Origin of the sequence: Mesorhizobium sp. M0909 (genome assembly GCF_040319515.1) — a bacterium.
Taxonomy (GTDB): Bacteria; Pseudomonadota; Alphaproteobacteria; order Rhizobiales; family Rhizobiaceae; genus Mesorhizobium.
On the sequence record NZ_JAMYOA010000004.1, the window covers coordinates 223,329 to 279,511 of the forward strand.

52 protein-coding genes and 1 pseudogene (1 of these 53 only partly in view) are annotated in these 56,183 nt (G+C 62.8%); 27 read left to right on the top strand and 26 right to left on the bottom strand.

What is annotated here, in order from left to right:
* Both NKH83_RS07825 and NKH83_RS07830 read left to right on the top strand, forming a co-directional pair.
* Positions 1-1,620: the 3' portion of a TRAP transporter permease gene (locus NKH83_RS07825; RefSeq protein WP_352803054.1), read on the top strand. 477 nt of this gene lie to the left of the window's left edge; the window shows 1,620 of its 2,097 coding nt (coding positions 478-2,097); its start codon lies beyond the left edge, outside the window; its stop codon occupies positions 1,618-1,620.
* A complete protein-coding gene (locus tag NKH83_RS07830; protein WP_352803057.1) occupies positions 1,617-2,000 on the top strand; it encodes a DUF1850 domain-containing protein in 384 nt (127 codons plus the stop codon). Before NKH83_RS07825 ends, NKH83_RS07830 begins: the two co-directional genes overlap by 4 nt.
* 44 nt (positions 2,001-2,044) lie before the next feature.
* Here the strand turns inward: NKH83_RS07830 and NKH83_RS07835 are convergent.
* From NKH83_RS07835 to NKH83_RS07845, 3 genes and pseudogenes are all read right to left on the bottom strand, one after another.
* Positions 2,045-3,640: pseudogene (locus NKH83_RS07835) on the bottom strand (saccharopine dehydrogenase family protein); the annotation flags it as partial.
* A gap of 50 nt (positions 3,641-3,690) precedes the next feature.
* Complete coding sequence (locus tag NKH83_RS07840; RefSeq protein WP_352803060.1) at positions 3,691-4,134, bottom strand: thiol-disulfide oxidoreductase DCC family protein; 444 nt, start codon at positions 4,132-4,134, stop codon at positions 3,691-3,693.
* A 194-nt stretch (positions 4,135-4,328) separates the two neighbouring features.
* Complete coding sequence (locus tag NKH83_RS07845) at positions 4,329-4,475, bottom strand: hypothetical protein (protein ID WP_254818015.1); 147 nt, start codon at positions 4,473-4,475, stop codon at positions 4,329-4,331.
* Between the two features lie 408 nt (positions 4,476-4,883).
* On the opposite strand from NKH83_RS07845, the gene NKH83_RS07850 reads away from it, so the two are divergent.
* From NKH83_RS07850 to ligD, 3 genes are all read left to right on the top strand, one after another.
* On the top strand, positions 4,884-5,390 hold the full coding sequence (locus tag NKH83_RS07850) for a YciE/YciF ferroxidase family protein (protein WP_352803063.1): 507 nt from the start codon (positions 4,884-4,886) through the stop codon (positions 5,388-5,390).
* 143 nt (positions 5,391-5,533) lie between these two features.
* On the top strand, positions 5,534-6,385 hold the full coding sequence (gene ku, locus NKH83_RS07855; RefSeq protein WP_352803066.1) for a non-homologous end joining protein Ku: 852 nt from the start codon (positions 5,534-5,536) through the stop codon (positions 6,383-6,385).
* Between the two features lie 9 nt (positions 6,386-6,394).
* Entirely contained in the window at positions 6,395-8,896 is a 2,502-nt protein-coding gene (ligD, locus tag NKH83_RS07860; protein ID WP_352803069.1) for a DNA ligase D, read from the top strand.
* A gap of 123 nt (positions 8,897-9,019) precedes the next feature.
* Here the strand turns inward: ligD and NKH83_RS07865 are convergent, their stop codons facing one another.
* Positions 9,020-9,694, bottom strand: a complete 675-nt coding sequence (locus NKH83_RS07865) for an ArsR/SmtB family transcription factor (protein WP_352803071.1) — start codon at positions 9,692-9,694, stop codon at positions 9,020-9,022.
* A 68-nt stretch (positions 9,695-9,762) separates the two neighbouring features.
* Between NKH83_RS07865 and NKH83_RS07870 the strand changes: the two genes are divergently transcribed.
* The 3 genes from NKH83_RS07870 to NKH83_RS07880 all read left to right on the top strand — a co-directional run bounded on the left by NKH83_RS07870 (position 9,763) and on the right by NKH83_RS07880 (position 10,749).
* Entirely contained in the window at positions 9,763-9,978 is a 216-nt protein-coding gene (locus tag NKH83_RS07870; RefSeq protein ID WP_352803074.1) for a DUF1127 domain-containing protein, read from the top strand.
* A 97-nt stretch (positions 9,979-10,075) separates the two neighbouring features.
* Complete coding sequence (locus NKH83_RS07875) at positions 10,076-10,408, top strand: NIPSNAP family protein (protein WP_352803077.1); 333 nt, start codon at positions 10,076-10,078, stop codon at positions 10,406-10,408.
* Positions 10,405-10,749 carry an antibiotic biosynthesis monooxygenase family protein gene (locus NKH83_RS07880; protein ID WP_254818022.1) on the top strand — a complete coding sequence of 115 codons (345 nt, stop codon included), beginning with the start codon at positions 10,405-10,407 and terminating at the stop codon, positions 10,747-10,749. The genes NKH83_RS07875 and NKH83_RS07880 overlap by 4 nt, the downstream gene beginning before the upstream one ends.
* Positions 10,750-10,755: 6 nt before the next feature.
* Here NKH83_RS07880 and mbfA read toward each other — a convergent pair whose 3' ends face one another.
* On the bottom strand, positions 10,756-11,739 hold the full coding sequence (gene mbfA, locus NKH83_RS07885; protein WP_352476817.1) for an iron exporter MbfA: 984 nt from the start codon (positions 11,737-11,739) through the stop codon (positions 10,756-10,758).
* A 180-nt stretch (positions 11,740-11,919) separates the two neighbouring features.
* Here mbfA and NKH83_RS07890 point away from each other — a divergent pair, with 180 nt between their 5' ends.
* From NKH83_RS07890 to NKH83_RS07900, 3 genes are all read left to right on the top strand, one after another.
* Entirely contained in the window at positions 11,920-12,237 is a 318-nt protein-coding gene (locus NKH83_RS07890; RefSeq protein ID WP_254818024.1) for a hypothetical protein, read from the top strand.
* A 201-nt stretch (positions 12,238-12,438) separates the two neighbouring features.
* Positions 12,439-13,416 carry a threonine/serine dehydratase family protein gene (locus NKH83_RS07895; protein ID WP_352803081.1) on the top strand — a complete coding sequence of 326 codons (978 nt, stop codon included), beginning with the start codon at positions 12,439-12,441 and terminating at the stop codon, positions 13,414-13,416.
* A gap of 92 nt (positions 13,417-13,508) precedes the next feature.
* Entirely contained in the window at positions 13,509-14,162 is a 654-nt protein-coding gene (locus NKH83_RS07900) for a glutathione S-transferase family protein (RefSeq protein ID WP_352802339.1), read from the top strand.
* Between the two features lie 35 nt (positions 14,163-14,197).
* Here the strand turns inward: NKH83_RS07900 and NKH83_RS07905 are convergent, their stop codons facing one another.
* The 4 genes from NKH83_RS07905 to NKH83_RS07920 are packed head-to-tail and all read right to left on the bottom strand — an operon-like array spanning position 14,198 to position 17,926.
* Positions 14,198-15,334: an ABC transporter permease gene (locus NKH83_RS07905; protein ID WP_352648607.1), complete on the bottom strand. Its 1,137-nt coding sequence runs from the start codon at positions 15,332-15,334 to the stop codon at positions 14,198-14,200.
* Positions 15,335-15,342: 8 nt separating this feature from the next.
* A complete protein-coding gene (locus NKH83_RS07910) occupies positions 15,343-16,263 on the bottom strand; it encodes an ABC transporter ATP-binding protein (RefSeq protein WP_352648439.1) in 921 nt (306 codons plus the stop codon).
* Positions 16,260-17,213 (bottom strand): HlyD family secretion protein, encoded by a 954-nt coding sequence (locus NKH83_RS07915; RefSeq protein ID WP_352803085.1) that lies wholly within the window; start codon positions 17,211-17,213, stop codon positions 16,260-16,262. The genes NKH83_RS07910 and NKH83_RS07915 overlap by 4 nt, the downstream gene beginning before the upstream one ends.
* The gene (locus tag NKH83_RS07920; RefSeq protein WP_352477088.1) at positions 17,210-17,926 is read right to left on the bottom strand and encodes a CerR family C-terminal domain-containing protein; all 717 of its coding nucleotides are present in this window, start codon (positions 17,924-17,926) and stop codon (positions 17,210-17,212) included. The genes NKH83_RS07915 and NKH83_RS07920 overlap by 4 nt, the downstream gene beginning before the upstream one ends.
* 88 nt (positions 17,927-18,014) lie before the next feature.
* Between NKH83_RS07920 and NKH83_RS07925 the strand changes: the two genes are divergently transcribed.
* Genes NKH83_RS07925 through NKH83_RS07935 form a run of 3 tightly spaced genes read left to right on the top strand, consistent with a single transcriptional unit; the run spans position 18,015 to position 19,698 of the window.
* The gene (locus tag NKH83_RS07925) at positions 18,015-18,488 is read left to right on the top strand and encodes a CYTH domain-containing protein (RefSeq protein WP_352803088.1); all 474 of its coding nucleotides are present in this window, start codon (positions 18,015-18,017) and stop codon (positions 18,486-18,488) included.
* The gene (locus NKH83_RS07930) at positions 18,485-19,429 is read left to right on the top strand and encodes a CHAD domain-containing protein (protein ID WP_352803091.1); all 945 of its coding nucleotides are present in this window, start codon (positions 18,485-18,487) and stop codon (positions 19,427-19,429) included. The genes NKH83_RS07925 and NKH83_RS07930 overlap by 4 nt, the downstream gene beginning before the upstream one ends.
* 41 nt (positions 19,430-19,470) lie before the next feature.
* Positions 19,471-19,698, top strand: coding sequence for a hypothetical protein (locus tag NKH83_RS07935; RefSeq protein WP_254818031.1), 228 nt, complete (start codon positions 19,471-19,473; stop codon positions 19,696-19,698).
* A 50-nt stretch (positions 19,699-19,748) separates the two neighbouring features.
* On the opposite strand, the gene NKH83_RS07940 is transcribed toward NKH83_RS07935, so the two are convergent.
* On the bottom strand, positions 19,749-20,549 hold the full coding sequence (locus NKH83_RS07940) for a helix-turn-helix domain-containing protein (RefSeq protein WP_352802347.1): 801 nt from the start codon (positions 20,547-20,549) through the stop codon (positions 19,749-19,751).
* A gap of 115 nt (positions 20,550-20,664) precedes the next feature.
* Here NKH83_RS07940 and NKH83_RS07945 point away from each other — a divergent pair, with 115 nt between their 5' ends.
* Positions 20,665-21,525 carry an SMP-30/gluconolactonase/LRE family protein gene (locus NKH83_RS07945; protein ID WP_352803094.1) on the top strand — a complete coding sequence of 287 codons (861 nt, stop codon included), beginning with the start codon at positions 20,665-20,667 and terminating at the stop codon, positions 21,523-21,525.
* A 16-nt stretch (positions 21,526-21,541) separates the two neighbouring features.
* On the opposite strand, the gene NKH83_RS07950 is transcribed toward NKH83_RS07945, so the two are convergent.
* From NKH83_RS07950 to NKH83_RS07965, 4 genes are all read right to left on the bottom strand, one after another.
* Positions 21,542-23,254, bottom strand: a complete 1,713-nt coding sequence (locus NKH83_RS07950; protein ID WP_352803096.1) for a SulP family inorganic anion transporter — start codon at positions 23,252-23,254, stop codon at positions 21,542-21,544.
* Between the two features lie 180 nt (positions 23,255-23,434).
* Positions 23,435-23,704: a helix-turn-helix domain-containing protein gene (locus NKH83_RS07955; protein WP_292656925.1), complete on the bottom strand. Its 270-nt coding sequence runs from the start codon at positions 23,702-23,704 to the stop codon at positions 23,435-23,437.
* A gap of 313 nt (positions 23,705-24,017) precedes the next feature.
* A complete protein-coding gene (locus tag NKH83_RS07960; protein ID WP_352476869.1) occupies positions 24,018-24,719 on the bottom strand; it encodes a phosphatase PAP2 family protein in 702 nt (233 codons plus the stop codon).
* 14 nt (positions 24,720-24,733) lie between these two features.
* Positions 24,734-25,072 carry a hypothetical protein gene (locus tag NKH83_RS07965; RefSeq protein WP_023679017.1) on the bottom strand — a complete coding sequence of 113 codons (339 nt, stop codon included), beginning with the start codon at positions 25,070-25,072 and terminating at the stop codon, positions 24,734-24,736.
* A gap of 202 nt (positions 25,073-25,274) precedes the next feature.
* On the opposite strand from NKH83_RS07965, the gene NKH83_RS07970 reads away from it, so the two are divergent.
* Complete coding sequence (locus tag NKH83_RS07970) at positions 25,275-27,281, top strand: PhoX family protein (RefSeq protein WP_352803101.1); 2,007 nt, start codon at positions 25,275-25,277, stop codon at positions 27,279-27,281.
* A 103-nt stretch (positions 27,282-27,384) separates the two neighbouring features.
* On the opposite strand, the gene NKH83_RS07975 is transcribed toward NKH83_RS07970, so the two are convergent.
* The 4 genes from NKH83_RS07975 to NKH83_RS07990 form a co-directional block, all read right to left on the bottom strand.
* Positions 27,385-28,065, bottom strand: a complete 681-nt coding sequence (locus tag NKH83_RS07975; RefSeq protein WP_352803104.1) for a GNAT family N-acetyltransferase — start codon at positions 28,063-28,065, stop codon at positions 27,385-27,387.
* Positions 28,065-28,553 (bottom strand): MarR family winged helix-turn-helix transcriptional regulator, encoded by a 489-nt coding sequence (locus tag NKH83_RS07980; RefSeq protein WP_352803346.1) that lies wholly within the window; start codon positions 28,551-28,553, stop codon positions 28,065-28,067. Before NKH83_RS07980 ends, NKH83_RS07975 begins: the two co-directional genes overlap by 1 nt.
* A 135-nt stretch (positions 28,554-28,688) precedes the next feature.
* Positions 28,689-29,450 carry an ABC transporter permease gene (locus NKH83_RS07985; RefSeq protein ID WP_352509411.1) on the bottom strand — a complete coding sequence of 254 codons (762 nt, stop codon included), beginning with the start codon at positions 29,448-29,450 and terminating at the stop codon, positions 28,689-28,691.
* A 14-nt stretch (positions 29,451-29,464) separates the two neighbouring features.
* Entirely contained in the window at positions 29,465-30,391 is a 927-nt protein-coding gene (locus NKH83_RS07990; RefSeq protein ID WP_352476872.1) for an ABC transporter ATP-binding protein, read from the bottom strand.
* 263 nt (positions 30,392-30,654) lie between these two features.
* On the opposite strand from NKH83_RS07990, the gene NKH83_RS07995 reads away from it, so the two are divergent.
* The 3 genes from NKH83_RS07995 to NKH83_RS08005 all read left to right on the top strand — a co-directional run bounded on the left by NKH83_RS07995 (position 30,655) and on the right by NKH83_RS08005 (position 35,681).
* On the top strand, positions 30,655-32,028 hold the full coding sequence (locus NKH83_RS07995) for a cytochrome ubiquinol oxidase subunit I (RefSeq protein ID WP_352803107.1): 1,374 nt from the start codon (positions 30,655-30,657) through the stop codon (positions 32,026-32,028).
* Complete coding sequence (locus NKH83_RS08000; protein WP_352803109.1) at positions 32,025-33,029, top strand: cytochrome d ubiquinol oxidase subunit II; 1,005 nt, start codon at positions 32,025-32,027, stop codon at positions 33,027-33,029. The genes NKH83_RS07995 and NKH83_RS08000 overlap by 4 nt, the downstream gene beginning before the upstream one ends.
* Before the next feature lie 102 nt (positions 33,030-33,131).
* A complete protein-coding gene (locus NKH83_RS08005) occupies positions 33,132-35,681 on the top strand; it encodes a mechanosensitive ion channel family protein (RefSeq protein WP_352803111.1) in 2,550 nt (849 codons plus the stop codon).
* Between the two features lie 228 nt (positions 35,682-35,909).
* Here NKH83_RS08005 and msrA read toward each other — a convergent pair whose 3' ends face one another.
* From msrA to NKH83_RS08025, 4 genes are all read right to left on the bottom strand, one after another.
* Positions 35,910-36,638, bottom strand: coding sequence for a peptide-methionine (S)-S-oxide reductase MsrA (gene msrA, locus NKH83_RS08010; RefSeq protein ID WP_352803114.1), 729 nt, complete (start codon positions 36,636-36,638; stop codon positions 35,910-35,912).
* 76 nt (positions 36,639-36,714) lie between these two features.
* Complete coding sequence (locus NKH83_RS08015; RefSeq protein WP_352803117.1) at positions 36,715-37,050, bottom strand: hypothetical protein; 336 nt, start codon at positions 37,048-37,050, stop codon at positions 36,715-36,717.
* Between the two features lie 77 nt (positions 37,051-37,127).
* Positions 37,128-37,838 carry a DUF1223 domain-containing protein gene (locus NKH83_RS08020; protein ID WP_352803120.1) on the bottom strand — a complete coding sequence of 237 codons (711 nt, stop codon included), beginning with the start codon at positions 37,836-37,838 and terminating at the stop codon, positions 37,128-37,130.
* 343 nt (positions 37,839-38,181) lie between these two features.
* Positions 38,182-39,246 carry a TadE/TadG family type IV pilus assembly protein gene (locus tag NKH83_RS08025; protein WP_352691878.1) on the bottom strand — a complete coding sequence of 355 codons (1,065 nt, stop codon included), beginning with the start codon at positions 39,244-39,246 and terminating at the stop codon, positions 38,182-38,184.
* A 159-nt stretch (positions 39,247-39,405) separates the two neighbouring features.
* Here NKH83_RS08025 and lepA point away from each other — a divergent pair, with 159 nt between their 5' ends.
* The 8 genes from lepA (at position 39,406) to NKH83_RS08065 (ending at position 51,598) form a co-directional block, all read left to right on the top strand.
* Positions 39,406-41,211 (top strand): translation elongation factor 4, encoded by a 1,806-nt coding sequence (lepA, locus tag NKH83_RS08030; protein ID WP_352803123.1) that lies wholly within the window; start codon positions 39,406-39,408, stop codon positions 41,209-41,211.
* A gap of 524 nt (positions 41,212-41,735) precedes the next feature.
* Positions 41,736-44,234, top strand: coding sequence for an NACHT domain-containing protein (locus NKH83_RS08035; protein ID WP_352803125.1), 2,499 nt, complete (start codon positions 41,736-41,738; stop codon positions 44,232-44,234).
* Between the two features lie 359 nt (positions 44,235-44,593).
* Positions 44,594-44,986: a hypothetical protein gene (locus tag NKH83_RS08040; protein WP_352803127.1), complete on the top strand. Its 393-nt coding sequence runs from the start codon at positions 44,594-44,596 to the stop codon at positions 44,984-44,986.
* 269 nt (positions 44,987-45,255) lie between these two features.
* Positions 45,256-45,630 carry a hypothetical protein gene (locus tag NKH83_RS08045; protein ID WP_502895553.1) on the top strand — a complete coding sequence of 125 codons (375 nt, stop codon included), beginning with the start codon at positions 45,256-45,258 and terminating at the stop codon, positions 45,628-45,630.
* A 239-nt stretch (positions 45,631-45,869) separates the two neighbouring features.
* Positions 45,870-46,496: a CDGSH iron-sulfur domain-containing protein gene (locus NKH83_RS08050; protein WP_352803130.1), complete on the top strand. Its 627-nt coding sequence runs from the start codon at positions 45,870-45,872 to the stop codon at positions 46,494-46,496.
* A gap of 96 nt (positions 46,497-46,592) precedes the next feature.
* Positions 46,593-46,964 (top strand): endonuclease domain-containing protein, encoded by a 372-nt coding sequence (locus NKH83_RS08055; protein WP_352803132.1) that lies wholly within the window; start codon positions 46,593-46,595, stop codon positions 46,962-46,964.
* Positions 46,965-47,141: 177 nt separating this feature from the next.
* Positions 47,142-49,169, top strand: a complete 2,028-nt coding sequence (locus tag NKH83_RS08060) for a hydantoinase/oxoprolinase N-terminal domain-containing protein (protein ID WP_352803135.1) — start codon at positions 47,142-47,144, stop codon at positions 49,167-49,169.
* Between the two features lie 254 nt (positions 49,170-49,423).
* Positions 49,424-51,598 (top strand): malate synthase G, encoded by a 2,175-nt coding sequence (locus tag NKH83_RS08065; RefSeq protein ID WP_352803138.1) that lies wholly within the window; start codon positions 49,424-49,426, stop codon positions 51,596-51,598.
* A 213-nt stretch (positions 51,599-51,811) separates the two neighbouring features.
* On the opposite strand, the gene NKH83_RS08070 is transcribed toward NKH83_RS08065, so the two are convergent.
* The 4 genes from NKH83_RS08070 to NKH83_RS08085 form a co-directional block, all read right to left on the bottom strand.
* Positions 51,812-53,344 carry a YifB family Mg chelatase-like AAA ATPase gene (locus tag NKH83_RS08070; protein ID WP_352686193.1) on the bottom strand — a complete coding sequence of 511 codons (1,533 nt, stop codon included), beginning with the start codon at positions 53,342-53,344 and terminating at the stop codon, positions 51,812-51,814.
* Between the two features lie 162 nt (positions 53,345-53,506).
* Positions 53,507-54,448, bottom strand: a complete 942-nt coding sequence (gene gshB / locus NKH83_RS08075; RefSeq protein ID WP_352476888.1) for a glutathione synthase — start codon at positions 54,446-54,448, stop codon at positions 53,507-53,509.
* 216 nt (positions 54,449-54,664) lie between these two features.
* Positions 54,665-55,039 (bottom strand): GtrA family protein, encoded by a 375-nt coding sequence (locus NKH83_RS08080; RefSeq protein ID WP_254815715.1) that lies wholly within the window; start codon positions 55,037-55,039, stop codon positions 54,665-54,667.
* Between the two features lie 8 nt (positions 55,040-55,047).
* A complete protein-coding gene (locus NKH83_RS08085; RefSeq protein ID WP_352476889.1) occupies positions 55,048-56,055 on the bottom strand; it encodes a glycosyltransferase in 1,008 nt (335 codons plus the stop codon).
* Positions 56,056-56,183: the final 128 nt, after the last annotated feature.

The following is a 56,183-nucleotide window of genomic DNA, read 5'->3' on the forward strand; positions in this document are numbered from 1 at the left end:
CCGCCGCCTTTCATCCATCGCGGCTATGATTTCGCCCAACTCGTCGACACCTTCGCCTATGGCACCGAAGGCATCTACGGCACGCCGATCTATGTTTCGGCCGCCTACATCTTCATCTTCGTCGTCTTCGCCGCCTTTCTTGAGCGCGCCGGCATGATCGCGCTGTTCAACGATTTTGCGCTTGGCCTGGTCGGCTCATGGCGCGGCGGCCCGGCGCAAGTCTGCGTGCTGTCCTCGGCGCTGATGGGCACCATTTCCGGCTCCGGCGTTGCCAATGTGGTGGCCAGCGGCCAGTTCACCATCCCGCTGATGAAGCGCTTCGGCTTCCGCTCGGCTTTCGCCGGCGCCGTCGAGGCGACCTCGTCGATGGGCGGCCAGATCATGCCGCCGGTGATGGGAGCGGTTGCCTTTATCATGGCCGAGACCCTGAACATCCCCTATGCCGCGGTGGTCAAGGCGGCAATCATTCCGGCGCTGCTCTATTTCGGCGCCTGTTTCTGGCAGGTGCACCTAGAAGCCGGGAAGGCCGGACTGCACGGCATGGCCAAGGCCGACCTGCCCAATCCGTGGGATGCGGTGAGACAGCACTGGCCGCTGGTACTGCCGCTCGCAGCACTGATCTACCTGCTGTTTGCCGGCTACACACCGGTGTTCGCCGGCACCATGGGCCTCGCGTTGACCATCGTGCTCATCCTCGGCACGCCGCTGGCAGCATCGATCGGGCCGCTCGCCTTCCGCATCGTCTTCTGGCTGGCGCTCGGGCTTGCCGCGGCTTCCTTCATGAAATTCGGCGTCGACATCCTCAGCCTGGTCATCGCCGTGCTGGTCGTCGCCTGCCTCACGTTCAAGGGCGGGCGCGAGACGCTGCGCATATGCATCGATTCCCTTGCGGAGGGAGCAAAGAACGCGCTGCCGGTCGGCATTGCCTGCGCCATCGTCGGCATCGTCATCGGCACGTTGACGCTTACCGGCATCGCCTCGACCTTCATCGGCTGGATCATCTCGATCGGCGAGAACAATCTGTTCCTGTCGCTGCTTTTGACCATGCTCACCTGTCTGGTGCTCGGCATGGGCATACCGACCATTCCCAACTACATCATCACTTCGTCGCTGGCCGGGCCGGCGCTGCTGTCGCTCGGCGTGCCGTTGGTGGTCAGCCATATGTTCGTCTTCTATTTCGGCATCATGGCCGATCTCACCCCGCCTGTGGCGCTGGCCGCCTTCGCCGCCGCACCCATGGCCAAGGAAAGCGGTCTCAAGATCGGCATCCAGGCCACCAAGCTTGCTATTGCCGGCTTCGTTGTGCCGTTCATGGCGGTCTATACCCCGGCGCTGATGCTGCAGGACCCCGGCCCGATCGCCGCCCAGTTCGGCTATCCCGTCGAGGTCGCCTATATCGTCATCAAAGCCTGCATGGGCATAGTCCTGTGGGGCGCCGCTGCCGTCGGATTTCTGGCCCGGCGCATGGCCTGGTGGGAACGCCTCGTCGCCTTCGCCGCCGGCGTGCTGCTGGTTGCGGCGCTGCCGCTTACCGACGAGGCGGGCTGGGCGCTGTCCCTTGCCTGGATCGGCTGGCACTGCTGGCGTGCGCGGCAGGCTTCGCTGGCCAACTCGGCATGAGCCTCTGCATCGCCGCGGCCGGCAAGACGGTGACGCTCGCGGTCGCTGCCTTCACGCTCTCCTGGGTGCATTCGGTGGAGAAGACCCAGTGGCAGGAAGACTGGAAGGTGCTGCCGTCCGGCCTGCAGCTGGTCGAGGCCCGCATCAAGGGATCGGGCGCCGGGATGGAGCCGCCGCAAGGCTCGGTGCTGAGAAACGGCTGGTGGGTCTATGCGCCCAAGGTCGGGCCACAGCGGCGCCTCGTGCTCGCCGCGTCGGGCGCTACGGGTCTGGGTTGGACGCTGTGCACGGCGCAGGACTGCCGCGAACTGGCTAAGCTGGCAGGCGACACGATCTCGCTGGAGCCGTGCGGGCCGGAGGGCTCCAGCCAGCCGCGGTAGCAGGCGATCATGCCGGCAAGTGGATGCGAGATCTCGACGTGGAAGCGGAAGCGGCCATCCTCCACCGTTTCGTAGGAAGTCGAGCGTGGACCGAGCCACATCGGCAGCGGCAGGCCAAAAAAGCTCCAGCGGCGCAAGACCAGCGCCAGCCGGCCGTCCTCGGCAACCAGCGCCATCGCGAAGGTCAGCGGGCCGAAGCGTTCGCACAGCAGGCGCTGCGATCGACCCCGGCCTGCAAACTGCAGGCTAGAAAAACTGTGCTTGCCGAATGTCCGCGTCCAGGTCTCGCCGTCCTTCTCGGTGTCGAAGCGGACATCAACCGGGATGTCCTCGCTTGCCCCGGGGAAGCCGACCATCCGGGCCATTAGCCGGCCAAGAACATTGCGCCCGCGTTCGACGCGCGCGCGGCCTGCCGCCATTGTTGTGCAATCGTGCATGGCGCGGATTTCCCGAGGCAGGCCATGCCAGGCGTCGCCGAGCAAGACGGCATAAAGCGACTTGTCCCTGTCAGCGGGCTCATTCCTGAACCCGGTGTAGATTGTCTTGCCGGCGAACAGCGCTTCATAATCCCGGAGCTCCAAATCGCGCACCGCCGCCCGTGCGCCCGGCGCGGGCTGATGTCCGGCCAGTGCTTTGCGGACCAGCGCTTCGACCGCCATCGACGGGATCAGCGGCCCATCATTGCCCTCGGCCAAGAGATGCCACGAGCGCTTGACGATGGCGCCCGCCCGGTCAGATCCCTCCACCTCGACGAACATGCCGCCGCGATGCTCGCCCCAGCGCAGCCGGTTCGTTGCCTGATGCATCAGCGGCGCCAGCGGCAAAAGCGAACCGATCAATCCGGCGCGCACCAGCCAGGCGAGGCAGATCAGGGCGCGGTGCAGCAACTCGGGTACCGGCCCGGCTCCCATCCAGATGGTCCTCGCCTCGGGCCAAAGCTCGGCCAAGGCGCGCAGGTCGGGAACGTCGACAAGCGAAAACAGCGTGTATCGAAGCGGCAGCCGGCCCGGCGGCGCGATGGTGTAGCGCAGTTGTTCGGTGAACGGACGGCCTTGTTCCGGACGGCCATTACGAACAAGCCGCACCGGCTGACCGGCATAACCGGCGATAGCGTGAATGACGTTTCCGCCGACACCGGCAAAGGGCGACGGCGCGATGCCGCCGCGAATGCCGTCGACCCGCGTCAGGTCCGACGACAGGCGGCGCACAACCGCGGCCGTCAGCACCGGAAAGCTCGAGACGCCGGACAGCACGAAAACCCCTGCATTTCGCGCCGCCTCGTCGAACGCAGAGACGCCGGCGACGAAATCCGAGCCGTCGGCTAGATCGAGATAGTTGATGCGCCGGGCGATGCAGGCCTCGATCAGGCGATAGCGTCCCTCGCCATAGGCCTGGAACGGGCCGCTCGCGTCGACTACAATATCAGGCTCAAATGCAGCGAGTTGCGCGGCGAGATCGCCGTCACGGTCGAACAGGGCCGGCTCCAGCCGGGCTGCTGTCGGCGCACGCCTGTCGCAATAAGCGTCAGCCTTGGCAAGCGAGCGCCCGGCGACGAAGAGGATCAGACGCGGTTCGCCCTCCAAAAGCTCGACGGTGCGACCGCCAAAGGTGCCATAGCCGCCGACGACAAGAACCTTCATCCGCAGTTCCCCCAAAATGCCCCGCGCCGCTCCCGGCCACGGCAATGAGCCTAGCCGATCAACCTTGCCCTCACCTCGGCGGAAGGGATTTCACAATTGTCCTTCTTGCCGAACAGAGCGTAGCGGTTCTTTGCGATGCGGTCGTAGAGCCAGTCGCGAAGCGGGCGCGGCAACAGCAGCAGGATCCGCGCCGCCCGCCACGGCCAGCCGAGTTCGGCCATGACGGCAACGAAACTGTCCAGGCGGATGAAAACGGCGCCATCGACGATGACGAGATTGGTCTCGTAGCGATCCGTTCGCAGCCCGGATTTCTTGAACAGCATCTCGCCGAAGGGCGACTGCGCCGTTGCGAAATTGAAGCGGCCCTTGCGGTCGAGCTTAACCACCATGCGCACAAAGCCCGAGCACAACACGCAAATACCGTCGAACACGATCAACGGGCGACTTGATTCGAATTCTGGCGGCTCAGGAGAATGGTTCGGCTTGACGATCACGTGACGCCCGGCAGCTGGTGTCAGGCGACACTAGACCTGCCGGCGGCTGGATCAAAGCCCAGACTGCTGAAGGCTTGGCGTTGTCGCACGCCGTCTGTCGGTCAGCGCAGGGCGCTCGGCGCGATAGGTCGTTGACCGATTGTCGGCGTCGGGCCGGCATATCCGGCTGTCGTGACGGCTCTCCATGCTCATCATCAGTGCACGCTGATCCCAAGCGTGTTGCCACGGCGCGCGCAGGCGGGGCCTGGGCCGCGCATGTAATAGCGCTCGGGCCGATAGGTCGGTGCGACGAATTCGCGGATGGCGGCAGCATAGCCGGCGATGTGATTCCAGAAGCTCATTTTACTCGGTCCCTGTCCCGTTTCGGATGTCCCTTCCGAATTGCGGGGATCATAGCGTCCAGGCGTGAATAGTCGGTGAACGCGATGTTAATCTCTGGTCGAAAATGCCTTCGTTCATGGCTGGAATGCGGCTGATTCGCGGTGTTTCCATGCAGTCCGTCGGCATTTCGCCCAGTGTGACTTTTGCATCACATATGTTTCGCCTGAATGTCGCTGAGACGCGATTTTGTTTCAGCTTTTTGCTGGACCGCGAAATTTCCGTGCACGCGGCCGGAAAACCAGGAACCCGCCCGTCAGCCGCACGTTGATTTCCCAGTGCCGGGACGAACCGGTTCCGCAGGCTGTGGTGCTCGGGTTGGGCCGCAGCCAAAAATCCGAAACTGCAAGAGCAATGGAAAGGCAAAAGCCATGGGCTTCTTTTCGAAGGATATCAAAACACTCGATGACCTGTTCGTGCACACGCTGCGCGACATCTATTACGCTGAAAAACAGATCGAGAAATCGCTGCCGAAGATGATCGACAAGGCGAGTGATCCGCAGCTGAAAGCCGGCTTTGAGAAACATCTCGCCCAGACCAAGGGTCATATCCAGCGTGTCGAGCAGGTGTTCGAACTGCACGGCGTGAAGGCCAAGCAGGTCGACTGCCCGGCCATCGACGGCATTCTCGAAGAGGCCGACGACCTCAGCGGCGACATCGCCGACAAGGAGGTCCTCGACGCTGCGCTGATCGCCTCTGCCCAGGCGGTCGAGCATTATGAGATGACCCGTTACGGCACCTTGATTGCCTGGGCCAAGCAACTGGGCCGCAGCGACTGCGCCAATGTGCTGGCCAACAATCTCAAGGAGGAGCAGGCGACCGACCGTAAGCTTACCGAGATAGCGGAAAGCAAGATCAACCTGCAAGCCGCCGAGTAGGGCAGCGATAGAGAATTGAGTTCAAGGCAAGGCCGGGCCGAAAGCCCGGACTTGCCTTTTGCGCCGCCGGAACCGGAACGGGCTTTGGCCGTTCTCGGTTGGACGCCGTTATCGGTTGAACCTTGTCGCGCAGGGAGTTTGTCATGGCGCCGCGCCCCGCCTGGAGAGGATATCTCAAGCTTTCGCTGGTCACTTGCGCCGTCGAACTGACCAATGTCGTGACCCAGGCGGAGAAAGTCTCGTTCCGCGTGCTCAACCGCAAGACCGGCAATACCGTCAAGCGCGTCTATGTCGATTCGGCAAGCGGCAAGCCGCTCGATGAAGGGGACGAGATCAAGGGCTACGAGATCGGCGACGGCGACTTCGTCCAAATCGAGGAGGAGGAGATCGAAGCCGTGCAGATTGAATCCTCGCACACGATGAGCCTCGATGGTTTCATCGAAAAATCCTCGATCCAGCAGATCTATCTCGATACGCCCTATTATGTGACGCCTGCGGACGAGGTCTCGGAAGAGGCCTTCGCCGTCATCCGCGACGCCATGGCCGCCAAGAAGACGGCGGGGCTGGCCCGTATCGTGCTCTATCGCCGCGAACGTCCGGTGGTCATCGAGCCGTTGGGCAAGGGTCTGCTGCTGACGACCCTGCGCTATGGCGATACGGTTCGCAGGCCCGAGATGGTGTTCGGCGACATCAAGCCGGTGAAGACCGACGCCGAGATGATCAGGCTGGCCGAACACATCGTCGATGAGAAACAGGCGAAGTTCGATCCTTCCGAATTCGAGGACAAATACGAAAACGCCCTGATAGAGCTGGTCCGCGCCAAGAAGGCCGGCAGGAAGGCACCGAAGACAAAGGCGGAACCACGGCCCTCCAACGTCGTCAATCTCTTCGATGCACTGAAGAAGAGCCTTTCGTCGGAAGCCGGTGCGCCGGCAAAGGGCGGACGCCCGGCAAAGGGCGCCAAGTCCAAAGCCGCTCGGCGCAAATCTGCTTAGGATCGGACCATGGCCAGCCTCGAGCAGTATCACGCCAAGCGCAATTTCAAGAAGACCACCGAACCGGCCGGCAAGGTTTCGCGCGGAAAGAAAGCCGAGCCAGGTGGCATCTTCGTCATCCACAAGCATGCCGCCACCAGGCTCCACTACGACCTTCGTCTCGAGCATGGCGGCGTCCTGTGGAGCTGGGCAGTGACGCGGGGCCCGAGCCTCGACCCGCACGAAAAGCGGCTCGCCGTGCATGTCGAGGACCACCCGATCGACTATGCGCCGTTTGAAGGCACTATCCCGAAGGACCAATATGGCGGCGGCTCGGTCATTGTCTGGGACGAGGGAACTTGGGTCCCCGATGGCGACCCGGCAAAGGCGATGAAGAAAGGCCATATCAGTTTCGAACTGCATGGCCACAAATTGCATGGCGCCTGGCATCTGGTGCGGCTGAAGCCGCGTCCGGGCGAAAAGCGTGACAACTGGTTGCTGATCAAATCCGACGATGCCGCCGCGCGTCCGGGCGAGGACATTTTGCAGGAGGCGCCGCAATCGGTGAAATCCGGCCTGACCATCGAGGAGGTCGGCGAAGGCAAGACCGCCGACGGCAAGAAGCCAAGCGTCTGGCAGTCCGACAGGCCGGCCGCCAGCAAAGCGAAGGCCGTCGCGGCAAGGCGGCTCGAATTCATCGAACCGGCGCTCGCAACGCTGGAGCGGGACGCCCCGCCCGGCAAGGACTGGCTGCATGAGGTGAAGTTCGACGGCTATCGCATGCAGGCGCAGCTTGCCGGCACCGAGGTGCGGCTTTTGACACGCGCCGGCCTCGACTGGACCGACAAATTCGGTGGCGCAATTGTCGCGGCACTTGGCGGCCTGAAATGCACCGATGCTATCATCGACGGCGAAATCGTCGTGCTGGCGGATAATGGCGTGTCGTCATTCTCGCTGCTGCAGCAAGATCTGTCGGCGGGCCGCACGGATCGCTTCATCTACTACGTTTTCGACCTGCTGCGTCTTAACGGTGAGGATATCCGTTCCGAGCCGCTGGTCGAGCGCAAGGAAAGGCTGCGCACTTTGCTCGCCGGACAGACTGAGGATCAGGCCGTGCGCTTCAGCGACCACTTTGCCGAGCCCGGCAAGATCATGCTGGAGCATGCTTGCCGGCTGGGGCTCGAAGGCGTCGTCTCCAAGCGCGCCGACGCGCCCTACCGCAGCGGCCGGGTCCCGTCCTGGGTGAAGTCGAAATGTACGGCGCGCCAGGAATTCGTCATCGGCGGCTACATGCCGTCGGACAAGACCGGGCGCGGCCTGCGCTCGCTGCTGGTCGGCTATCACGAGGGCGGCAAGCTGCGCTATGCCGGCCGCGTCGGCACCGGCTTCACGGCCAAAAGCACCAACGAGCTGAAGAAGCGGCTTGATGCGCTGAAGACGACAACCTCGCCCTTCGACAGGGCGGTGCCAAGGGGTAAGGGGCTGGTCTGGGTCAAGCCCGAACTTGTCGGCGAAGTGGAGTTTCGCAGTTGGACGTCGGACCGTATAATACGCCACGCATCGTTCCAGGGATTGCGCGAGGACAAGCCGGCGGAGGAAGTCGTGCAGGAGAAACCGAAAGCACGCTCAGCCCCGGCAGAGTCGAAGCCAAAGCCCGCCAAACCCGTGGCCACGGCGAAAACCTCGGTTACGCTGTCCCGCCCCGACAAGCTTCTGTGGCCCGAGGAGAACGTATCGAAGCAGGATCTGGTCGATCACTACGCGCTGGTCTGGCCGCGCATGAAGCGATTCGTCATCAACCGGCCGCTCAGCCTCGTGCGGGCGCCGGACGGTGTTGGCGGCCAACGGTTCTTCCAGAAGCATGCCTCGGCCGGCATGCACGACAAGATCGCCGTGATGAAGGATCCCACCGACGGCGAGGAGATATTGTTCATCCGCGATTTCGACGGTGTCGTGGCCCTCGTTCAACTTGGCGTCGTCGAGATCCACATCTGGGGCTCGACCACGGACGAGCTGGAAAAACCAGACCAGATCATCTTCGATCTCGATCCCGACGAGGGTGTCGACGTGAAGGCGGTGCTTGCCGCGGCGCTCGACATCCGCAGCCGGCTCGACGAACTGTCCCTGCCTAATTTCGTCAAGACCTCGGGCGGCAAGGGCTATCATGTCCTCGTCCCGCTGAAGCCGTCGGCGGACTGGGACGAGGTCAAAGGCTTCGCCCATGAGTTCGCCCGAGCGCTCGAGCAAGCCGCACCCGACCGCTACACGGCGACGTTGTCGAAGAAGGCGCGCACCGGCAGGATATTTGTCGATTATCTGCGCAATGGCCGTGGCGCGACCACGGTCGCGCCCTATTCGTCGCGCGCCAAGAAAGGCGCCACTGTATCAATGCCGGTGACCTGGGCGGAAATCGAGGCCGGATTGCCGCCGAACGCCTTTCCGATCGGCGACAAGACGACGCTGAAGCGGCTTGGGCAAGCCGATCCCTGGGAGGATTTTTTCAAGCAGGCCAAGCCGCTCAAGCGCGGCTAGAGCAATTCCAGGAAAAGTGTGTGGAACGATTTCCCGTCCGGAATTGCGTCAAAACAAAAAAGATAGAGCGGTTCGGCGTTTCCGTAGAGACGACGGGCCGTTCTGGTGCGTCGAAGCGAGCCATCAGGCGAGAAACGTCTTCTCGAATGCCTGCTTGCCTGTCGGCGAGAAGATCACCGCACGGCTGTCCTTCTCGCGCCGCGCCCATTTCTCGGCGAGGATCTTATCGAGAATGGCGGCGCCCAGCGTGCCGGCGAGGTGCGAACGCCGCACGCTCCAGTCGAGGCAGGCCCGGCACACCGGTCGCCGCGCCTTGCCCTCGACATCGATGCCGATCGCCGCGAAATGCGAGGCGGCCGACGGCCCAAGCCGGATCTCCTCATCATTGCGCAGGAGCACTTGTCGGGCGACGAGACGGTCCAGCATTGCCACCGCCTGGTCGCCGGCTAGGTGGTCGTAGCAGACCCGCGCCACGCGCATGGCGGCGTCGCGTGGGCCAGGCCGCACTCGTTGCGGCCCGACCGCGGCGGCAACACCGGTGATCGCCTCGACCATGCCTGCTACCTGCAGGCCGGCGAGGCCGTAGTAGCGATGCCGTCCCTGGCTTGCCAGCGTCAGCAGCCCGCCTTCCATCAGCTTCGACAGATGGGAGCTCGCTGTCGGAAGCGACACGCCGGCCTCGAGTGCCAGTTCACTCGCCGTCAGTGCCGTGCCGCCCATCAGTGCGGACAGCATGTTTGCCCGCGCCGGATCGCCCACCAGGCTGGCAATGCGGGCTATGTCAGGTCCTTCGCGCATGGTTCGTTCCTCATCGAAGCATCCTCGTCAGACAAGCATTAATCTCCATGCAAATCAAGGAGACGACAATGCCTGCAAGGACCATTCTCGGCGCCGCGCCTGCTCGCCGGCCGTTCCCGTTCATTGTCTTGCGCCGCTTGCGGCTGCGGCTCCTGAAGCGGTGGTACGACCATCATTTGCAGCGTCTCGACCTCGCCGAGATCGACGATCATCTGCTGCGTGACCTTGGCTTGACACCCGAAGACGTCCGCCGCGAATGCGCGAAATCCTTCTGGCAAACCTGACCGTCCAGCGAATTTGCCTAGCATATCGATCTTCGGAACGTTTCGACCCGGCTCGAACTGTAACCGCCAGAAAACATTCACTGCCAAGGAGGCGAAAATGACCATCACCTGCTTCATCCGCTACGAGATCGATCCGTTCGGCAAGGCGGCGTTCGAGGAATATGCACGCAATTGGGGGCAGGCGATCCCGCGCTGCGGCGCCGATCTGATCGGCTATTTCGCGCCGCACGAAGGCTCGGCCACCAGGGCTTATGCCGCCTACAACATCGACAGTCTTGCGGCCTACGAAGCCTACCGCGCCCGGCTCGCCGCCGATCCCGCCGGCAAGGCGAATTACGAGTTCGCCCGGCGGGAAAAATTTATCCTGAAGGAGGACCGCGTCTTCCTCAAGCTGGCGTCCGGGCCACATGCTTCTTTGGTGAAGCCATGATCGCCGTCATCTTCGAGGTCGAGCCGGCGGCGGGCATGCGCGATGCCTATCTCGGCATCGCCGCCGATCTGCGCCCACTGCTCGACGGCATCGACGGTTTCCTGTCGATCGAGCGCTTCCAGAGCCTTGCCGATCCGAACCGCATCCTGTCGCTGTCCTTCTGGCGCGACGAGGATGCGGTGAAGGCCTGGCGCAACACGCAGGAACATCGGCAGGCGCAGAGGGCTGGGCGCGGCGGCATCTTTGCCGGCTACCGTTTGCGCATCGCCCATGTCATGCGCGACTACGGCCTGACCGAACGCGCCGAGGCGCCAGCAGACAGCCGGGCGGTGAATGGGTAGCGACTGCTATGCATTCCCGATCAGCACCCCTGCCGCAAACACCAGCGCGCCGCCCAGCACCACCTGGAAGGCGGCGCGCCAGAATGGCGTCTGCATGTAGCGGTTCTGTACGAAGGCGATCGTCCAAAGTTCGAAGAACACCACGATCGCGGCGACGATCGTCGCCGTCCAGAAAAGCGGGATGAGATAGGGCAGCGCGTGCCCGAGCCCGCCCAGCGTCGTCATGACGCCGACGGTCAGCCCGCGTTTTACCGGCGAGCCGCGGCCGGATAGCTTGCCGTCGTCGGAGGCCACTTCGGTGAATCCCATCGAGATACCGGCGCCGATCGAGGCGGCAAGCCCTACCAGAAAGGTCTGGAACGTGTCGTGTGTGGCAAAGGCCGCGGCAAAGATCGGCGCCAGCGTCGACACCGAGCCATCCATCAGCCCGGCCAGCCCGGGCTGCACGTAAGTCAGGATGAACTGACGTTGCTCGGCTGCCGCCTCTTCGTCCTTGACCGCGCCCGATATATGCTTTTGCTCCAGCCGCTGCGCCAGTGTCTCGTGGCCCTGTTCGGCCACCGCCAGATCGTCGAGCAACTTTCTCGTCGAGGCATCGCCTGTGCGTTTGGCCGCCTCGATATAGAACAGGTAGGCCTGCCGCTCCATGGCCTCGGCTTGGCTGCGCACATGATCGATACCGAGCGGCCTCACCAGCCAGTCCGGCTTGCGCTCGTAATAACCCTTCACATGCTCGCGCCGGATCAGCGGTATGCGCTCGCCGAAACGCTTGCGGTAAAGCTCGATCAGCGCGTCGCGATGGCCGTCCTCTTCCTCCGCCATCTCCTCGAACACTTTGGCCGATTGCGGAAAGCTTTCCGCCAGCCCGTCGGCATAGGCGCGATAGATGCGCCCGTCATCCTCCTCGGAGGAGATTGCGAGCGCCAGGATCTCCTGCTCCGAGAGAGATTCAAACGGACGGCGGCCGAAGCCGAAAACGCGGGAAAGCATGAGAAATTCACCCCAGTTTAGAATAGTTCTAAACTAGAGCTTCGCACATCCTCGGTCAATCGCACCCGCTCCACTCATCTGCTCAAAAGTATCGACGTAGAAACCGAACGAGGCATCGTTTGCTATCGGCAAACGTTCACCTATATAATCGAATCTGAACCAAGAGAAAGGAACCCGCAGATGCCGGAACAACAGCAGCCGTTTGACCCCAAGCCGGTTCTCGACCTGATCGCTAACATCGAGGCGGACTTGCAGCGCCTGAAAGGGCTGGTCGAGCAGCAGGTCGAAAAATTCGATCCCGCCAATCCGCACAACAAGGCTCCCGACGGCAAGTTGACCGAGGAGGGCGTCGAGTGCTGCTACCGCCTGTTCGACGAGGGCAAGTCGCGCTATTCGGTTGCTCAGCAGATGAAGATCTCCTTCGCTGCTGCCACCCATCGCTTCAACACCTGGCGCAAGATGGGCGGTCCCAAACGGCAAAAGACGTTGTTGGGATGAGGAGCGGCCGGCAATGCCGGCCAGGCAACGATTTGTCGATTGAAGTGACGAATGCATAGCGGAGGGTGGAGGCGGCGGTGGGTGACAGTCACGCCCCACTCCTGCCTCCAAGTCGAATTGTAACGGTCACATTTTTTCATTGGTGCGCGGCCTCCCTTTCCGTGCACCATAGGCGGTCTCATTTCTTGCAGGACCCCAGCCATGACCATCCCTCCCGGCATCGCCGATATTCACAGCGCAGCAGCGCGATTGTCCGGACTGATCGTCGAAACGCCGCTGATCGAATCGCCGGAGTTGAACAAGCGCTTCGGCGCCAGGATCCTGTTCAAGCCGGAGACGTTGCAGCGCACCGGCTCGTTCAAGTTCCGCGGTGCCTATAACAAGCTCTCCTCGCTCTCGGCGGAAGAACGCGCCCGCGGCGTCGTCGCCTTCTCGTCGGGCAATCACGCGCAAGGCGTTGCCGCCGCAGCGGCGATGTTCGGCGTCAAGGCCGTCATCGCCATGCCCGCCGATGCGCCGGCGATGAAGGTCGGCAATGTCAGGAAGATGGGCGCCGAAGTGATCACCTTCGACCGGGTCCGCGACGATCGCACTGCCGTTGTCCGTTCTTACGTGGAAAAGGGCATGGTCCTGGTGCCGCCCTATGACGATCCGGCCATCATCGCCGGCCAGGGCACGATCGGCCTCGAATTGGTGCGCCAAGCAAAAGCGCTTGGCGTCGGCCTCGATGCGGTGGTGGTTCCCTGCGGCGGCGGCGGGTTGAGCAGCGGCATTTCGATCGCGATCAAGGACGCCTCGCCGGACACCGCCGTCTGGGCTGTGGAACCCGAGCATTTCGACGACACACGCCGCTCGCTGGTCAAAGGCGCCAGGGTGTCGAACGCGCCCGGCCACACCTCGATCTGCGATGCCCTTCTCGTCGCCGAGCCGGGTGCGATCACTTTCGAGATTAACCGCAAGAATCTCGCGGGCGCCATCGCCGTTTCCGACAAGGCGGTGGCCCAGGCGACGCGCGACGCGATGGCTCGCCTGAAGCTGGTGGTCGAACCTGGCGGCTGCGTCGGTTTGGCCGCGCTGTCGTCAGGCGAGATCGACTTTACCGGGAAATGCGTGGCCGTGGTGCTGTCCGGCGGCAATGTCGATTTCAGCACCTATGCCGAGATCATTGCTGCCAGCTAAGATAGCAACCAGTTGCAGGTCATGTGCAGGTTCGAGGCGCTCGAGCCTCCGTTGCGTCCGGTCGAACCGGTCCCATTCAAGGACTGAGATCAATGAAACTGTTCTTCAGCCGCAATCCCAATCCTCGCCTCGCGGTCGCCGTGGCACGTTATCTCAATGCCAAGGTCGAGTTCGAATTCGCCTCCCCCTTCGCTCCGGGGCAGGCCGAGCGCTTTCGGCCGCTCAATCCAAATCTTTCATTGCCCATCCTTGTGGACTTGGGAAAAAGCCTCTGGGAGGCCGATGCCATAGCCTGCCGGCTTTCACGCGACACGCATTCGCATTTTTGGCGCACCGGCGACGATGAGCCCGAGATGATCCGGTGGCTGAGTTGGGGCAAAGAGAACTTCGCAAGAGCCTGCGATGTAGTTCATTTCGAACGCGGGACCAAACAGCGCTATGGGCTCGGCCCGATCGATCAGGCACGGGTTGAGGAGGGCCTGAGGGACTTCAGTACCGCCGCTGCAATACTTGATGCTGAGCTTTCCCAGCGAGAATGGCTGGTCGGAAATTCGGTTTCCTACGCCGACTTTCGAATGGCGACGTTTCTGCCCTTCAACGACGTCGCCCGATTGCCTCTCGATGATTATCCCTCTGTCGGCCGCTGGTATCGGCAGCTTGAAGAAATCGATGCTTGGCGCGATCCCTTCGAAGGGCTCAATGCACCTGAATTGACACCGGTCCCGGGCCAGGCCAAGGCCGTGTGATTCTCGATCATTTGCGCAAGCTGATTGCGTCGACCCTAATCCAGCGTCCGGCGGAACCGCACCAGCGCAATGCCGGCGAACAGCGCCACGAACACCACCAGCCAGCCGATCTCCGTTGCCACTGCCGGCAGCTCGGCGCCCTTCAGCATCACCGCGCGGATAATGCGCAGGAAATGCGTCAGCGGCAGCACTTCGCCGAAAACTTGCGCCCAGTCCGGCATGCCGCGATAGGGGAACATGAAGCCGGACAGCATGATCGACGGCAGGAAGAAAAAGAAGGTGAGCTGCAGGGCCTGCATCTGCGTGCGGGCGATCGTCGAAATCGTGTAGCCGAGCAGCACCAGCGCCAAGACGAAGATCAGGACCGCCGTCAACAGCAGCGACATAGATCCGGTGAAGGGTATGGCAAACAGAAGCTTCGAGGCCGCCAGCACCACCACCACCTGCACGGCGCCTACCGCCAGATAGGGCAGCACCTTGCCCAGCATGATCTCGAGCGGGCTGGACGGCATCGCCAGAAGGTTCTCCATCGTGCCGCGCTCGGTCTCGCGCGTCAGCGCGATCGAGGTCATCATCACCATCGTCATCTGCAGGATGACGCCGAGCAGACCGGGCACGATGTTGTACTGCGAGACGGCTTCCGGATTGTAGCGCCGGTGCACCACCACCTGGAGCTGGCCCCGGGCAGCTTCGGCCGCCGTCTCCTGCATGCCGCGTGCCCTGAGCAGCGCCTGGTTGGCGACGGTGCCGAGCGTCGAGATGGCGCCGCTGGCGACGGCCGGGTCGGTTGCATCCGCCTCGATCAGGATCTGCGGGCTGTCGCCGCGCTCGACCCGTCGGGCAAAATCGGCGGGAATGGTGACGACGAAGGCGACATCGCCGCGCGCCATCAGGAATTCGGCTTCGGCGGCACTTTGCGCAACATGGTCGAAGCGGTAATAGCCGGTGGTCTGCAGCGCCGCAACCATGGCCCGCGTGTAAGGATCGCTGCTCATCGCCACCAGCGCTGCCGGCAGGCTCTTCGGATCGTTGTTGATGGCATAGCCGAACAGCACCAGCTGCATCAGCGGCACGCCGAGCATCATGGCGAAGGTGATGCGGTCGCGCCGCATCTGGATGAACTCCTTGATCAGCAGCGCGCCTAGCCTGGCGAAGGAAAAGATGCTGTTTATCCCGTTCTTCATCCCATGTTGTCCTTCGAACCGGACATGAACTGGATGAACACGTCCTCCAGGCTGGTCTCGCCGGGCGACACCGTGACGCCCTTGTGCTCCTTCTCGACATCGGCGAGCGCTGCCTGAAGCGCCTTCCTGTCGGAACCGACGACATGCAGCGTCGCCCCGAACGGCGCCACCTGGTCGACGCCGTCGCGGCCATGAAGTGCGGCCGCGACCTGATCGAGCCGTGGCCCTTGCAGGACGAAGGTGGTCAGCCCGGCATTCCTCACCACGTCCTCGACCGTGCCAGTGGCCAGCATCTTGCCGTAGGAGATGTAGCTGATGCGGTGGCAGCGCTCGGCTTCGTCCATGTAATGGGTGGAGACCAGCACGGTCAGGCCGCCGCTCGCCAGCCGGTGGATCTCGTCCCAGAATTCGCGTCTGGCCTTCGGATCGACACCCGCCGTCGGCTCGTCGAGCAGCAGCAATTTCGGCTTGTGCATGATGCAGGCGGCCAGCGCCAGCCGCTGCTTCCAGCCGCCCGACAGCGTACCGGCCAGCTGGTTCTTGCGCGATGTCAGGCCGAGCTCCTCAAGCGTCTTAGCCACATGCCCGTCGAGCGGCTTCAGCCGGTAAAGCCGTGCCACGAATTCGAGATTCTCGCCGATCGTGAGGTCTTCGTAGAACGAGAATCTCTGTGTCATGTAGCCGACTTCGCGCTTGATCCGCAGGCTGTCGGTGCGAATGTCGAAGCCCAGAACCGTGCCTTCCCCCTCATCCGGCGTCAGCAAGCCGCACATGATGCGGATGGTCGTCGTCTTGCCTGAGCCGTTCGGCCCGAGGAAGCCGACGATCTCGCCCTCGGCCACCGTCATCGTTACATGGTCGACGACGGTCTTGTCACCGAAGCGCTTGACCAGGCCGTGCACGTCGATGACGTTCATTTTCCGATGTCCGCCAGATCGACGTCGACGATCTGCCCGGGTTGCAATGCGCTGGCGTCGCCCTCCGGCCGCGCTTCGACCAGATAGACCAGCTTTTGCCGGGTCTCGAGCGAGTAGATCACCGGCGGCGTGAATTCCGGATCCGGTGACACGTAGCTGACGCGAGCCTTCACGCCCGATCCGCAACCGTCGCAATGGACGTTGAGCAGCGTGCCGACATCGACCGAGGAGAACGCGCTCTCCGGCACATAGACGCTAAGCTTCACCGCGCCATCCGGCAGTATGGAGATGACCGGTGCGGTCGGCCCGGCCGTATCGCCTGGATAGCGGATGACATCGTTGACCCGGCCGGGCGCGGGCGCCGTCAGCACGCGCTTCGACAGTCGCCATTGCGCTTGCTCCAGCGCCGACTGCGCCTGCCTGACCTGATTGTCGGCGGCCTTGATCGTCTCGGGCCGTGCCGGCAGCCCGCCGACGGCGAGATTGGCCTCCGCCTGGCCGACCTGCGCGTTGGCCGTCTCCAGCGTCGCGGAAGCCGTGTCGTAGTCGGCCTGCGTGCCGGTGCCGCGTTTGAACAGATCGCTGGCGCGGATGTAACGGCGTTTGGCGTCGGCGGCTTGCGCCTTGGCCATGTCGACCTGCGCCTTGAGCACCGCAATCTCTTCCGGCCGCTTGCCGACCTGCAGGTCGGCAAGTTGCGCCTGGGCCTGCGCAAGGGCCGCCTCGGCTTGTGCGATGGCGATCTTGGCGTCGGCGTTTTCCAACGTCACCACCGGCGTGCCGGGCGCGACGCGGTCGCCGCGCTTGACCGCAATCGTCTCGACCTGCGCCACCTCGATCGGCGCGAGCAGGACGTAGTCGCCCTCGACGTAGCCGACGGCGAGCGGTGCTGCCGGCGCGCAGGCGCTGAAAAGCTGGGCGGCAAGCGGCAAAGAACAGAGCAGGCTCATGATCCACGATCCTTCCGGACAGCCAAATCGCGCCGAGCTAAAATCGCGCTGAGATTGTCGGTTATTGTTGCCGCGATCTTGCCGGCCTCATCATCGCCGATCTTGCGCCAGCCCATCCGGCGCATAACCGCCTCGCGGCCGATGCGGAAATAGACGACCTGGCCGATCAGCGTGAATACGGTGAGTTTTGTGCGCTCGCTCTCGGCCGGCTCGCCCGTCGCCTGTTCCCAGATGAGGCAGAGCCGGCGATGCGCCGGTTCGAACACGCCGTCATAGATACGGTCGAGCGCCGCGGTAGGATGCGACAGCTCGCGCAGGACGAACTGTACAATCTCGCCTGCTTCCGGCCTTGCCGCGATGAAGGCGACCATGCGCTCCAGTGCGACGGCTAAATGTGCCCGCGCGGCCTCGGTGTCCGCCAATGCCGCGACCGGCGCCTGCAGATTGCCGATCGCCTGGCCGGCAACGGTCTGGATGGTGTCGACGATGTAGTCGGCTGCCGCGTTGCGGAGCCCTTCCTTGCCGCCGAAATGATAGGCGATCGAGCCGATATTGGCCTTGGCCTCAGCCGCGATCTGGCGCGTCGACGTGCCGTCGAAACCCTGGCGTCCGAACAGCTTCAGCGCCGCGCGCACGAGTGCCGTCCGCGTCATATCTGCGGCGGTCTTGGGCGCCTCATGAGGAAGGCTGCTGGCGCTGGGCGATTTGATCATCATCGATAATTTAATCAATCGAATGATTAAAGTCAACTGCGATCAAGCGGCTTGCCAACTCTGGCCGTGCGCGCTCTAGTGCATGGCCATGGGCAAGGAAATCGAGCGTAAATTCCTGGTCTCAGGTGAGGAATGGCGGGCAATGGTCGAGGCGGACATTCATATCCGTCAATTCTACCTTGTCGCCGAACCCAGCCGTACGGTGCGTGTGCGCATCAGCAATGATGCCGCCGCCAAGCTGACGCTCAAGTTCGGCAGCCAGGCACGCCAGCGCGATGAATTCGAATATCCGGTGCCTTTGGCGGAGGCGCAGGAGATGCAGGCCTTTGCCATCGGACATGTCATCGAGAAGACACGCCATCATGTTAGACACCGCGGCTATCTCTACGAAGTCGATGTCTTCGGCGGGACGCTTGCGGGGTTGGTGATCGCCGAGCTCGAGACGCCGGAGGTTGTACCGGACGAAATGCTGCCAGATTGGCTCGGCCGTGAAGTCACCGGCGAGTCGAGATTTTACAACGCGTCGCTCGCCCTTGGGGGGATTGCGGAGATCGTCGCATGAGCTTTCGTATCGATCCGCACATGTCGCTGAGCGGCGAGATCAGACGCATTCTCGCCGAGGAGATCGGCAAGGCGCTTGTCCATCTGGACGCCGCGCGTGACAGGCCCGAACAGGGGCTGCACAACTGTCGCAAACGGCTGAAGAACGTCCGCGCCTTGCTGCGCCTTGTCCGTTCCGGAGACGAAACATTCTGCGAGACTGAGAATCAATGCTACCGCCAGGTGGCGGCCCTGCTTGCCGGCCCGCGCGAGGCGACCGCACTGGTGGAAACAATCGACCGGCTAGCGGCAAGCTTTCCCGAGCAAAGTGCCGGCGGTGGCCTCGATGCCGTTCGCGACCGGCTCGTCGCGCGCCTGCATGAACTGCATGGCGGAGCAGGCCTCGATACTGCGATAGGCGCGGCGATCGCCGCTTGCGAGGAAGGTGTCGGCCGGATTGACAAGCTCGCTCTGCCCGACCAGCCGGAGCAGGCTGCCGACGTGCTCGCCGAAGGCGCGCGCGCCACTTTGCGCCGCGCCAGGAAAGCGCTGGACAAGGCGGCTTCGCGCGGCGAAGCCGATGACTTTCACGACCTGCGCAAGGCGGCCAAGACGCATGGCATGCACCTGTCGCTGCTCGGCCGGCTGTGGCCGACGCCGATCAAGGCCCGGCGCAAGGCCGTCGATGAATTGGGCGAGCGGCTCGGCGAACTGCACGACGTGTTCGTCATGCGCGCGCTTCTCGATGCCGAGGACCAGCCGCTCGGTCCCCCTGAGGACACGCGGTTGCTTGCCAAGCTGCTGAAGCGCTCGGAAAAGAGCCTGAAAAAAACCTGCCTCGCCGAGGCGGGCGAGCTTTTCGGCGACAGTCCGAAGCGCTCGACAAGGAAGCTTGCCCGCAAGGTGCGCGACGACCTCACAGCGGTATCGCACGAAGACGCCGGCGCGCCTGGCGTGGGCTGATCATGGTGTAATTTGCCGCCCTGTGATAATCGCCGTCTGGAATGACCGAGCCCGGCGACACGCTTCTGGACCGACTTGGCCGCTGGCTTGCCGGCCGGCTGCAGGAGGAATCGTCCGGCTACGAGCCTTACACGCCGTCGGACGCTATTCGCGCAAGGAAATCCTGCCATCACTCGCTCTACACGCCGCGCGACTTCGACCTGTCGCCCTATTTCCGCATCGTCAAGCCGACCCTCGAATATGGTTTCGACTACCGGCAGATGATTTGAGACGACAACCCCAGGATTACCAACGCCGAAACAAGGGTTCAGAGTGGCGGCTAGGCCGGCAGCGGCCGTCGTGTCTTTGCGGCGGCCCGGCCGGGTGTCCGCGCGCCGGCGTCGCGCGGATGCGGTCCAATCGGCATGATCGCCGGGAATGGCGTCGCGCCGAAAGCGAAGGTCCATTTGTAGCCGATCAACCCGTCTTCCGGCGTCGTGTGCTGATCGTGATGCGCAAGCAATTTGGCGCGCTCGGCCAGTTCCTCCGCCTCCCGCCTGACCATTTCCGCCGTCTCGGGCCGCATCCGCCTGGAGAAGCTGACGAATGTCGCCTCGCGCTCCAGATGCGTGATGGCCCAGCCGATGAAGTTCTTGTTGGTCACCTCGAACAGTGGCCGCAATGGCCCGTCGAAATTCCACTGGATTGGCGTCTCGACCAGCAGCCTGGCCGACAGGCCGCGACCGAGCGCGACCAGCCCCAACTCCTCGAGGTCTCGCAGATAGAGGAACATCGAAGCCTCGCTCAACCCCTGTGAGCGCATGATACCTTCGGGCGTAAATTTTTCCGAAAGCATGACGAAGATGAACAGCAGTGCCGGCCGGCCGGCGAGCTTGCGCTCGATCTCCGGCGCGATGTGGTTGGCAGGTCCTGGTCCTCTGTTCATAGAGCCGAGCACGTTCTCCAACTCCACGCCGGCGGCAGCGCAGATCTCCATCAGCCGGTCGAGCTTGCAGTTGCGCTCGTGGAAGATGCGCTTCACAGTCGGCTCGGAAACGCCCATGCGCTCGGCAAGGACGCGGTAGGTTACGCCCTTGGCCTTCAGCGTCCGCTTCAGCGCGTCGAAGATCAGGCCGTTCATGGGATGCACCTCTTTTGCACGATTTGGTATCAACCTTCGGTACTAGTCCCGATAGATCTTCCCGGAAAGTATCGAAAGGCCTAGCTCTCCGCCAGTCCATTACAGGAGACTAGCCATGAAAAGCCTCTTCACACCGATACTTCTCGCCATCTTCGGCATCGCGACTGCGCCGGCAGTTCAGGCCACTGAACTCTGGCGCGCCGGCGGCCTCGAGCAACCTGAATCGGCGCTGTTCGACGCCGCCGGCCAGCGCGTTATCGTCTCGAACATCGTCGGCAATCCCGGCGAAGCCGACGGCAACGGCTATCTGTCGGTTCTGTCGATGGACGGCAAGCTGGTCACGCAACACTGGACCGACGGCATGGACGCGCCCAAGGGCATGGCGATTGCCGGCGGCAAACTCTACGTCGCCGACATCACCCATGTGCGCGTCGTCGATCTCCAAAGCGGCAAGCTAGCGTCGACGATCGACGTGCCGAACGCTGTCTTTCTCAACGACATGACCGCTGACGCATCCGGCAAGGTCTACGTCACGGATATGCTTGCCGATACGATCTATCGCATCGACGGCGACCGGCTCGAACTGTTCATCAAGGATGCGGCGCTCGCTTCGCCGAATGGCATCTTCGCCGATGGCGGCCGGCTGATCGTCGCTTCGTGGGGCAAGGGCATCAAGCCCGACTTCAGCACCGCGGAGCCGGGCGGCCTGCTCTCGGTCGATCTCGCCACCAAGGCCGTTTCGCCTCTGGCTGGCGCGGAAAACTTCGCCAACCTCGATGGCGTCGTTGCCATCGGCGGCAGCATCTACGCCACTGCCTATATGACCGGCACGCTCTACCGCTACAAAGCCGGCGGTACGCCGCAAGTGGTTGCGACGTTCAAGCCGGGCAGCGCCGATATCGGCACAGATGGCAAGTCGACAATCTTCGTGCCGCTGATGAACGAGGGCGAGGTCTCAGCGTTGGGACTCGACTAAGCCGGCAGTTGCCAGCTCAGGCGAGAGGCGCGGCTTTCTTCAGCTGCGCCCGCGCATCCGTGATCGATGCGGCATAAGTCACCAGCGGCCGCTTGACACCGTGGTTGATCAGCATGCGGCGTGTCTGCGGTGAAGCGCCTGAGATAATAAAGCGAACGCCGGCGCGCTTGGCCTTGTGGGCCGCGCCCTCGATGACATTGGCCGCCGTCGAATCGAAGAACGGCACCGCCGAACAGTCGAGGATGAAGTTCTTGCGCTGGTCGGCGATGCGGTCCAGCACCGTGCCGACGGTCGAGGCGGCGCCGAAGAAAAAGGCGCCCGATATCCGGTAGACCACTGTGTCGGCATCGCTCGCCTCGCTGGAATCATAAGCGCTGGCTCGGTCGGCGACGTCTTCCTGCACCAGGGATTGATGGTCCGCCTCCACCGCGATGCTCTTGGCCATGCGGTCGATGAACAGGATCGAGCCTAGCGCGAAGCCGACGACGATGCCTTCGGTCAGGTCGCGGAAGATGACGATCAGGAACGTCGCCATCAGTACCAGCGCATCGCCGCGCGAGGCGCGCAGCAAGGTGGCGAAGGCCTGTTTCTCGAACATGTTCCAGCACACCACCGCCAGCACGCCGGCAAGTGCTGCAAGCGGGATATAGCTGGCCAGCGGTGCCGCCACCAGCATCAGAGCAAGCAGAATGGCCGAGTGCATCATGCCTGAGACCGGTCCATGCGCGCCGGCCCGTACATTGGTCGCGGTGCGGGCAATGGTGCCAGTGGTGCATATGCCGCCGAACAAGGCGGAGGCGATATTGGCGAAGCCTTGCGCCACCAACTCGCAATTGGAGCGATGCCGCCTTCCGGTCATGCCGTCGGCGACGACGGCCGACAGCAGCGATTCGATCGCCCCGAGCAGCGCAAAGGCGATGGCGTCCGGCAGTACGTCGATTATCCTGTCGAGGCTGAGCGGCGGGAAGGCCGGCCATTGCAGGCTGCGTGGGATGCCGCCGAAGCGCGTGCCGATCGTCTCGGCCGGCATGGCGAGCAATGCGACGACGAGGGATGCCAGTCCGATGGCGATCAGCATAGCCGGCCACTTCGGCCGAAACCGCCTCAACGTCGCAATGGTGATGATGGTCAGTGCCGCCACCGCAGTTGCGGCGAGGTTGATTGTTCCGGCCGCTTCGCCGATGGCCATCAGCTTCGGCACCAGCGGCCCTGGCTCCTTGCCGGCGAGCTTCAGCCCGAACAGTTCGACGATCTGGCCGGAGAAGATGATGACAGCGATGCCGGCGGTGAAGCCGACGGTCACCGGGTAGGGGATGAATTTGATGTAGGTGCCAAGTCTGAGATAGCCGATGGCAAGCAGGAACACGCCGGCCATCATCGCCGCCAGCAGCAAGCCGTCGACGCCAACCCGCGCCACCGTCGCCGCCACAAGCACAATGAAGGCGCCGGCCGGGCCGCCGATCTGGAAACGGCTGCCGCCAAGCGCCGAGACCAGGAAGCCGCCAATGATCGAGGTGTAGAGCCCGCGCTCCGGCGTCACGCCTGAAGCAATGGCAATTGCCATCGACAACGGCAGCGCAACGATGGCGACAGTCAGCCCGGCGATGGCATCCGTCTTGAAATGCGTGAGCGTGTAGCCCTCGCGCAGCACCGCCACCAGCTTTGGGGTGAACAGTTCGGAAAATGTCGGCCGCGCCGGTTGATGCACTGCCCGCTGCGTCTGATCCATCGAGTGCCTTCCGCATGAAACCAAGGAGCGGCGGGATCGTCGGCAGGACTGTCGGCGGTCGCCGTCGCGACTTGGAGCGGCGTGCGTCCAAATAGGCGCACAGATACGCCCCAACACTTTTGACCCGCGCATCGGACTATCCGAAAATCGAATTTGATTTTCGGCGATGCGGCAGTAGCGTCAGCCTTGCGGGTTCTGCGGCGTGACAGGCTTGAGGCGAACGCCCCTGCCGCCACGCTCGCTCGCCTGGTTCTCGCCGATCAGCTCGACCCCGGCCTCTTCAAGGGCCTGGATGACCTTCATCAGCGTATCGACCACGCCCCGGACCACGCCGTCGCTCGCTTCCATGCGCTGAATGGTTGGAAGCGAAACCCCGGCGCGCTCGGCGAGGGTCTTCTGATCGATGCCGGCCAGCGCCCTCGCGGCACGCATCTGCGCGGCAGTGATCATCGGTCAAACCCCCGTCTGAGTCTGCAGTATCAGGTATAATACCTTCTTAATGATGGGTCAAACATCATCTTGCATATGTGAACATGCAACAGTCTTTGCCAGCCGGTGCGCTGGCATGCTACAAACCTCGGCATCGTTTGGCGGGACATCCATTGCGATACCGATTTCACAGGTTCGACCTCAAAAAAGGATGAGCAGGTGAAGACATTCAAAGCGTTGGCGACCTCAACAGTCGTGCTGTCGATGGTTTTCCTGCTGGCAGGCTGCGGACATGGCCTGATCAACAGGCTGATTTGAAATAGTCCGGCCGACGTCAGGTGCCGTCGGCCCGCCCTAGCCATCGCTGCAGCAATCGTGCCGCCAGCCAGCACAGCATCGCCCAGGCAAAGCCGGCGCACCAGCCGGCCAGCACGTCGGACGGCCAGTGGACGCCGAGATAAATGCGGCTGATGCCGACCACCACCGTCGTCAGCACCGCCAGCACGAGTACATAGATCTTCGTTGTACGCCCGGGCAAAAACCGTGCCGCCATGCTGCCCAGCGTCAAATACGTCACCGCCGACAGCATGGCGTGGCCGCTCGGAAACGAAAGCGATGCCACATCGGCGAGATGCGAGACCAGATCGGGGCGCGGCCGGTCGATATCGAATTTCAGCACGCTTGACAGGAGCTGGCCGCCCGCCACCGCGACGAACATGAGAAGCGCCGCGCCTGGCCTGCGGATAAGGAGCAGATAGACGATCATTGCTGCCGTGATCAGCACCAGCACGCTGGCGCTGCCAAGGCTGGTGACGTCGCGCATCGCTCCTTCCAGCCACGCCGGTCCGATCGGATTGTCGGGCTGGCCGGCCTTGCGGAAGGCAAGCAGGATTTCGGTGTCGAAGGCATGCGGCGTGGTCGCCCGCGCCAGCTCCATCAGTTCTTCGAACCCCCACAGCCCGCCGGCAATGACCAGCCCGGCCAGCAGAACCGGGAACTCCAGCCAGTTGCGCAGTCTGCTTGCAATCTTCTTCATCGGCCCGATCGCAGCTACAGCCTTTGCAGATAGGGCCCGAGCGTGATCAGCGCCACAGCTGCGATGGCAAGCACAATGCCGGTTGCCTGCAAGGCATTGACGCGCTCGCCGAAGAAGACCAGCGCCACCACATTCACCGACACCAGCTGGATCACCGCCGACAGGCTGAACGACACCGACATGCCGAATTCACGGATCAGCCTCAGCATGATCAGATTGCCCAGCGAATAGAGCGCCAACGTCAGCACGATCTTGCCGAGGCTCGGCGCCAGCCCCCACTGTTTTGCGGCCATCGCCGCCAGCAGGAAGATCACCGTCGAAACGCAGAGCTGCCCAAGTCCCCAGAAACTCACTTTTGTTCCTCCCGATGCGGTCCCTACGCGCCTGCCGCAGCTCTTGTTTCCGAAGCGCCGGTCGCGGTCAAGCGGGGCTGATGTTGGATACGAAATCGCAGGTGGCAATTAGCCGGCATGTCATCAAACTGTGACCTGCCGGTAATACCGGATTGGCCAAGCAACACGCTCCAGCAATCCATCCAGCCAGAGGCAGGCCCCCATGACTGAACAGCGCTCGACCGAACATCGCACCCCTGACGCCCATTTCCGCACCAGTCTGCTCGAGGAAAACGATGGGCCAGGAGCCAATCCCACCGACAACCGCACCATGGGTGAGATCATCGCCGCGCGGTTCTCGCGCCGCGGCTTCCTCAAGGGCTCGCTTGCCGTCTCGGCCATAGCCGCTACCGTCAGCCCGCTGGCGCTGATCGCCGCCGACAACGCCCGCGCCGCCGAAGGCTCCGCCTTCGCTTTCGACGAACTCGAGGCCGGCATCGACGACAAGCATCACGTCGCACCTGGCTATGACGCCGACGTGCTGCTGCGCTGGGGCGATCCGCTGTTCGCCGATTCGCCGGAATTCGATCCGACAAAACAGTCGGCGGAAGCCCAGGCCAGACAATTCGGCTACAACAACGACTATGTCGGTTATATCCCGATCGGCGGCTCGGCCGAGCACGGCCTGCTGGTCGTCAACCACGAATACACCAATCCGCATCTGATGTTCCCGGGCCTCGTCACCATCGTCGATGGCAAAGCCAAGCAGGCGCCCCTCAGCAAGGAGCAAGTCGATGTCGAGATGGCCGCGCATGGCGGCACCATTGTCGAGATCCGCAAAGAAGCCGGCAAATGGCAGGTCGTGCGCGACGGCAAGCTCAACCGCCGCATCACCTCCAATACCGAGATGGCGCTGTCTGGCCCCGTCGCCGGCCACGACCGCGTCAAGACCAGCACCGACCCGAGCGGCACGAAGGTCATCGGCACCCTCAACAACTGCGCCGGCGGCGTCACGCCGTGGGGCACCTATGTCATGGCCGAGGAGAACATCCACGGCTATTTCTCGGGCGACCTGCCGCAGGGCCATAACGAGGCGGCCAATTACAAGCGCCTCGGCATTCCCGAAGGCGCCTATGAATGGGCGGCGCATCACGACCGTTTCGATATCGGCAAGGAGCCGAACGAGCCGAACCGCTTCGGCTGGATCGTCGAGGTCGACGTCCAGGATCCGACGTCGGTGCCGAGGAAGCGCACCGCCATGGGCCGCTTCAAGCATGAGGGCGCAGAATCGATCGTCGCCAAGGATGGCCGTGTCGTCTTCTACCTCGGCGACGACGAGCGTTTCGACTATGTCTATAAGTTCGTCACCACAGGCAAGTTCAATCCGGACGATCGCGCCGCCAACATGAATTTGCTCGACGACGGCACCTTGCATGTCGCCAAGTTCGCCGAGGACGGTTCGATCGAATGGCTGCCGATCGTCTTCGGCCAGGGGCCGCTGGGGGCGGAAAACGGCTTTGCCAGCCAGGCCGACGTGCTGATCGAGACGCGCCGTGCCGCCGACCTGCTTGGCGCCACCAAGATGGACCGCCCGGAAGACATCCAACCCAATGCCGCCAATGGCAAGGTCTATGTCATGCTGACCAACAATTCGAAGCGCAAGGCCGACCAGGTCGACGCCGCCAATCCGCGCGCCGAAAACGCCTTTGGCCATATCATTGAGATCGTCGAGGATGGCGGTGATTTCGCTGCGACCAAGGGCAAGTGGGAAATCCTGCTGAAATGCGGCGATCCCGCCGTGGCCGAAATCGGCGCCACCTTCTCCACCGCAACCACTGCCAATGGCTGGTTCGGCATGCCGGACAATTGCGCGGTCGATTCGGCCGGCCGCCTCTGGGTTGCTACCGACGGCCAGGGCCCGAAGGCCACAGGCCGCACCGACGGCCTGTGGGCGGTCGACACGGAAGGCCCGGCGCGGGCGACCTCAAAGCTGTTTTTCCGTGTGCCGATCGGCGCCGAAATGTGTGGTCCCCTGTTTGCGCCGGACGACCAGACTGCTTTCGTTGCCGTCCAGCATCCAGGCGACGGTGGCGAGGACTGGGAGGCTTTTGGGCGTCCGTCCTATTATGAGGATTTGTCGACCCGCTGGCCTGACTTCAAGCCGGACATGCCGGTGCGCCCGGCGGTCGTTGCCATCACCAGGCAAGGCGGCGGCAAGATCGCGGTCTGAGACGCAGGAAGGCCTTGCATTCTCGAGGAAGGATTTCGGTGATGCGAAATCCTTCCTTTCCTGATATGGGATGCATCCATGCTGCGCATCATGCGCCGACCAATCATTCGGTGCGCTGAACCACGGCCACGTTCATTGTGCTTCGCAACCTGAAGCCAATGGATTCGTATAGTCTGATGGCCGTGGCGTTGCTGGCATAGGCATGGAGATAGGGAACTTGGCCGCGCGCCATTATCCGGTTTGCCACGAACAGGGACAGCAGCTTGCCTAGGCCGCCGCCGCGAAATTCCGGATGTGAGCACACCCCGCTGAGTTCGGTATAGCCAGGTTGCTTCATGCGCTCGCCGGCCATTGCCACAAGTCTGCCCTCGATTTTAACGCCACAAAAATCGCCCAGGCTCAGGGCTTCGAGCGTGAATGGGCCAGGCTTGGTGAGCAATGCCAGGGCGAGCATCTCAGCCGCATCGTCTCGGGTCAGACGTTGCACACGTTTGTCAGACACGGTTTGCAACGGCCGCTCGGCAATCATTTGAACCCCGGCTGCGGTCGAAGTCGCACAAAGCCCCGCGGGCAGAGCAATGGCGTCCGACTGAAGCAGGATGACACTCTCGCCCGCGGAGACAAGCTGTTCGAGCGCCCGCAGGCTTTCCGCGTCGTCGGCGCCAGTGGCGGCGAATGGAACGATCGACGGCCGATACCGCCTGGCGAGGTCATTACCTTGCGCGAACGCCCGATGTCGCGTCTGAAGCGCGCTCCAGATAGGGCGGTCGAGCAGGTGTCTCATTACGCCGCGGCCTCCGGATTTTTCACTCGACGGTCGAGAGGGGCCGCGGCTAGGCCGTCTTCGATGGCGGTCAGCTGCTCAAGAAGCGGCCCCGAAAGATCCGCGCACAAATCCGCAACGGCGTTTTCGATGCGCGGCCAGACGTCACGTTTTGCGACATCGACCAGTCGCCGGCCGTCCCGTGTGAGGGCGACAATCCTGCGCCGCTGGTCATCGGTCGACTGACTGACCTCGAGCAATCCCAGTTCAGCCAGAAGCGAGACGCTTCGCGTTATACCAGGCTGCGCGATGCCAAGCGATTGTGCCAGTTCCCCGACAGGCAGCGGGCCCAGCCTGTCGAGCGCGGCCAGCAGTGGGTACTGGCTCGCCTGAACCGGAACATCCAGCCGGTCGAGCAGGCGTTGCGCCTCCGCTTGCAGTTGTTCGCCTATACGCTTCATCCTGCTGCCCAGGCACAAGAAACCAAGCGATCGTACGACGTCTTCCATATGCCAATCCGTCTCGCGAAAAACCATAACATGATATATAACAAAACATGAAGATCAAGGGCTATCGTCGCAAGGGCTGCACTCAGCGCTGTTTCCGTTGACCGATAAGGCTGCTTTGCCTGGCAGGCCAGTCGCTCAGTTGCGCAGCCGGTAGCCGGTCCTGAAGATCCAGGCGACGATTGCTATGCAGACGAGCAGGAAAACAACCGTCATGCCGAGGCTGACGCCGACCGAAACGTCGGATTTGCCGTAGAAGCTCCAGCGGAAGCCACTGACCAGGTAGACGACCGGGTTGAACAGCGTCACCGTGCGCCAGATGCCGGGCAGCATGTTGATCGAATAGAAGCTGCCGCCGAGAAAGGTCAGCGGCGTGATGATCAGCAGCGGCACCAGCTGCAGCTGCTCGAAGCTCTTCGCCCAGATGCCGATGATGAAGCCGAACAGGCTGAAGGTCACCGCCGTCAGCACCAGGAAGGCGAGCATCCAGAACGGATGCTCGATGTGAAGCGGCACGAACAGCGAGGCCGTCGCCAGGATGATCAGGCCAAGCACGATCGACTTTGTCGCCGCACCCCCGACATAGGCGATGACGATCTCCAGATAGGACACAGGCGCCGACAGCAATTCGTAGATCGAGCCGACGAATTTCGGAAAATAGATGGCGAAAGAAGCGTTGGAGATCGACTGCGTCAGCAGCGACAGCATGATCAGCCCCGGCACGATGAAGGCGCCGTAGCTGATGCCGTCGATCTCGGTGATGCGCGAGCCGATGGCCGAGCCGAAAACGACGAAATAGAGCGACGTGGAAATGACCGGCGAAACAATGCTCTGCAGCACCGTGCGAAGGGCGCGCGCCATCTCCACCCGATAGATCGCCCATACCGCATGAAGATTCATGACCGCGCGCGGGTTCATGCCGGTTTCCTCACCAGATTGACGAAGATCTCCTCAAGCGAGCTGTTTTCCGTATCGATGTCGCGGAACTGGATGCCGGCCGCCTCGAGCTCGCGGATCAACGAGGCGACGCCCGGCCGTTCGCTCTGGTTGTCATAAGTATAGGTCAGCTGCCCGCCATCCGGCGAAAGCTCCAGCGCGTAGCGCGAAAAGGCGTCGGGAACGGTGGCCAGGGGACTGCGCAGTTCCAGCACAAGCCGCTTGCGGCCGAGCTTGCGCATCAGCTCGGCCTTGTCCTCGACCAGCACGATCTCGCCGCGGTTAATGACGCCGACGCGGTCGGCCATCGCCTCCGCTTCTTCGATGTAGTGCGTGGTCAGGATGATGGTGACGCCGTCTTCGCGCAGCCTGCGCACCATCGCCCACATGTCCTGGCGCAGCTCGACATCGACGCCTGCCGTCGGTTCGTCGAGGAACAGGATGCGCGGCTCGTGCGACAACGCCTTGGCAATCATCAGCCGGCGCTTCATGCCGCCGGATAGCGTGATCGCCTTGGCGTCCTTCTTGTCCCAGAGCGACAGGTCGCGCAGCACCTTTTCGATGAACGCCTTGTCCGCCGGCTTGCCGAACAGGCCGCGGCTGTAATTGACCGTCGCCCACACGCTCTCGAAGGCGTCGATGGTCAGCTCCTGCGGCACCAGCCCGATCAGACTGCGCGCCGCGCGGTAGTCGCGGTTGATGTCATGGCCGTCGACGGTGACGGAACCCGACGAGCGGTTGACGATGCCGCAGACGATCGAGATCAGCGTCGTCTTGCCGGCGCCGTTCGGCCCGAGCAGCGCAAAGATCTCGCCGCGCACTATATCGAGATTGATCTCCTTCAGCGCCTTGAAGCCGGTGGCGTAGGTCTTGGTGACCCCGGAAATCGAGATGATCGGCTGCATGGCTGAAAACGGCTGCTTGAAACAGAGTTGTTGATTTAATCCGCTGAATGTCGGTTCGCAAATCCGGATGTCAATGCCGCTCCTGACAGTTCTGGACATCGAGGTTCGCCGGAATAGGCGACACCTGCCCGATCGTCCAGCCAAATTCCGCGCAGAAGCAGATTCACCGGCACTGCGGCGTTCCGCCTCGCGGCGGGACGCCGCTTTGACCGTCCCGCGCATGAAGCCTATCCTTGTACAAACAAGCAGCAGCCGGAGCCGCCATGGACCCGCTCATCCTGTCGCGCATACAGTTCGGCGCGAACATCTCGTTCCACATCCTGTTCCCGGCGATCACCATCGCGCTCGGCTGGGTGCTGCTGTTCTTCAAGCTCCGCTACAACGCGACCAACGATTCCGCCTGGATGCGCGCTTATTTCACCTGGGTTAAGGTATTCGCGCTGTCCTTCGCCATGGGCGTGGTTTCCGGCGTCACCATGAGTTTTCAGTTCGGCACCAACTGGCCGGGCTATATGGAGACGGTCGGCAACATTGCCGGCCCGCTGCTGGCCTACGAGATCCTGACCGCCTTTTTCCTCGAGGCGGCGTTCCTCGGCATCATGCTGTTCGGCTTCCGCCGCGTCTCGAACCGCATCCATACGCTGGCGACGGTGCTGGTGGCCGGCGGCACCACCTTGTCCGCCTTCTGGATCATAGCACTCAATTCGTGGATGCAGACGCCGGCCGGCTTCGAGATGCGCGATGGTGTAGCGCACGCCACCGACTGGTGGGCAGTTGTCTTCAATCCGTCCATGCCCTACCGGCTCGTCCATATGCTGCTTGCTTCGGGGCTGACCGTCTCGTTCCTGATCGCCGGCCTGTCGGCGCTGCGCTATCTCTACGGCGATCGTTCGGAATCGATGTGGAAGGCGCTGCGCACCGGCGTCTTCACCGCCGCGATCCTGATCCCGATCCAGATCTTCGCCGGCGACCAGCACGGCCTCAACACGCTCGAACACCAGCCGCAGAAGATCGCCGCCATGGAGGCCAACTGGAACACCGGTCCAAACGTGCCGCTGGTGCTGTTTGCGCTTCCCGATGAAGCGGCGAGCGAGAACAGGTTCGAGCTCACCATTCCCGACGGCGCCAGCCTCATCCTCAGGCACAGCGCCGGCGGCATCGTGCCGGGGCTGAACGATTATGCCGGCAACCATCCGCCGGTATTTCCGGTGTTCTGGGGCTTTCGCATCATGGTCGGCACAGGCCTCCTTATGCTCGCCGTCTCCTGGTCGGCGGCCTTCTTCCTCAAGCGCCGCCACAGCCTGCCCAAGCCGCTGGCGCTCGTCATGGTGCCGATGGCGCTGTCCGGCTGGCTGGCGACGCTGGCCGGCTGGTACACCACTGAGATCGGCCGCCAGCCCTGGCTGGTCACCGGCGTGCTGCGTACCGCCGATGCTGTCGGGCCGGTCGCCGGCAGCCATGTCGCGCTGTCGCTCGCGGTCTATCTCAGCCTCTACGTGCTGCTGCTGATCGCCTATCTCAGCGTGTTGGTGCATCTGGCATTGAAGGCGGCGAAGGATGGAGACACCTCGCCGCTACCGGGCGTCATGAACAGGCCGCTGTCGCAGCCGGTTGCGCAACCGGGAGAAACATCATGAGCTTCGACTGGCCGACCCTGCTGCCTCTGATCTTCGCCGGACTGATGGGCCTCGCCATCCTGATCTACGTCATCCTCGACGGCTTCGATCTCGGCATCGGCATCCTGTTCGCCGCAGCCGAAGGCACCGAACAGGATACGATGATCGCCGCCATCGGCCCATTCTGGGACGCCAACGAGACCTGGCTGGTGCTGGCGGTCGGCCTGCTGCTGGTCGCCTTCCCGCTGGCGCACGGCACCATCCTGACGGCGCTCTACATTCCGGTTTTCGTGCTGCTGGTCGGCTTGATCCTGCGCGGCGTCGCCTTCGATTTCCGCGCCAAGGTGCCGGCCGGCAGGAAGCACCGCTGGAACCGCATCTTCTTCCTCGGCTCGGTCGTCGCTTCGCTGGCGCAAGGTTATATGCTCGGCGTCTATGTGCTCGGCCTCGACGTCGGCCCTGGCGGCATGGCGTTCGGCGCGCTGGTGGCGCTCTGCCTTGCCGCGGCCTACGCGGCGATGGGCGCCGCCTGGGTCATCTACAAGACGGAAGGCGACCTGCAGAGGAAGGCGGTGCTGTGGCTGCGCACGACACTGGTGCTGACCGCGCTCGGCATGGTCGCGGTATCGCTGGCCACGCCCTTTGCCAGCGCGCGCATCTTCGACAAATGGTTCGTCTGGCCGGCCATGCTCTATTTGTCACCGCTGCCGATCCTGTCGGCAGTGCTGTTCCTGTGGCTGTGGCGCCAGACCTTCCATCTGCCGAAACCCGGCGACCGCCACGCGCTGCTCCCGTTCCTGACATTGGCCGCTATCTTCACGCTCGGCTTTGCCGGCCTCGCCTGGTCTTTCTACCCCTTCGTGGTGCCCGACCGGCTGACCATCTGGCAGGCTGCTTCGGCACCCGAAAGCCTGGCCGTCATCCTGGTCGGCACGGTCGTCGTGCTGCCGATCATCATCTTCTATTCGTTCTTTGCCTACCGGGTGTTCGCCGGCAAGGCGACGGATCTGACCTATGACTGACCGGCATCGCCGTGGCAGCCTGAAACAGAATATTCATCTTCAAGCGGAATAACCTTCTCTGGCCGGCCGAGCAGAATCGCCGGCAAGAAGAAGGGCGATGCAATGACCCCCTTTTTTGCGGCAGGACAGGATCGGCTGCTGCCTTTGCTGATCCGGACGGTCGCACTGATCGGCGCACTCGCGCTTGCTGGCCTGCTGCCGGCCATGCCGCAGGCACATGCCCAGGACGCGGCCAACTGGACCGGCGTGTGGGACACGAAATGGCGCGGCGGCGGCGCCCAGATCAAGTTCGAGCAGACGGGCGCCGACGTTAAGGGCGTGTACCCGCTTTATAACGGCCGTATCGAGGCCAAGGCCGAAGGCGACAAGCTTGTCGGCCACTGGTTCGAAGGCGACCGCCAAGGCGCCTTCACCTTCGTCCAATCGCCTGACGGCGGCAGCTTCATGGGCCGCTTCGATGCCGCCACCGCCGAATGGTGGACAGGTGTGCGCGTCAGCGCCGTCGAGGACGTGCGTGTCGACCAGTCGAGCCCGATGAGCACCATGCGCTCGTTCCTGCAGACGATGAACGAGAGCGGCGCCGACAACGTGCCGCGCGCCACCGGCGGCGGCATGGGTCTTGCCGGTCTGGCGGCGGGTCTCGTCGACGTCACCGAGGCCGACCGCGGCGGCCTCAACATGCCCGATTACACCAAGCTTCTGTTCACCGTCATCGACAACGCGACGTTCCGTCTGTGGAGCCTGCCGCATGACATTATTTCCAGCGACGAGGTGACGGCGACGCTGCCGCAATACGGCACCAGGGTCTCCTTCGCCGTCACTTTTCGCCGCAAGAATGGCGACTGGTTCATCGTCGGGCCGCCACTTGGCCAGCTTCAGGCCAAGCTCGCCGAATTCCAGGAAGCGCGTGGCGAAGCCGTAGACATGGTCGACGATCCGAGCAGGCTCGCCTCGCCGCGCGATACGTTCAAGGTGCTGTTGAGCGGCCTCACCGAAGCCGGCGACCCGGCCCAGGCGGCGCTCGACCTGCGCAACTACAGTCAGGCGGTGCGTGGCGACGAGGCGTTCCTGCTCGAGCGCTATCTCAAAAAGGTCATCGACCGCATCGGCTACGTCTATTGGCAGGAGATCCCCGACGATCCGAAGAGCAACACCCCCTTCGTCTATTTCGAGCATCCCGCCGGCAACATCGTCATCGGCCCGGTCGAGACTGACCCCGACGGCACCGGCAAGCGCAAGATCTGGCAGTTCACGCCCGAGACGCTCGCCCACATCCGCGCGCTCTACGCCGACGTCGAAGACGTGCCGGTGGCGCCGGAATTCGCCGCCTTCGCCAGCACCGACCCGTTCTTTATCGCCCGTGGCCTCGCCCGCGAGATCAGCCCCGGCCTGCTCACCCGCGCCGGCCCGATGGAGCACTGGCAATGGTGGATGCTCGGCCTTGCCGCACTGGCCGGCATCGTCTTCGGCTTCATCGCCAATGCGCTGATTTCCTTGTTTGTGCGAAGGACGGACAGCCCGGCCTTCTTCCGCATCGTCGAATGGGCGGTGCGCTCGATCGTGCTTGGCTTCTTCCTGCTGTTGACGCTGCGCCCGCTCGGTCTGCCGCAAGTGGTCGCCGCCCCGGTCAAGGCAATCGCCTGGAGCCTGATCGTGATCGGCGCCGTGCCGGTGGTCTGGCATCTGATCGGCAAGGTCGCCGAACACTATCGCGGACTGTGGCAAGTGCCCGGCTATCACGACACGCTGATTTCGCTGTCCACCGGCGTCGCACGCGTCGCCGTGCTGGTCGTCGCCTTCCTGCTGTTGGCCGAAGTGCTCGCCATCCCCTACGAAGGCGTCATCGCCGGTCTCGGCATCGGCGGTCTGGCGGTGGCGCTGGCCGCGCAGCCGACGCTGCAGAACTTCCTCTCCGGCCTGACGCTCTATGCCGACCGGCCCGTAAGCGTCGGCGACTTCTGCAAGTTCGGCGACCAGTCCGGCACGATCGAGCATATCGGCATGCGCTCGACGCGCATCAGGTCGCTCGACCGCACCATCATCTCGGTGCCGAACTCGGATTTCGCCGGCATGCAGATCGAGAACTACGCCCATCGCGACCGCACCCGGTTCGCGACGACGCTGCAGCTGCGCTACGAGACGACGCCCGATCAGCTGCGTTACGTCCTGGCCGAGCTGCGCAAGCTGATGATTGCCCATCCGCGCGTTATCGATGAGCCGTGCCGCGTGCGCTTTGCCGGCTTCGGCGCCTATTCGCTCGATATCGACGTGTTCACTTATATCAAAACCGCCGACGTGGCCGATTTTCAAGCCATCCGCGAGGACATCCTGTTGTCCATGATCAACGTCATGGATGATGCCGGCGCGCAGTTCGCCTTCCCTTCGTCACTGGAATACAGAGCCACCGACCTTCCGGTCGACGACGAAAAACGCATTGCCGCGGAGAAAAGGGTCGGCGATTGGCGCGAGGCGCAAAATCTGCCTTTCCCCGACTTCAGCCAGATCGACAAATTCGCCCTCAACAACACGCTTGCCTACCCGCCTGAGGGCTCGGCGCATTATCGCGAGACAGAGCCCGACCCGGACTCGGCCGAGGCAAAGGCGACGCTGGAGAAGGTGCGCTGGAGCCTGCCTTGGAAAAAGGGGAGGTAGTTTCGAGACGTTGGCGGGACAGCACCCCCCTCTGGCCTGCCGGCCATCTCCCCCGCAAGGGGGGAGATTAGCAGTTTCAGCGCTCCGCTCGTCCTGAACGTTGGAGATTTGGCGAAGGTCGAGGTGATAGCCGATCTCCCCCCTTGCGGGGGAGATGTCCGGCAGGACAGAGGGGGGTGCGAAGGATCGCCGACGCTTATTCTCCGTCGCGCCCGCCGGCGCAAAAGCTCAGCTCTTGTTGGCGGCCAGCACCAGCACCGGCTTTTCGCTGTAGAGGTTGGGGAACAGCCGCTTCAGGTTCTCTACCTTGGGCCAATCGTTATAGACGATATAGGGATAGGTCGGGTTGAGCGTGAGAAAGTCCTGGTGGTAGTCCTCGGCCGGATAGAAGCTCTTGCCGGTCTCCAGCGTCGTCACGATCGGCTTAGGAAACACCTTGGCCTTGTCGAGCTGGGCGATATAGCTTTCGGCGATCTTTTTCTGCATGTCGTTTTCGGCAAAGATCGTCGAACGGTACTGTGTGCCGCTGTCCGGCCCCTGGTAGTTCAGTTGCGTCGGATTGTGCGCCACCGAGAAATACACCTGCAGCAGCTGGCCGTAAGTAACCTTGGACGGCTCGTAGGTGATCTCGACGGATTCGGCATGGCCCGTCCGGCCGGTGCCGACCATTTCATAGACGGCCGTGTCCCTGTCGCCGCCGGCATAGCCGGACACGGCGCTGGTGACACCCTTGACGTGCTGGAACACGCCTTGCACACCCCAGAAGCAGCCGCCGGCGAAGAACGCCTTTTCGGGGCCGGCGGTGGCCTTCTCGTCCATTGCCGGCGGCGGGATCACCACTGCGTCTTCGGCCGAGACTGCCGGGGTCTGCCAGAATACGGCGGCGGCGGCCGTGAGGATGAGCGCGGCAGCTGTTGCTTTTGCGAAAATCGACGATCGTTTCACGGCTGCGGTCATGTCTGATCTCCCATGATGTGGTGTGGATTATACGACGGATAGGTCCGCCGGGCTCTCACATTGCTGTGCGCATCGCCTATTTGGCCGGAGCCATGGCATCGCAGGCCTTGGTCGCCTCTGCCTTCTTCATGGCGTCCGTCTCGGCGTCGGCCTTGTTCATGCAGTCGGCCTTCATCGGATCTGCCGCCTTCATCGCGGTCGTGGCCATCGCGTCAGCCACAATGGCGCCGGCCGGCTTCATTGCGTCCGTTGCCGGCTTCATGGCGCCCGTTGCCGGCTTCATAGCGTTTGTCGCCATCGCCGGCTTCATCGCATCTTCGGCCCGCGCCGCGCCTCCTGCGAACAGCGCCGCCGAGCAAAGTGCGAAGGCGAGTGCCGCCAGGGTCGGGCGATTGGTCAAACGATTGGTCATGATGATCTCCTTGGGTTTGGCAGGGGTTGACGGCATGCGGCGGCGCCGCTGCGCGTTGGGGAATTTCGGGAGGGTTTCTAATTCGTAGCGGCAGCAAGGATCGGCCCGCCGCCCGGCACCTGTACCAGCACCGCCGTGCTAAGGCCGCCCGTCGTCGCCGGCAGCGGCAGCGCGGTGGCGTCGCCGGTCCAACTGCCCAGCCTGGTCAGCGAATGCACGACATTGGCGTGAGGCAGCGTGCGGCCGGTGTTTTCTCCGCGCGCCACCGGAACCTCGACGACGCCCTTGCCGTAACGCACCAGCCAGACGTCGGCCTTGCCGCCGGGCACCGGACCGGCGCCGATGCTGACCGTCCCACCGGCGAACGACAGCGAAGGTCCGTCGGCGTGGCCGCCGCTCGAAATCAGCTGCTCGATCTCGCCCGGCCTGGCGCCGACCGCATCGGCCTTGCCGTTGACCACCACTTGCGGCGTGAACGGGCCGGAACGGCCGAGCGACGGTTCATAGCGGACCTGGCGCTGCGTGAATTCTTCTTTGCCGAATGTGTCCTTCCAGCCGAGATAGTCCCAGTAGGTGACGTTGAAGGACAGCGCCAGCACGCCGGGCCGGTCCTTGACCTTGATCAGATTGGCGTTGGCCGGCGGGCAGGACGAGCAGCCCTGGCTGGTGAACAGCTCGACGACGGTCTGCGTCCGGCCGGCGGCCGCGCCGATTGCCGACAGCACAGTTGCCGAAAACAGTATTGCGGCGAGCCCCATCAGGGCTGTGCTGCGTTTCGATCCGGTCATCGCTGTTCTCCTGTGCGGTTCCATGTCCACACTTCGCCGCCGACGCGCGGTTCGTTACAGCATCACCGCTTCGTGATCGTTCGCAGCTCTCCCTTCCCCTAGTGGGAGAAGGTGGATCGGCGCGAAGCGCCGAGACGGTTGAGGGGTGCTGGAAGCAATGAGGCGTCGGCGTTCCCTGGAACACCCCTCATCCGACCGAGCTTCGCTCGGCCGCCTTCTCCCACAGGGGGCGAAGGGAAGACAGTCGCTCGCAACCAACACGCCACCCGGTGTGACCGGGCGGCGGTGTGATGGACGGGCAGCCTAAGCGGGCCGATATGCCCTCGCACTCAGCTGCGGCGGCCTATTGTGTCAACAGCGTTTCCGATGCCCGCTGATTGAAGGCGCACTTGCCGGTTACTGTGTAGAAAAAGTCCGCGTTGGAATCGGTGATGGTCGGAGATGTCGGCACCGGCGATCCCCCGTCTTCCCACGCTTGTGTGCTGGTCTGGCCGCACGGCACCAGCGTAAAGATATCGACCGTTTGGCCACTGGCGATCTCGACGCCGTCCGCGTAGAGGCGGTTCGATGTTGCCGGATCGTTCGATTTGAGCACCGTTGGATTGCCTGACGGCACATCCATCTGCAGGTAGAGCTGGTCCATCTGGCTGACGTCGATCACCGCGCCGGCACCGGTCGCGGGGTACATGGTGTTGACGCAGGTGGTCGCATATTTCTTGCCGTTGGAAGCGGTCTGGGTGATCGTGGTGCTGGGCAGCCCATAGAAGCTGAGTACAGTGGTGGTCGTACACACCTGCTGCTGGACCGTAGTGATCGTCGCTCCGTTGATGGTGGAGACGGTCGCCGTGCCATAGCCTTTCGGATCGCCATAACCGTTGTATGTGTAGGTGATCTTCATCAGCTTATTGGCCACCGTGTCCCCGAATTTGGTGCCGTAGAGCGTCATTGTCTTGCCCCACCAGCCCGAGACCTTGGTCACCTTGAACGTGGCTTGCACCAGCGCCGGCCGCTTTGTCACTGCCGACGCAACGCCGACCTGCACCGTGTTGATCCTGGCGATCTGCATGAAATTCGTCGGCATGGCAAAGCCGGCCGAAGCCTTGATGCTGGCGGCGCCGTCGGTGGCGACGACGAAGCTGTCGAGCTTGGCCGTGCCTTGCCCGCCATTGGCCAGGTATACCTCCTGCAGTTTTACCTGGCGGTCCGCCAATGAGGTGTCCGTCGCAAGCGTCGTGATCGACAGCGACGCTGCATCGAGGGCGTTCTGCATCGATGCCCTGGTTGAAACCGCCGAGGTATAGTCGATGGAAAAGCCCAATGCGGCAACCATCGGGATAAGCAGGATGGCGAGCATCGGCGCGAACGAGCCGCTCACCGATCTGAGAAACTTGCGTGCTGACAGCGGCATTCCGACCCCCCCGAAACGGCGATAGGCCAGTGGGCTATCACGCCGGGCGCGAACTATGCTCTAATCTCATGGATCAAAGTTTAACGACTTTGCCGCCTTGCCGCCGCACCCGCGTCCCGCCGCTTGCCGATATACCGTGCCCCTGCTAAAGCGCGCCGCATGACCACGCCGATCAAGAACATCCGCAACTTCTCCATCGTTGCCCATATCGACCATGGCAAATCCACGCTTGCCGACCGGCTGATCCAGTCGACCGGCGGGCTGGAGCTGCGCGACATGAAGGAGCAGGTGCTGGACTCGATGGACATCGAGCGCGAGCGCGGCATCACCATCAAGGCGCAGACGGTGCGGCTGAAATACCGCGCCAACAATGGCGAGGATTATATCCTCAACCTGATCGACACGCCCGGCCATGTCGACTTCGCTTATGAAGTGTCGCGCTCGCTTGCCGCCTGCGAGGGCTCGCTGCTGGTCGTCGATGCCTCGCAAGGGGTCGAGGCGCAGACGCTGGCCAATGTCTATCAGGCGATCGACAACAACCACGAGATCGTCGTGGTGCTGAACAAGGTCGACCTGCCGGCCGCCGAGCCCGAGCGCATCCGCGAGCAGGTCGAGGAGGTGATCGGCATCGATGCCTCCAACGCCGTGCTGATCTCGGCCAAGACCGGGCTGGGCATTCCGGACGTACTCGAGGCCATCGTCAACGATCTGCCGCCGCCGCGCGAGGGCGACATAGCGGCTCCGCTGAAGGCGATGCTGGTCGATAGCTGGTACGACGCCTATCTCGGCGTCATCGTGCTGGTGCGCATCATCGACGGCGTGCTGAAAAAGGGCCAGACCATCCGCATGATGGGCACCGGCGCCAAGTACCTGGTCGAGCGCACCGGCGTCTTCACACCCGCCCGCGTCAATGTCGACGAGCTCGGCCCCGGCGAGTTCGGTTTCTTCACCGGCTCGATCAAGGAGGTCGCCGATACCCGCGTCGGCGACACCATCACCGAGGACAAGCGCCCGACGGCACAAGCCCTGCCCGGCTTCAAGCCGGCGCAGCCGGTGGTGTTCTGCGGCCTGTTCCCGGTCGACGCCGCCGATTTCGAAGACCTGCGCGCCGCCGTCGGCAAACTGCGCCTCAACGACGCCTCCTTCTCCTTCGAAATGGAAACCAGTGCCGCGCTCGGCTTCGGTTATCGCTGCGGCTTCCTCGGCCTGCTGCATCTAGAGATCATCCAGGAGCGGCTGGAGCGCGAGTTCAACCTCGACCTCATCGCCACCGCGCCGAGTGTCGTCTACCGCCTGCTGTTGAACGACGGCACGGTCAAGGAACTGCACAACCCGGCCGACATGCCCGACGTGGTCAAGATCTCGGCCATCGAGGAGCCGTGGATCCGCGCCACCATCCTCACCCCCGACGACTATCTCGGCGGCATCCTGAAACTCTGCCAGGACCGGCGTGGCATCCAGGCCGACTTGTCCTATGTCGGCAAGCGCGCCATGCTGATCTACGATTTGCCGCTCAACGAGGTGGTCTTCGACTTCTACGACCGTCTGAAGTCGATCTCCAAGGGCTATGCCTCCTTCGACTATCACCTGACCGACTATCGCGAGGGCGACCTGGTGAAAATGTCGATCCTGGTCAATGAGGAGCCGGTCGACGCGCTGTCGATGCTGGTCCACCGCACGGCGGCGGAAAAGCGCGGCCGCCAGATGTGCGAGAAGCTGAAGGAGCTGATCCCGCACCACCTGTTCAAGATCCCGATCCAGGCCGCGATCGGCGGCAAGGTCATCGCCCGCGAAACCATCTCGGCGCTGCGCAAGGACGTCACCGCCAAATGCTACGGCGGCGACGTCTCGCGCAAACGCAAGCTGCTCGACAAGCAGAAAGAGGGCAAGAAGCGCATGCGCCAGTTCGGCAAGGTGGATATTCCCCAGGAGGCGTTTATCCAGGCGCTGAAGATGGGCGATTGAAGTCTAAGCATGCGAATTTCCGCGCAGCTTCTATACAGCTTCTATTAAGACGCCATATTGATATTAGCATCGTAAGCAGTCTATCGTGTGCAGGGGATTAATGTCTGCACACGGTGGGGGAAATATGGTTTGGATTGGCGACTTCGCACTATCTCTCATGTCCAACTTTGTAAGCTCGGGGCTCTCCCGTAGCTTTAGCCGCATAGAGCGGCGCGTCGCAACCCGCAATAATATCCACAAGATACTGTCCAAAGAATCGTCCAATTCTAAGGTCAAGCTGGCTAGAAAGGCTCTAGGGGTCCTCTCGACCGTTATTGGCAACAACTACAATGATTCGATGATTTCACTATTCAACAAAATGATCATTGAAGGATTTGCCGAGAGATTACTCGAATATGTTCTTTCACCTACGACCCAATACGCCGAAATAAAAAATCTCTTCCTAACGCGGTATAATACCGACCTTAAGCATATTTCCATCGACGGTGATGCCCTATTTGACGCCATCCTTAACGCGTCCGAACATGTGGCGCTCAGCGTTCCAAGACGCCGCCCTTGTCAAGCTTCTTGCTGCATACGCTAAGCAAAATAATGAACGGCTGGCTTCGATCAGTCGGAACATCAACGATTTATTGTCGTCAAGCGCTCCCGCGAATTACGACGAGCAAGCGATTACGACGCGAATAGCCAAAGCTTCTCAAGCCGCAAATCGCGACATCGCCGTTGAAACTAATAGAGGGCGGAAACGATTTCCCATTGACAAGGTATTCGTTAAGTCGAGGTTAACAAAACAACTACCAGCACACCAAGAGGATCTATTTGCAGGGCTAAATTCTCAGGGCAACGACATAACTCACGCGGAATTCATCGCAACGTTCAAGAAAGCAGTGGTTCTGGGAGACCCAGGTGGGGGAAAGTCTACTCTCTGTCAGAGCATCTGTTTCGATTTATCGAAAGCACATGGATTGGCTGCAAAGCATTCAAACCGAACGGATCTGCAAATTCAGATTGCGAAGGTGCCTCTGAGAGTGATTCTCCGTGAATTTGAGAAATGGCATGAACGGGATGGAATCGGTATATTTGACTTCATGGTTCGCGATACGTCGCAACGATCTGGCGATGACGTGCGATCTCTAAGTTACTGGCTGAAGACGCAGCTCTCTATTGGTCAAGTGGTTGTAGTGTTCGATGGTATCGATGAGATATTGGATGTTGCAAGTCGACGTAAATATGTCCAAATGATCGAAGAATTCTGTCGAAGCTGGGAATCTGCTTCGGTAGTCTGCACTAGCCGAATAGTTGGATACAGCAAGGCGCCTTTGTCTGACGAATTCGAAGTGTTGCAACTTAGTCAATTTACCCGCGACGAGGTAAAAAGGTACACTCGGTCGCTTATCTCGCTTATAGAAAACAAGTCCCTCGACTCAAGCGAGGCTCAGGCCGAGCAGTTCATCATTCAGACTGACAGTAATGCAAGCGACCTTCGGCGAAATCCATTGATGCTCGGCCTGATGGTATGGCTCTTTGTTGCGCAGGGTCACGTACCAAGACACAAGGCGGCGATCTATTTGGAATGCGCAACCTTAATGTTCGAGAAGTGGGATAGAGATCGTGGAATACGCGCAGATATACCGGACGATTTCAATCTTATGCAGCTATTTTCCGAGGTCGCTAGCAAGGTCTTTGGTAACGTCGAGTTGGAAAGTGGCGTGACGTCGTCGTGGTTGGATAAGACGATGTTTGATTTTTTTTCTCGCTGGTACGACAACAATGCAAGGGCGGACAATGCAGCAAAGCGACTTCGGGAGTTCATAACCGGTCGCTCTTGGGTTATGACGGACGTTGGACCCGATAGGTACTGGTTCACCCACCGCACATTCTTGGAATATTTTTTCGCCAAATCGATTAGCGATAAATACGATACCGTAAAGAGAATTCTATATGAGTTGCGAGCTAAGATAAGCGCACGCGAATGGGACGTCATTTGTCATCTGGCTGTACAGAATATTTGCTATCAGAATGCCAGGAAGTCCGAAGAGTGTGTGGACGTGGTTATATCTATGCAGAATAATAAGGCGGTCGGGTTCGAGAAACGACAAAATATCCTTGCATTTCTAGCAAACACTGTCGAGTACCTCGTTCTTTCCGACAGCTATATCAGAAAAGTGTTTCGGTTGCTGATTGACGCGGCGGACCTAAATGTCCCATACATTTCCTTGCGAATGGAGTCGCCCGCTTTGGCTGCAGCCCGGCTGCGACCCGGGAATAGCCAGCTATTTCTTGAGGAGATGAGCCGCGCCCTTGACCTTGCGGTTAGCGGTAAGGACAGCACCAAGTTAGCTCGGTATGTCGGATTTCTATTGGGCGCAAGGCGAGCTCCGAGAGTCCCTGAAGCAGAGTTAGATGCCACACTTGGAGCATGTCGTCTCCAGTCAAGAGATAAACTCGTCAAGGCTGGTTTTGAAGATCAACTTCTTGCGAAGCAATTGCTTGTTCTTTATCCAGAGATGTTTGGGGTGTACCTTGAAAAGTTTGGAGATTATCTGCTTACCGATATGCAATTTGGTGAAATAGGTTTACATGCAAGTTTGCTACTGATGGCGATTGAGGGCCCTATCTTGAGTGTAGGACCGGCCACCGGCAGCGATGATATGGGGCAAAAAATCCTGTCGATGATTGAACGGCGATTGCGTGAAAATAAGCCATTTCTAATTAAGGCATCATCTTTGTCGTTGCCGGGGTATCAGGCTGCGAGCGTATATCGCACAAAACGAAGGATATACGCGCCGCTGAGGCGTCATCTTGGAGAGTCAAAGGGGCAATTCGAGTACTATATTATGGCCACTACTGAACTTGCTATTCTGATGATGCAAAAGCGTAGCAGCCACAGCGAAAGTGATCGTTCTCCATCAAAACGACGCCGCAGTTATCAGATGGTCCAGCAGATTGTAAGGGGCAAAACGTCACCGCTGTTTAAGGAATGGCTGGATGGTGAACGGTCCATGTTTCAGGTGGTGGGGTAAGGGTATGCGCGCTTGGCGCCTATGATTGGTAACTAGCGCTGCGCTTTCTGCTGCGACGAGTCGCCACCGAGCGTGATCCGTTAGCTACCAACCCCGTTTGTATCGATCGAACAGTAGCTGCTGTAACGCCTGACGCTAAGGGGCTTTCGTCAAAGAAGCCTATCAGTTCCGGTATACTTAAACTTTTGAGAACTCTCCACCTTGGCGTATCCTCCCCCGGCTTGTGGGAGACACCAAAGAAATTCGCTCCACTCTGGACATCGTCGCCGCGATCGGCCTGGCCATCGGTGGCGCATTCGGACTGGCCGGCACCTTCGTGGAGAGCGCCGCTTCGCGAAACGCTCTGGACGATCGACGGCGTGGCACTCGTCGTGGCCGCCGCGCTGCTGACCATGAAATACCAGCGGCAGGGCAACGACTGCGTGGCGGCCGGATTTCTGACCTTCGTGGCGGGCGAGAGCCTGCTGCTGGCCGGCAATGCGGCCGGGCTTGAGGCCAGCGTACCCTCCTATGTCGGCGGTACCTCGCTTTGGGCGGCGGCGCTGGTCGTGGTCAGCGCGCCCAAAACCTTCGCCCTTTGGATGCGGCTTACCGCGTTCGTGGCCGCCTTGCTGTTTGTCGTCTCGGCGGGCCTGATCCTGTGGGGTGCGCCGTTGCTGCCGACCTCGACGCCGCTGCCCGCTGCCGGGTATCCGTTCCTGGTGCTCACATTTATCGGCTGGATATGGACGCTGCTGAAGCCCGGACGTTGAGCCCGGTCGGACCGCCTCCTCTCCGGCCGCTTCGCGGCCACCTCTCCCCCACCTTGTGGGGGCGAGGAACCCAAGCCTTGAGGCTTCGGCGATTGGCATTCCTCGCCCCGGGGAGAGGTGGTTTGCGAAGCAAACCGGAGAGGGGTCTTGCTTAGCAACCTCGCGCGCCACGCGATGCGCAAATGCCGCCACCCCTTCCACCTATCCTGCCGCCATGCCATGTTCCCCATCGCGGCCGGGCAGGGCCGTTTCATTCCGGGGGGAATACCATGTTGTCTTACGCTTCCGCGCGCGGCATCGCCGTCGCGCTCTGTCTTGCCGCATTGTTCGCGCCGGCGGCTTATGCCGGCGACGTTACGTTCGAGATCAAGAACAGCCATACCAACGCCATGCGCGTCGAGCTCTACAGCCAGGACCGCGACCATGTCTGGCCGGGCAACAATCAGGATTATTATCTCAACGACGGCGAGACCAAGTCGATCCCGCTGTCCTGCAATGACGGCGAATCCATCTGCTACGGCGCCTGGGTCGATGGCGACGACAGCACCTATTGGGGCGTCGGTCCCGGCAACACGGAAAAATGCGACGATTGCTGCTACACCTGCAGCGGCGGCGAGACCGAGGAAATCGATCTGGTTCCGTGACGTGGCAAATCTCCCCCCTTGAGGGGGAGATGGCCGGCAGGCCAGAGGGGGTCGGTACGTCCTGATGCGACGTCCCATCGCGGACAGATGATGCCGGCGCTCCACGCGCAACGACCCCTCTGTCGCCTTCGGCGACATCTCCCCCTCAAGGGGGGAGATCAGGCGCCCAGCCTCTCAGGCAGCTTGACGCCGTCCCGGCCGCCGCCATAGCGTGACGCCTTCAGCAAGGAGATGCACCCATGGCAGGCACGGTCGAAGGCGAAAAAATCGATATCGGCTTTTCCGGGCGCCGCTGCATCCATTCGCGCAATTGCGTGCTGGGCGATCCCCATGTCTTCGTGCCCAATGCCCCCGGCCAGTGGATCCACCCCGAGGCGGCCAGCGTCGAGAAGATCGTGGCGCTCGCCGAAGCCTGCCCGTCCGGCGCCATCACCTATGTCCGCAAGGATGGCGGGCCGCAGGAACAGCCGCCGGTGGTCAACACCGTGCGCATCAGGGAAAACGGCCCGCTGGCGGTGCACGCCGAGATCGTGCTGGGCGGCGAAACGTTTTTCCGCGCCACGCTGTGCCGCTGCGGCGCCTCGGAAAACAAGCCGTTCTGCGATGGCAGCCACACCAAGGCAGGCTTCACCGGCACCGGCGAGCCGGCGCTGAAGGACACGCCGGCGTTGGAGGCGCGCAATGGCCCGCTGACCGTCACACCGACGACCAACGGCCCGCTCAAGCTCGAAGGCAATGTCGAAATCGTCACCGGCACCGGCCACACGGTAGACCGCACCCAGCGCGCCTTCCTCTGCCGTTGCGGCCATTCGGCCAACAAGCCGTTTTGCGATGGATCGCACAAGCGCGTGGGGTTTGTGGGGTAGGAGGGCTGTGCGGCCAAGCTGCCAATCTCCCCCACGAGGGGGGAGATGTCCGGCAGGACAGAGGGGGCGCCGTAGAGCGCTAATTTCAGCAGTACAATGCCTCATACGCCATTGCCTCCAAAACACCGCGCAAATGCCCGATCGATGCGTAAGGTCATGACCTCTGCTGAATTGAAGCTCTGGAACGAGCTTCGCGCGCACCGGCTGATGGGGCTTGGCTTTCGGCGACAACTTCCGATCGCCGGTTACATTGTCGATTTCGCCTGCCCGGAGCAGAAGCTGATCGTCGAAGTCGACGGCTCCCAGCATACCGAAGCCGATGCTGTTGCCAGAGACGAAGCAAGGACAGTGCGCCTGGAACAGGACGGCTGGACCGTCCTGCGTTTCTGGAACGATGACATCATCCGCGACATCGACAATGTCTGCCAGCATATCGTGATTGCGGCTGGAATCACCGAGGTGCCTTAGATCGCGGCAAGGCCGGCGATCCTTCGGCGCCCCCCTCTGGCCTGCCGGCCATCTCCCCCACGAGGGGGGAGATTGGCCGTCACCACGATCATCGCCTGGTTGGCCCAGCCATCGCGGCTTTATCGGCCCGTTCATATCCGGTAAGGGGCGGGGCAAGAGAATTCTCCGGACCCGCTAATGACCGCCAAGACCAAATCGCCACCCCTCTTCCTCGGCATCGACACCGGCGGCACCTATACCGACGCGGTGCTGTGGTCGGAAGCCGGCGGCCCAAGCGGCAAAGTGCTGGCCAAGGCCAAGGCGCTGACGACGCGCCACGATCTCGCCGTCGGCATATCGGGCGCGGTCGATGCGGTGCTGCAAAAAGCCGGCACCGACCCGACTGCGATAAAACTGGTGTCGATGTCGACGACGCTTGCCACCAACGCGCTGGTCGAGGGCCAGGGCGGCCGGGTCGCGCTGGTGATGATCGGCTTTGCCGAGGGCGACCTTGCCCGCGACGGGCTGAAGGCCGCACTTGGCACCGATCCGGTGGTGTTCTGCGCCGGCGGCCACGATGTGCATGGCAATGCGGCAAAGCTCGACCTGTCCGGGCTCGAGGCAGCTTTGCCGGAACTGGAAAAGTCGGTGTCCGGCTTTGCCGTCTGCGCCTATTTCGCCACCCGCAATCCGGCGCACGAGCTAAGCGCGCGGAACCTGATCCGCGACATAACCGGCCTGCCGGTCACCGCCAGCCACGAACTGTCGGCCAAGCTCGGCGGGCCGCGCCGGGCGCTGACGACCTTGCTCAACGCCAGGCTGATCTCGATGATCGACCGGCTGGTCGCGGCAACCGAAGGCTTTTTGGCCGCGCGCAACATCGCCGCGCCGCTGATGGTGGTGCGCGGCGACGGCGCTTTGGTCTCGGCCGCCTTTGCCCGCCAGCGGCCGATCGAGACCATCCTGTCCGGCCCGGCCGCCAGCCTCGTCGGCGCCCGCCACATGACCGGCCTTGACGATGCCGTGGTCTCCGACATCGGCGGCACCACCACCGACGTCGCCGTGCTCGACAAGGGCCGGCCGCGGCTCGATCCGGAAGGCGCCACCGTCGGCGGCTTCCGCACCATGGTCGAAGCCGTCGCCATGCGCACCTTTGGGCTGGGCGGCGATTCCGAAGTGGCGCTGGAGGACGGCGTGCTCAGCCCGAAGATCCTGCTCGGGCCGCGCCGCCTGGTGCCGCTGGCGCTGGCCGGCATGATACATGGCGAGGCGGTTACATCAGAGCTGGAACGCCAGTTGCGGGCTCCCAATCCTGGCCGCATGGACGGACGCCTGGCGGTTCGGACCGGGGTGCCGGAGCGGCTCGCAGCCGGACTGACCGGTGCCGAAGCCAAGCTTTACGAACTGATCGGTGCCGTGCCGCAGGCTCTCGACAGATTGCTGACCTCGAATGCCCAGAACGCCACCTTGAACCGGCTGGTATCGCGCGGGCTGGTGCATGTCGCCGGCTTCACGCCGTCGGATGCCGCGCATGTGCTGGGCAGGCAGGCCAATTGGGATGCGGCCGCGGCGCGTCTCGGCGCCGAGCTGTTCGCGCGCAGGCGTGACGGCCGCGGCCAGTTCATCGCCGCCTCGCCGGAGGCGATCTCGGAACGGGTGTTGACCGCGCTGACCCGCCTCTCGGCCGAAGTCATCCTCGAGACCGCCTTCGCCGAGGATGGGCTGGATGGCGCGGCGACCGTCGCCCATGCCCTGGTCCAGCGCGCCGTCGACGCGCATCCCGGCATCGCCCGCCTCAGCGTCGCGCTCGACCGTCCGGTCATCGGCCTCGGCGCCTCGGCGCCGCTGCACTATGCCGGGCTGGCCGAGCTGGTCGGCAATCGATGCGTGGTGCCGGAGGATACCGATGTCGCGAATGCGCTCGGCGCCGTCGTCGGCCAGGTCCGGGTTTCGGCCGAGGCGCGGGTCAGCCAGCCCAAGGAAGGCCTGTTCCGCGTCGCCTCAGGCGAAAGCGTGCGCGATTTCAACGACGAGGCGGCGGCGATCGCCGCGGCGGAGAAAGACGTGCGGGCGATTGCCGCCGGGCGGGCGAAGGATGCCGGTACCGACAGCGCCGAAATCGAAATCGCCAGCGAGTTCCGCGTCTCGACCGTCGAGGGCCAGCGCATGTTCATCGAGGCGCACGTCGTGGCGATAGCGTCGGGACGGCCAAGGATTGCGGTGTGAGCGCGTAATCTCCCCCCTCGAGGGGGAGATGTCGCCGAAGGCGACAGAGGGGGTCGCCTCGCATGAAGCGCGACTTCCTTCTGCCGCAGGAGGCCGAGCCCGGTCGAACCGACCCCCTCTGGCCGCTTCGCGCCCATCTCCCCCTCGAGGGGGGAGATCGGCAGCGAAAACGCCCTACCTTCACCTAAGCCGAATTGACCCTGCCACCCTGACATGTCAAAGGCCGGCCTAGCCTTTCGTCTGGAGAAGCCCTGATGACCGATCGCGTCGAGATCGCCGGATTGCGGATTGCCCGCGAGCTTCATGATTTCGTCGTGAACGAGGCGCTGCCGGGCACCGGCATCGAGGCAGAGGCATTCTGGAACGGTTTTTCGGCCATCGTCCATGATCTCTCGCCAAAAAATCGGGCGCTGCTCGAAAAGCGCGATGCCATGCAGGACAAGCTCGACCGCTGGTACCGCGACAATGGCGCGCCCGTCGACATGGAGGCCTACAAGACGTTCCTCCGCGAGATCGGCTATCTCTTGCCCGATGGGCCGGCCTTCAGCGTGACCACCGAAAATGTCGACCCGGAAATCGCTTCGGTCCCCGGGCCGCAGCTGGTGGTGCCGGTGATGAACGCGCGTTATGCGCTGAATGCCGCCAATGCGCGCTGGGGTTCGCTGTACGATGCGCTCTACGGCACCGATGCCATTCCAGAAGCAGACGGTGCCGAGCGAGGCAACAAATTCAATCCGGCGCGCGGCGCCAAAGTCGTCGCCTGGGTGAAAAGCTTCTTCGACGAGGCGGTGCCGCTCACCACAGGCAAATGGGTCGGCGTCAACGGGCTTTCGGTCGCCAACGGCATGTTGCGGCTGGGCGAGGGTGCCGGCGCCACCACGCTTGCCGACCTCAAGCAGTTTGCCGGCTATCGCGGCGATGCCGCCAATCCCGAAGCCGTCCTGCTGGTCAAGAATGGCCTGCACATCGAAATCGTTGTCGACCACAACAACCAGATCGGCCGCACCGATCCGGCCGGCATTGCCGATGTCGTGCTGGAATCGGCGCTGACCACCATCCAGGACTGCGAGGATTCGGTCGCCGCGGTGGACGCGCAGGACAAGGTGCTGGTCTACCGCAACTGGCTCGGCCTGATGAAGGGCGACTTGGCCGAGGAGATCACCAAGGCCGGCAAGAGCTTTGTCCGCAGGCTCAACCCCGATCGCGCCTATACCGCGCCCGATGGCGGCACGCTGACCTTGCCCGGGCGCTCGCTGATGCTGGTCAGGAATGTCGGCCACCTCATGACCAATCCGGCGATATCGGACCGCGACGGCAACGAGGTGCCGGAAGGCATCATGGATGCGGCGCTGACGGCGCTGATCGCGCTGCACGACATCGGCCCGAACGGGCGCCGCGCCAACTCTCGCGCGGGCTCAATGTACATCGTAAAACCCAAGATGCACGGGCCGGAGGAAGTTGCCTTCGCCGTCGAGATCTTCGACCGCGTCGAAGCGCTGCTCGGCATGGCCAAGAACACCATCAAGATGGGCATCATGGACGAGGAGCGGCGCACCACGGTCAACCTCAAGGAGGCGATCCGTGCCGCCAGGGACCGCGTCGTCTTCATCAACACCGGCTTCCTCGACCGCACCGGCGACGAGATCCACACCTCAATGGAAGCCGGCCCGATGGTCCGCAAGGGCCACATGAAACAGGCCGCCTGGATTGCCGCCTACGAAGCCTGGAACGTCGATACCGGCCTCGAATGCGGGCTGGCCGGCCGCGCCCAGATCGGTAAGGGCATGTGGGCGATGCCCGACCTGATGGCGGCAATGCTGGCCGAGAAAATCGGGCACCCCAAGGCCGGCGCCAACACCGCCTGGGTGCCGTCGCCGACGGCGGCAACCCTGCATGCCACGCACTACCACAAGGTCGATGTCCACGCCGTGCAGCAGGCTCTGAAGAGCCGGCCCAAGGCCAGGCTCGACGACATCCTGTCGGTGCCCGTGGCTAGGCTGCCGAACTGGTCTCAGGAAGACATTCAGAAGGAGCTCGACAACAACGCGCAAGGCATTCTGGGCTATGTCGTGCGCTGGATCGACCAGGGCGTCGGCTGCTCGAAAGTACCAGATATAAACGACGTCGGCCTGATGGAGGACCGCGCCACGCTGCGCATCTCCTCTCAGCACATCGCCAACTGGCTGCATCACCGCGTCTGCACGCCCGAGCAGGTCATGGAGACGATGAAGCGCATGGCGGCTATCGTCGACCGCCAGAATGAAGGCGATCCGCTCTACCGGCCGATGGCACCGGATTTCGACAAGTCCATCGCGTTTCTTGCTGCCTGTGACCTGGTCTTCAAGGGCCGCGTCCAGCCCAATGGCTACACCGAGCCAGTGCTGCACGCGCGGAGGTTGGAATTGAAGGCGAAAGGGCAGGAGCGATAGTCGCCAGCGTCCCCCTCCCCCTCGAGGGGAGGGTGGCCCGAAGGGCCGGGAGGGGTCCTGGGTGCAGTGCGCTGACGCCCATGCCTCGGGAAGAGCACGGCAACGCTCCGCACGCGGATCGGTTTCGAAATACAGCAAGGCCGAGGGTCCCACCACTGACCCCACCCGGCCGCTTCGCGGCCACCCTCCCCTCAAGGGGGAGGGGAGCGTCCCTCACGCCGCTTGTGCCATCCGCTCCGAGCTCATGCGGTAGGAAATCGCCTCGGCCAGATGGATGCGGCCGACCGTCTCGCTGGCCTCGAGATCGGCCAGTGTCCGCGCCACCTTCAAGACGCGGTGGTAGGCTCGTGCGGAAAAGCCGAGCTTTTCGCTGGCATCCCTCAGCAGCGACAGGCCGGCGGCATCCGGCATGGCGATCTCCTCGATGACTGACGGCGAGCAATGCGCGTTGGTGGTGGCGGAGGTCGCGCCGAGCCGTTCGAAACGCTCACGCTGGATCGTACGGGCGCGGGCGACGCGTAGTGCCACGGCTGCGCTCTTCTCCGCCCGGTCCGGCCGGATCAGATCGCTGGCCGAGACCGCCGGCACCTCGATCCTGAGATCGATGCGATCGAGCAGCGGGCCGGAAATGCGTGCCTGGTAGTCGGTGCGGCAGCGGTCGCCGCGCAGGCAGCGATAGCCCGGCTCGCCGGCCATGCCGCAGCGGCACGGGTTCATCGCCGCGACCAGCTGGATGCGTGCCGGATAAGTGACGCGATGATTGGCGCGCGCGATCATGCAGTCGCCGGTCTCCAGCGGCTGGCGCAGCGCATCGAGCGCCTGCGGCGAGAATTCGGGAAACTCGTCGAGGAACAGCACGCCGTGATGGGCGAGCGAGGCCTCGCCCGGCCGCACGCGCAACCCGCCACCGACCATCGCCGCCATCGAGGCCGAATGATGTGGCGCGCGGAACGGCCGCCGGTCGGTGAGTTTTCCTTCCCCGAGCTCGCCGGCCACCGAGGCGATCATCGAGACTTCGAGCAATTCCCTGGGTGCCAGCGGCGGCAGGATCGACGGCAGCCGCTGCGCCAGCATCGACTTTCCCGACCCCGGCGGCCCGACCATCAAAAGATTGTGGCCGCCGGCGGCCGCCACCTCCAGCGCCCGCTTGGCGGTCTCCTGGCCCTTGATGTCGGCAAGGTCGGGCAGGTCGCGCGCCGCGGCATGGATGCCGGCTTCCGGCCGTGACAGAACCTGCGTGCCGCGAAAATGATTGGCGATGGCAATCAGGCTGCGCGGCGCCAATATGTCGAAATCCTTGCCGGCCCAGGCCGCTTCCGGCCCGCAGGCGAACGGGCAGATCAGACCCTTGCCTTCGGCATTGGCGCCGATTGCCGCCGGCAGCGCGCCGGCCACCGCGGCAATGGTTCCGTCGAGCGACAATTCGCCAAGCACGACATAGCCGGCGAGCATGTCGCCCGGAATGGCGCCGAGCGCCGCCATCAGCCCGAGCGCGATCGGCAAATCGTAGTGGCTGCCCTCCTTCGGCAGGTCGGCGGGTGCCAGATTGACGGTGACCTTCTTCGACGGCATCGACAGGCCGGATGCATGAAGTGCTGCCTGCACCCGCTCGCGGCTTTCGGCTACAGCCTTGTCGGCCAGCCCGACGATGTGCATGTTGACCTTGCCCGGCGCGATCATCACCTGCACGTCGACCGGCACGGCCTCGATGCCTTGGAAAGCAACCGTGCGAACCCGCGCCACCATGTCTTCACCCCGGATGCGGCTTTTGCCCCAAGCCTTTGCGATCATGCCGCGAACGGCGTCACCGGAGACAACCACAGATTTCCGGCGAAGGCAAGAACATTTGGGGAACGGCTGAACGCAACGGCTGCGATGGTTTGCAACGCGGCCGCTCGCGAAGCGAGGCTAGCTGCGCTTCTCCTCCACCGCATTCCAGAACAGGCTGGCGATGTCGGCGCCGCCGAAGCGCTGCACTTCGCGTATGCCGGTCGGTGAGGTCACGTTGATCTCGGTCATGTAGTCGCCAATGACGTCGATGCCGACAAGGATGAAGCCGCGCTCCTTCAGCGAGGGGCCGATGCGGGCGCAGATCTCGCGTTCGCGTTCCGTCAGCTCGGTTTTTTCGGCGCGGCCGCCGACATGCATGTTGGAGCGCGAATCGTGCTCGGCCGGCACGCGGTTGATGGCGCCGACAGGCTCGCCGTCGATCAGGATGATGCGCTTGTCGCCAGCCCGCACCTCCTTGAGGTAGCGCTGCACGATGTAGGGTTCGCGGAACATCTGGCCGAACATTTCGAGCAGCGAGGCGAGGTTGCGATCGGCCTCATGCAGGTGGAAGATGCCGGCGCCGCCATTGCCGTAGAGCGGCTTGACGATGATGTCGCCGAACTCCTTGCGGAAGGCGGCGACCTCGAGCGGATCCTTGGTGATCAGCGTATCCGGCATCAGGTCGGGAAATTCGGTGACGAAGATCTTTTCCGGGCTGTTGCGCACCCAGGCCGGGTCGTTGACCACCAGCGTCTTCGGATGGATGCGCTCGAGGATATGCGTGGTGGTGATGTAGTTCATGTCGAAGGGCGGATCCTGCCGCAAAAGGATGACGTCCATCTCCGATAGGTCGGTGCGGACTTCTTCGCCTAGCGAATAATGATTGCCCTTCTCGTCGCGGACCTGCATCGCCTCGATACGGGCAAACACCTTGCCATCGCGCAGCGACAGCCGGTTGGGCGTGTAGTGGAACAGCTGGTGCCCGCGCCGCTGCGCTTCCAGCGACAGCGCAAACGACGTGTCGCCGGCAATCGACACGGTGGAGATATGGTCCATCTGGACGGCGACTTTCAGGGGCATGGCAGCTCTCCGGCGCACTTGGGGCGATCCACTTGGATGCACAAAGTACGCTCCAACACTTTGAATCCATGCATCGTGTTTTCCGAAAATCGATTCCGATTTTTCGGGCCGATGCACCGACGAGAGCGATATAAGGAAATCGGCGGCCTCTGCCAATCGGCCAAGGTCATGATGAGGCTGCGCTTCGCTTGGCGCAGACCCCAATGCGATGTGCCTTCAGCGGTCGAAGACCAGCTTGGAATAGCCGAGGAAGGACAGCGCCATGGCAACCAGTGAGGCGACCGCAAGGGCGGCGAGCGGCGGCACCATCGGCAGCGCGAACAGCATGGCGCAATAGACGAGATAATTGACGAGGCTGGTGGCAATGCCGACGCCGCCATAGCGTGCGCTCTCTTGCGCGACGCCGCGGCTGGAAGGCGAGAAGGTCAAATGGCGGTTGATCAGCCAGGTGACGGACAGGGCAAAACCGATCGAGATGATGCGAGCCGCGAAGGGTCCGAGCGGCGCTATCGCCAACACCAGCCAAAGCGCCGCCGCGTCGGCGACGAAGCCGATGCCGCCGGCGACAATGAAGCGGGCGAGGCGTCCCATTTAGGGCTCTAAGCCGCCCGCGGGGTCTTGCGCGGTCCGGTCTTCAGAGTCGCGAGCGCACTTGCGCGTTCGCGTTCGATGCGGCCGGAAGGCATCGACAGATAGAAGATGCGCTTCTGCTCGGCCCGGCCGCGCGACACCGAATCGAGGATTACCCCGGTCACCGCCGCCAGCATCGACAGCAGCAGCAGCCCGACCGACAGCACCCACGTCGGCATGCGCGGCACCAGCCCGGTTTCGGCGAACTCGATCAGCACCGGCGCCATCAGAAACAGGCTTGATGCCAGGAAGAACACCGAAAAAGCGCCGAAGAAACGCAGCGGCTGCGTCTCCTTCATCAGCATGGCGAACATCCACAGGATCTTCGCGCCGTCGCGAAAGGTCGATAGCTTCGACGAGGAGCCTTCCGGCCGTCGGCCATAGTCGAGCCCGATCTCGCTGACCGGCAGTTTGAGTTGCGAGGCGTGCACCGACATTTCGGTCTCGATCTCGAAGCCGCTGGAAACCGCGGGAAAGCTCTTGACGAAGCGCCGAGTGAAGGCGCGGTAGCCGGAGAAGATATCGGTGAAGTCGGAACCGAACAGCCGCTTGTAGAGGCTGTTGAAGATGCGGTTGCCGAAGGCATGACCGGTCCTGCCGCCATCGTCGGTGACGCCGCGCCTGGTGCCCACCACCATGTCGGAGCGCTCGGTCAGCAGCGTGTTGATCAGTTGCGGCGCGTCCTCCGGCGTATAGGTGCCGTCGCCGTCGGCCATCAGGTAGATGTCGGCCTCGATGTCGGCGAACATGCGGCGCACGACATTGCCTTTGCCCTGGCGCGGCTCGCGCACCACGATGGCGCCGGCGGCGCGGGCTCGGAGCGCCGTCAGGTCGCGCGAATTGTTGTCGTAGACATAGATCGCGGCGGCAGGCAGCGTTTCGCGAAAGCGCCGCACCACTTCGCCGATCGTCAGCTCCTCATTGTAGCAGGGCAGCAGCACGGCGATGCTCGGCTCATGGCGCACGTCTTGTGGCATTTTCGTCTCCGGATGCCCCGTGAGGCCCCTGACCGCGCAAACGCCGGCCTCGCTCGGGCGGCTTTACTATTTATTGAAGCTGTTAAGGCTAGGTTTAAGCCGCCCCGTATTCCTCCAAAGGTCCTGAT

Excerpts from the sequence above, each read along its gene's own strand:
- NKH83_RS07830 (WP_352803057.1), top strand. The coding sequence starts at position 1,617 with ATGAGCCTCTGCATCGCCGCGGCCGGCAAGACGGTGACGCTCGCGGTC.
- NKH83_RS07845 (WP_254818015.1), bottom strand. The coding sequence starts at position 4,475 with ATGAGCTTCTGGAATCACATCGCCGGCTATGCTGCCGCCATCCGCGAA.
- NKH83_RS07850 (WP_352803063.1), top strand. The coding sequence starts at position 4,884 with ATGGGCTTCTTTTCGAAGGATATCAAAACACTCGATGACCTGTTCGTG.
- ku (WP_352803066.1), top strand. The coding sequence starts at position 5,534 with ATGGCGCCGCGCCCCGCCTGGAGAGGATATCTCAAGCTTTCGCTGGTC.
- ligD (WP_352803069.1), top strand. The coding sequence starts at position 6,395 with ATGGCCAGCCTCGAGCAGTATCACGCCAAGCGCAATTTCAAGAAGACC.
- NKH83_RS07865 (WP_352803071.1), bottom strand. The coding sequence starts at position 9,694 with ATGCGCGAAGGACCTGACATAGCCCGCATTGCCAGCCTGGTGGGCGAT.
- NKH83_RS07870 (WP_352803074.1), top strand. The coding sequence starts at position 9,763 with ATGCCTGCAAGGACCATTCTCGGCGCCGCGCCTGCTCGCCGGCCGTTC.
- NKH83_RS07875 (WP_352803077.1), top strand. The coding sequence starts at position 10,076 with ATGACCATCACCTGCTTCATCCGCTACGAGATCGATCCGTTCGGCAAG.
- NKH83_RS07880 (WP_254818022.1), top strand. The coding sequence starts at position 10,405 with ATGATCGCCGTCATCTTCGAGGTCGAGCCGGCGGCGGGCATGCGCGAT.
- mbfA (WP_352476817.1), bottom strand. The coding sequence starts at position 11,739 with ATGCTTTCCCGCGTTTTCGGCTTCGGCCGCCGTCCGTTTGAATCTCTC.
- NKH83_RS07890 (WP_254818024.1), top strand. The coding sequence starts at position 11,920 with ATGCCGGAACAACAGCAGCCGTTTGACCCCAAGCCGGTTCTCGACCTG.
- NKH83_RS07895 (WP_352803081.1), top strand. The coding sequence starts at position 12,439 with ATGACCATCCCTCCCGGCATCGCCGATATTCACAGCGCAGCAGCGCGA.
- NKH83_RS07900 (WP_352802339.1), top strand. The coding sequence starts at position 13,509 with ATGAAACTGTTCTTCAGCCGCAATCCCAATCCTCGCCTCGCGGTCGCC.
- NKH83_RS07910 (WP_352648439.1), bottom strand. The coding sequence starts at position 16,263 with ATGAACGTCATCGACGTGCACGGCCTGGTCAAGCGCTTCGGTGACAAG.
- NKH83_RS07915 (WP_352803085.1), bottom strand. The coding sequence starts at position 17,213 with ATGAGCCTGCTCTGTTCTTTGCCGCTTGCCGCCCAGCTTTTCAGCGCC.
- NKH83_RS07920 (WP_352477088.1), bottom strand. The coding sequence starts at position 17,926 with ATGATCAAATCGCCCAGCGCCAGCAGCCTTCCTCATGAGGCGCCCAAG.
- NKH83_RS07925 (WP_352803088.1), top strand. The coding sequence starts at position 18,015 with ATGGGCAAGGAAATCGAGCGTAAATTCCTGGTCTCAGGTGAGGAATGG.
- NKH83_RS07930 (WP_352803091.1), top strand. The coding sequence starts at position 18,485 with ATGAGCTTTCGTATCGATCCGCACATGTCGCTGAGCGGCGAGATCAGA.
- NKH83_RS07935 (WP_254818031.1), top strand. The coding sequence starts at position 19,471 with ATGACCGAGCCCGGCGACACGCTTCTGGACCGACTTGGCCGCTGGCTT.
- NKH83_RS07940 (WP_352802347.1), bottom strand. The coding sequence starts at position 20,549 with ATGAACGGCCTGATCTTCGACGCGCTGAAGCGGACGCTGAAGGCCAAG.
- NKH83_RS07945 (WP_352803094.1), top strand. The coding sequence starts at position 20,665 with ATGAAAAGCCTCTTCACACCGATACTTCTCGCCATCTTCGGCATCGCG.
- NKH83_RS07950 (WP_352803096.1), bottom strand. The coding sequence starts at position 23,254 with ATGGATCAGACGCAGCGGGCAGTGCATCAACCGGCGCGGCCGACATTT.
- NKH83_RS07955 (WP_292656925.1), bottom strand. The coding sequence starts at position 23,704 with ATGATCACTGCCGCGCAGATGCGTGCCGCGAGGGCGCTGGCCGGCATC.
- NKH83_RS07960 (WP_352476869.1), bottom strand. The coding sequence starts at position 24,719 with ATGAAGAAGATTGCAAGCAGACTGCGCAACTGGCTGGAGTTCCCGGTT.
- NKH83_RS07970 (WP_352803101.1), top strand. The coding sequence starts at position 25,275 with ATGACTGAACAGCGCTCGACCGAACATCGCACCCCTGACGCCCATTTC.
- NKH83_RS07975 (WP_352803104.1), bottom strand. The coding sequence starts at position 28,065 with ATGAGACACCTGCTCGACCGCCCTATCTGGAGCGCGCTTCAGACGCGA.
- NKH83_RS07980 (WP_352803346.1), bottom strand. The coding sequence starts at position 28,553 with ATGGAAGACGTCGTACGATCGCTTGGTTTCTTGTGCCTGGGCAGCAGG.
- NKH83_RS07985 (WP_352509411.1), bottom strand. The coding sequence starts at position 29,450 with ATGAATCTTCATGCGGTATGGGCGATCTATCGGGTGGAGATGGCGCGC.
- NKH83_RS07990 (WP_352476872.1), bottom strand. The coding sequence starts at position 30,391 with ATGCAGCCGATCATCTCGATTTCCGGGGTCACCAAGACCTACGCCACC.
- NKH83_RS07995 (WP_352803107.1), top strand. The coding sequence starts at position 30,655 with ATGGACCCGCTCATCCTGTCGCGCATACAGTTCGGCGCGAACATCTCG.
- NKH83_RS08000 (WP_352803109.1), top strand. The coding sequence starts at position 32,025 with ATGAGCTTCGACTGGCCGACCCTGCTGCCTCTGATCTTCGCCGGACTG.
- NKH83_RS08005 (WP_352803111.1), top strand. The coding sequence starts at position 33,132 with ATGACCCCCTTTTTTGCGGCAGGACAGGATCGGCTGCTGCCTTTGCTG.
- msrA (WP_352803114.1), bottom strand. The coding sequence starts at position 36,638 with ATGACCGCAGCCGTGAAACGATCGTCGATTTTCGCAAAAGCAACAGCT.
- NKH83_RS08015 (WP_352803117.1), bottom strand. The coding sequence starts at position 37,050 with ATGACCAATCGTTTGACCAATCGCCCGACCCTGGCGGCACTCGCCTTC.
- NKH83_RS08020 (WP_352803120.1), bottom strand. The coding sequence starts at position 37,838 with ATGACCGGATCGAAACGCAGCACAGCCCTGATGGGGCTCGCCGCAATA.
- NKH83_RS08025 (WP_352691878.1), bottom strand. The coding sequence starts at position 39,246 with ATGCCGCTGTCAGCACGCAAGTTTCTCAGATCGGTGAGCGGCTCGTTC.
- lepA (WP_352803123.1), top strand. The coding sequence starts at position 39,406 with ATGACCACGCCGATCAAGAACATCCGCAACTTCTCCATCGTTGCCCAT.
- NKH83_RS08035 (WP_352803125.1), top strand. The coding sequence starts at position 41,736 with ATGTGGCGCTCAGCGTTCCAAGACGCCGCCCTTGTCAAGCTTCTTGCT.
- NKH83_RS08045 (WP_502895553.1), top strand. The coding sequence starts at position 45,256 with ATGTTGTCTTACGCTTCCGCGCGCGGCATCGCCGTCGCGCTCTGTCTT.
- NKH83_RS08050 (WP_352803130.1), top strand. The coding sequence starts at position 45,870 with ATGGCAGGCACGGTCGAAGGCGAAAAAATCGATATCGGCTTTTCCGGG.
- NKH83_RS08055 (WP_352803132.1), top strand. The coding sequence starts at position 46,593 with ATGCCTCATACGCCATTGCCTCCAAAACACCGCGCAAATGCCCGATCG.
- NKH83_RS08060 (WP_352803135.1), top strand. The coding sequence starts at position 47,142 with ATGACCGCCAAGACCAAATCGCCACCCCTCTTCCTCGGCATCGACACC.
- NKH83_RS08065 (WP_352803138.1), top strand. The coding sequence starts at position 49,424 with ATGACCGATCGCGTCGAGATCGCCGGATTGCGGATTGCCCGCGAGCTT.
- NKH83_RS08070 (WP_352686193.1), bottom strand. The coding sequence starts at position 53,344 with ATGGTGGCGCGGGTTCGCACGGTTGCTTTCCAAGGCATCGAGGCCGTG.
- gshB (WP_352476888.1), bottom strand. The coding sequence starts at position 54,448 with ATGCCCCTGAAAGTCGCCGTCCAGATGGACCATATCTCCACCGTGTCG.
- NKH83_RS08080 (WP_254815715.1), bottom strand. The coding sequence starts at position 55,039 with ATGGGACGCCTCGCCCGCTTCATTGTCGCCGGCGGCATCGGCTTCGTC.
- NKH83_RS08085 (WP_352476889.1), bottom strand. The coding sequence starts at position 56,055 with ATGCCACAAGACGTGCGCCATGAGCCGAGCATCGCCGTGCTGCTGCCC.